Source organism: Shewanella marisflavi (assembly GCF_023283925.1).
In the GTDB taxonomy this organism is placed as follows: Bacteria; Pseudomonadota; Gammaproteobacteria; order Enterobacterales; family Shewanellaceae; genus Shewanella; species Shewanella marisflavi.
In genome coordinates this window covers 576,715-624,274 of record NZ_JAKIKX010000002.1, presented here as the reverse complement: position 1 = coordinate 624,274, position 47,560 = coordinate 576,715, and the positions used below count along the sequence as shown (strand labels likewise).

The 47,560-nt window shown below is 49.5% G+C and carries 52 protein-coding genes and 1 rRNA gene (1 of these 53 cut by a window edge); 35 read left to right on the top strand and 18 right to left on the bottom strand.

Features of this window, described 5'->3' with window-relative positions:
• Positions 1-106: ribosomal RNA gene (rrf, locus tag L2712_RS07585) — 5S ribosomal RNA — on the top strand; the annotation flags it as partial.
• 416 nt (positions 107-522) lie between these two features.
• Here rrf and L2712_RS07580 read toward each other — a convergent pair.
• Positions 523-1,248, bottom strand: a complete 726-nt coding sequence (locus L2712_RS07580) for a YccT family protein (protein WP_248977389.1) — start codon at positions 1,246-1,248, stop codon at positions 523-525.
• A gap of 162 nt (positions 1,249-1,410) precedes the next feature.
• On the opposite strand from L2712_RS07580, the gene L2712_RS07575 reads away from it, so the two are divergent.
• Positions 1,411-1,782 carry a hypothetical protein gene (locus L2712_RS07575; protein ID WP_248977388.1) on the top strand — a complete coding sequence of 124 codons (372 nt, stop codon included), beginning with the start codon at positions 1,411-1,413 and terminating at the stop codon, positions 1,780-1,782.
• A gap of 161 nt (positions 1,783-1,943) precedes the next feature.
• Positions 1,944-2,891: a magnesium/cobalt transporter CorA gene (gene corA, locus L2712_RS07570; RefSeq protein WP_033539140.1), complete on the top strand. Its 948-nt coding sequence runs from the start codon at positions 1,944-1,946 to the stop codon at positions 2,889-2,891.
• 32 nt (positions 2,892-2,923) lie between these two features.
• Here the strand turns inward: corA and L2712_RS07565 are convergent, their stop codons facing one another.
• Positions 2,924-3,232, bottom strand: a complete 309-nt coding sequence (locus L2712_RS07565) for a DUF3135 domain-containing protein (RefSeq protein WP_033539141.1) — start codon at positions 3,230-3,232, stop codon at positions 2,924-2,926.
• 105 nt (positions 3,233-3,337) lie between these two features.
• Entirely contained in the window at positions 3,338-4,603 is a 1,266-nt protein-coding gene (locus L2712_RS07560) for a cyclic di-GMP phosphodiesterase (protein WP_248977387.1), read from the bottom strand.
• A 120-nt stretch (positions 4,604-4,723) separates the two neighbouring features.
• Between L2712_RS07560 and L2712_RS07555 the strand changes: the two genes are divergently transcribed.
• Positions 4,724-5,419 carry a 2OG-Fe(II) oxygenase gene (locus tag L2712_RS07555; RefSeq protein WP_248977386.1) on the top strand — a complete coding sequence of 232 codons (696 nt, stop codon included), beginning with the start codon at positions 4,724-4,726 and terminating at the stop codon, positions 5,417-5,419.
• On the opposite strand, the gene L2712_RS07550 is transcribed toward L2712_RS07555, so the two are convergent.
• Both L2712_RS07550 and L2712_RS07545 read right to left on the bottom strand, forming a co-directional pair.
• Positions 5,416-6,765, bottom strand: a complete 1,350-nt coding sequence (locus tag L2712_RS07550) for an ATP-binding protein (RefSeq protein ID WP_248977385.1) — start codon at positions 6,763-6,765, stop codon at positions 5,416-5,418. The two genes, L2712_RS07555 and L2712_RS07550, sit on opposite strands and share 4 nt — an antisense overlap.
• Positions 6,756-7,430: a response regulator gene (locus L2712_RS07545; RefSeq protein ID WP_248977384.1), complete on the bottom strand. Its 675-nt coding sequence runs from the start codon at positions 7,428-7,430 to the stop codon at positions 6,756-6,758. The genes L2712_RS07550 and L2712_RS07545 overlap by 10 nt, the downstream gene beginning before the upstream one ends.
• 241 nt (positions 7,431-7,671) lie before the next feature.
• On the opposite strand from L2712_RS07545, the gene L2712_RS07540 reads away from it, so the two are divergent.
• Genes L2712_RS07540 through L2712_RS07530 form a run of 3 tightly spaced genes read left to right on the top strand, consistent with a single transcriptional unit; the run spans position 7,672 to position 10,712 of the window.
• On the top strand, positions 7,672-8,526 hold the full coding sequence (locus L2712_RS07540; RefSeq protein ID WP_248977383.1) for a putative selenate ABC transporter substrate-binding protein: 855 nt from the start codon (positions 7,672-7,674) through the stop codon (positions 8,524-8,526).
• Between the two features lie 4 nt (positions 8,527-8,530).
• Positions 8,531-9,205, top strand: coding sequence for an ATP-binding cassette domain-containing protein (locus L2712_RS07535; RefSeq protein ID WP_248977382.1), 675 nt, complete (start codon positions 8,531-8,533; stop codon positions 9,203-9,205).
• Positions 9,198-10,712 (top strand): PhnE/PtxC family ABC transporter permease, encoded by a 1,515-nt coding sequence (locus tag L2712_RS07530; protein ID WP_248977381.1) that lies wholly within the window; start codon positions 9,198-9,200, stop codon positions 10,710-10,712. The genes L2712_RS07535 and L2712_RS07530 overlap by 8 nt, the downstream gene beginning before the upstream one ends.
• On the opposite strand, the gene L2712_RS07525 is transcribed toward L2712_RS07530, so the two are convergent.
• Together L2712_RS07525 and L2712_RS07520 are read right to left on the bottom strand one after the other, a co-directional pair.
• Complete coding sequence (locus L2712_RS07525) at positions 10,709-11,050, bottom strand: hypothetical protein (RefSeq protein WP_248977380.1); 342 nt, start codon at positions 11,048-11,050, stop codon at positions 10,709-10,711. The genes L2712_RS07530 and L2712_RS07525 overlap by 4 nt on opposite strands.
• Positions 11,051-11,145: 95 nt before the next feature.
• Positions 11,146-11,925 carry a hypothetical protein gene (locus tag L2712_RS07520; protein ID WP_248977379.1) on the bottom strand — a complete coding sequence of 260 codons (780 nt, stop codon included), beginning with the start codon at positions 11,923-11,925 and terminating at the stop codon, positions 11,146-11,148.
• Between the two features lie 355 nt (positions 11,926-12,280).
• On the opposite strand from L2712_RS07520, the gene L2712_RS07515 reads away from it, so the two are divergent.
• A complete protein-coding gene (locus tag L2712_RS07515) occupies positions 12,281-13,888 on the top strand; it encodes a sensor histidine kinase (protein WP_248977378.1) in 1,608 nt (535 codons plus the stop codon).
• Entirely contained in the window at positions 13,888-15,240 is a 1,353-nt protein-coding gene (locus L2712_RS07510) for a sigma-54-dependent transcriptional regulator (protein WP_248977377.1), read from the top strand. The genes L2712_RS07515 and L2712_RS07510 overlap by 1 nt, the downstream gene beginning before the upstream one ends.
• A gap of 8 nt (positions 15,241-15,248) precedes the next feature.
• On the opposite strand, the gene L2712_RS07505 is transcribed toward L2712_RS07510, so the two are convergent.
• The gene (locus L2712_RS07505) at positions 15,249-15,689 is read right to left on the bottom strand and encodes a protein disulfide oxidoreductase (RefSeq protein WP_248977376.1); all 441 of its coding nucleotides are present in this window, start codon (positions 15,687-15,689) and stop codon (positions 15,249-15,251) included.
• 125 nt (positions 15,690-15,814) lie between these two features.
• Entirely contained in the window at positions 15,815-16,408 is a 594-nt protein-coding gene (locus L2712_RS07500; RefSeq protein WP_088904412.1) for an acyl carrier protein phosphodiesterase, read from the bottom strand.
• 165 nt (positions 16,409-16,573) lie between these two features.
• Between L2712_RS07500 and L2712_RS07495 the strand changes: the two genes are divergently transcribed.
• The 9 genes from L2712_RS07495 (at position 16,574) to L2712_RS07455 (ending at position 24,426) form a co-directional block, all read left to right on the top strand.
• Positions 16,574-16,735 carry a hypothetical protein gene (locus L2712_RS07495; RefSeq protein WP_248977375.1) on the top strand — a complete coding sequence of 54 codons (162 nt, stop codon included), beginning with the start codon at positions 16,574-16,576 and terminating at the stop codon, positions 16,733-16,735.
• A 71-nt stretch (positions 16,736-16,806) separates the two neighbouring features.
• Positions 16,807-17,844 (top strand): tRNA preQ1(34) S-adenosylmethionine ribosyltransferase-isomerase QueA, encoded by a 1,038-nt coding sequence (gene queA, locus L2712_RS07490; protein ID WP_248977374.1) that lies wholly within the window; start codon positions 16,807-16,809, stop codon positions 17,842-17,844.
• A gap of 168 nt (positions 17,845-18,012) precedes the next feature.
• Complete coding sequence (tgt, locus tag L2712_RS07485) at positions 18,013-19,137, top strand: tRNA guanosine(34) transglycosylase Tgt (RefSeq protein WP_033539155.1); 1,125 nt, start codon at positions 18,013-18,015, stop codon at positions 19,135-19,137.
• A 26-nt stretch (positions 19,138-19,163) separates the two neighbouring features.
• Positions 19,164-19,496, top strand: coding sequence for a preprotein translocase subunit YajC (yajC, locus tag L2712_RS07480; RefSeq protein ID WP_033539156.1), 333 nt, complete (start codon positions 19,164-19,166; stop codon positions 19,494-19,496).
• Between the two features lie 40 nt (positions 19,497-19,536).
• Positions 19,537-21,387 carry a protein translocase subunit SecD gene (secD, locus tag L2712_RS07475; protein ID WP_033539157.1) on the top strand — a complete coding sequence of 617 codons (1,851 nt, stop codon included), beginning with the start codon at positions 19,537-19,539 and terminating at the stop codon, positions 21,385-21,387.
• 13 nt (positions 21,388-21,400) lie between these two features.
• Complete coding sequence (gene secF / locus L2712_RS07470; protein WP_248977373.1) at positions 21,401-22,348, top strand: protein translocase subunit SecF; 948 nt, start codon at positions 21,401-21,403, stop codon at positions 22,346-22,348.
• Between the two features lie 172 nt (positions 22,349-22,520).
• A complete protein-coding gene (locus tag L2712_RS07465) occupies positions 22,521-22,838 on the top strand; it encodes a putative signal transducing protein (protein WP_033539159.1) in 318 nt (105 codons plus the stop codon).
• Positions 22,839-22,908: 70 nt separating this feature from the next.
• Complete coding sequence (locus tag L2712_RS07460) at positions 22,909-23,820, top strand: precorrin-2 dehydrogenase/sirohydrochlorin ferrochelatase family protein (protein WP_248977372.1); 912 nt, start codon at positions 22,909-22,911, stop codon at positions 23,818-23,820.
• Between the two features lie 66 nt (positions 23,821-23,886).
• Complete coding sequence (locus L2712_RS07455; RefSeq protein ID WP_033539161.1) at positions 23,887-24,426, top strand: YaeQ family protein; 540 nt, start codon at positions 23,887-23,889, stop codon at positions 24,424-24,426.
• A gap of 75 nt (positions 24,427-24,501) precedes the next feature.
• Here L2712_RS07455 and L2712_RS07450 read toward each other — a convergent pair whose 3' ends face one another.
• The 3 genes from L2712_RS07450 to L2712_RS07440 all read right to left on the bottom strand — a co-directional run bounded on the left by L2712_RS07450 (position 24,502) and on the right by L2712_RS07440 (position 28,462).
• Positions 24,502-25,938, bottom strand: coding sequence for a carbon starvation CstA family protein (locus L2712_RS07450; RefSeq protein ID WP_033539162.1), 1,437 nt, complete (start codon positions 25,936-25,938; stop codon positions 24,502-24,504).
• Between the two features lie 119 nt (positions 25,939-26,057).
• Complete coding sequence (gene btsR, locus L2712_RS07445) at positions 26,058-26,768, bottom strand: two-component system response regulator BtsR (protein ID WP_248977371.1); 711 nt, start codon at positions 26,766-26,768, stop codon at positions 26,058-26,060.
• Positions 26,765-28,462 (bottom strand): sensor histidine kinase, encoded by a 1,698-nt coding sequence (locus L2712_RS07440; protein WP_248977370.1) that lies wholly within the window; start codon positions 28,460-28,462, stop codon positions 26,765-26,767. The genes btsR and L2712_RS07440 overlap by 4 nt, the downstream gene beginning before the upstream one ends.
• A 160-nt stretch (positions 28,463-28,622) precedes the next feature.
• On the opposite strand from L2712_RS07440, the gene L2712_RS07435 reads away from it, so the two are divergent.
• Complete coding sequence (locus L2712_RS07435) at positions 28,623-28,865, top strand: YecH family metal-binding protein (RefSeq protein ID WP_033539267.1); 243 nt, start codon at positions 28,623-28,625, stop codon at positions 28,863-28,865.
• Here L2712_RS07435 and L2712_RS07430 read toward each other — a convergent pair.
• The 6 genes from L2712_RS07430 to suhB form a co-directional block, all read right to left on the bottom strand.
• On the bottom strand, positions 28,862-29,206 hold the full coding sequence (locus L2712_RS07430) for a hypothetical protein (RefSeq protein WP_033539165.1): 345 nt from the start codon (positions 29,204-29,206) through the stop codon (positions 28,862-28,864). The genes L2712_RS07435 and L2712_RS07430 overlap by 4 nt on opposite strands.
• Positions 29,193-29,861 (bottom strand): AAA family ATPase, encoded by a 669-nt coding sequence (locus L2712_RS07425; protein WP_033539166.1) that lies wholly within the window; start codon positions 29,859-29,861, stop codon positions 29,193-29,195. Before L2712_RS07425 ends, L2712_RS07430 begins: the two co-directional genes overlap by 14 nt.
• Before the next feature lie 113 nt (positions 29,862-29,974).
• Positions 29,975-30,274, bottom strand: coding sequence for a PilZ domain-containing protein (locus L2712_RS07420; RefSeq protein WP_033539167.1), 300 nt, complete (start codon positions 30,272-30,274; stop codon positions 29,975-29,977).
• A 240-nt stretch (positions 30,275-30,514) separates the two neighbouring features.
• Positions 30,515-30,919 (bottom strand): phosphate-starvation-inducible protein PsiE, encoded by a 405-nt coding sequence (locus tag L2712_RS07415; RefSeq protein WP_033539168.1) that lies wholly within the window; start codon positions 30,917-30,919, stop codon positions 30,515-30,517.
• Positions 30,920-31,030: 111 nt separating this feature from the next.
• A complete protein-coding gene (locus L2712_RS07410) occupies positions 31,031-32,203 on the bottom strand; it encodes an NnrS family protein (RefSeq protein ID WP_033539169.1) in 1,173 nt (390 codons plus the stop codon).
• Between the two features lie 171 nt (positions 32,204-32,374).
• Positions 32,375-33,178, bottom strand: a complete 804-nt coding sequence (suhB, locus tag L2712_RS07405; protein WP_033539268.1) for an inositol-1-monophosphatase — start codon at positions 33,176-33,178, stop codon at positions 32,375-32,377.
• Between the two features lie 156 nt (positions 33,179-33,334).
• Here suhB and trmJ point away from each other — a divergent pair, with 156 nt between their 5' ends.
• The 16 genes from trmJ to folC form a co-directional block, all read left to right on the top strand.
• Positions 33,335-34,096, top strand: a complete 762-nt coding sequence (gene trmJ, locus L2712_RS07400) for a tRNA (cytosine(32)/uridine(32)-2'-O)-methyltransferase TrmJ (protein ID WP_248977369.1) — start codon at positions 33,335-33,337, stop codon at positions 34,094-34,096.
• Between the two features lie 4 nt (positions 34,097-34,100).
• Positions 34,101-34,922: a serine O-acetyltransferase gene (gene cysE / locus L2712_RS07395; protein WP_033539171.1), complete on the top strand. Its 822-nt coding sequence runs from the start codon at positions 34,101-34,103 to the stop codon at positions 34,920-34,922.
• 195 nt (positions 34,923-35,117) lie between these two features.
• The gene (iscR, locus tag L2712_RS07390) at positions 35,118-35,579 is read left to right on the top strand and encodes a Fe-S cluster assembly transcriptional regulator IscR (protein ID WP_033539172.1); all 462 of its coding nucleotides are present in this window, start codon (positions 35,118-35,120) and stop codon (positions 35,577-35,579) included.
• Between the two features lie 77 nt (positions 35,580-35,656).
• Positions 35,657-36,871, top strand: a complete 1,215-nt coding sequence (locus tag L2712_RS07385) for an IscS subfamily cysteine desulfurase (protein WP_248977368.1) — start codon at positions 35,657-35,659, stop codon at positions 36,869-36,871.
• A 36-nt stretch (positions 36,872-36,907) separates the two neighbouring features.
• Entirely contained in the window at positions 36,908-37,291 is a 384-nt protein-coding gene (gene iscU / locus L2712_RS07380) for a Fe-S cluster assembly scaffold IscU (protein ID WP_011866113.1), read from the top strand.
• 14 nt (positions 37,292-37,305) lie between these two features.
• A complete protein-coding gene (gene iscA / locus L2712_RS07375; RefSeq protein ID WP_033539174.1) occupies positions 37,306-37,629 on the top strand; it encodes an iron-sulfur cluster assembly protein IscA in 324 nt (107 codons plus the stop codon).
• A gap of 17 nt (positions 37,630-37,646) precedes the next feature.
• Positions 37,647-38,168 carry a co-chaperone HscB gene (hscB, locus tag L2712_RS07370; protein WP_033539175.1) on the top strand — a complete coding sequence of 174 codons (522 nt, stop codon included), beginning with the start codon at positions 37,647-37,649 and terminating at the stop codon, positions 38,166-38,168.
• Positions 38,169-38,231: 63 nt separating this feature from the next.
• On the top strand, positions 38,232-40,094 hold the full coding sequence (hscA, locus tag L2712_RS07365; RefSeq protein WP_248977367.1) for a Fe-S protein assembly chaperone HscA: 1,863 nt from the start codon (positions 38,232-38,234) through the stop codon (positions 40,092-40,094).
• Between the two features lie 8 nt (positions 40,095-40,102).
• Positions 40,103-40,438: an ISC system 2Fe-2S type ferredoxin gene (gene fdx, locus L2712_RS07360; RefSeq protein WP_011866109.1), complete on the top strand. Its 336-nt coding sequence runs from the start codon at positions 40,103-40,105 to the stop codon at positions 40,436-40,438.
• Positions 40,439-40,556: 118 nt separating this feature from the next.
• On the top strand, positions 40,557-40,748 hold the full coding sequence (gene iscX / locus L2712_RS07355; protein WP_088904417.1) for a Fe-S cluster assembly protein IscX: 192 nt from the start codon (positions 40,557-40,559) through the stop codon (positions 40,746-40,748).
• Between the two features lie 190 nt (positions 40,749-40,938).
• On the top strand, positions 40,939-41,370 hold the full coding sequence (gene ndk, locus L2712_RS07350) for a nucleoside-diphosphate kinase (RefSeq protein WP_011866107.1): 432 nt from the start codon (positions 40,939-40,941) through the stop codon (positions 41,368-41,370).
• A gap of 104 nt (positions 41,371-41,474) precedes the next feature.
• On the top strand, positions 41,475-42,605 hold the full coding sequence (locus L2712_RS07345) for a 4-phosphoerythronate dehydrogenase (protein ID WP_248977366.1): 1,131 nt from the start codon (positions 41,475-41,477) through the stop codon (positions 42,603-42,605).
• A gap of 2 nt (positions 42,606-42,607) precedes the next feature.
• Positions 42,608-43,624, top strand: coding sequence for an aspartate-semialdehyde dehydrogenase (locus L2712_RS07340; protein ID WP_248977365.1), 1,017 nt, complete (start codon positions 42,608-42,610; stop codon positions 43,622-43,624).
• Positions 43,625-43,813: 189 nt separating this feature from the next.
• Positions 43,814-46,489, top strand: coding sequence for a FimV/HubP family polar landmark protein (locus L2712_RS07335; protein ID WP_248977364.1), 2,676 nt, complete (start codon positions 43,814-43,816; stop codon positions 46,487-46,489).
• A gap of 145 nt (positions 46,490-46,634) precedes the next feature.
• Positions 46,635-47,420, top strand: a complete 786-nt coding sequence (gene truA, locus L2712_RS07330) for a tRNA pseudouridine(38-40) synthase TruA (protein ID WP_033539181.1) — start codon at positions 46,635-46,637, stop codon at positions 47,418-47,420.
• Positions 47,421-47,457: 37 nt separating this feature from the next.
• On the top strand, positions 47,458-47,560 hold the beginning of the coding sequence (gene folC, locus L2712_RS07325) for a bifunctional tetrahydrofolate synthase/dihydrofolate synthase (RefSeq protein ID WP_248977363.1). Its footprint extends 1,166 nt past the window's final position; 103 of the gene's 1,269 nt are visible here — the first part of the coding sequence; its start codon is at positions 47,458-47,460; its stop codon lies off the right edge, out of view.

The window sequence follows — 47,560 nt, the reverse complement described above, 5'->3', positions numbered from 1 at the left end:
ATAGCATTGTGGTCCCACCTGATCCCATCCCGAACTCAGAAGTGAAACGCAATCGCGCCGATGGTAGTGTGGGGTCTCCCCATGTGAGAGTAGGTCATTTCCAGGCGCCTATTTATTCTCGAAAGAGAGTCGAAAAATCCCCAGCACACTGTGTTGGGGATTTTTTCGTTTATACGCTTCGCGAAAGCACCTCCTTCACATGCAGCCCAAAGCTGCTTACGCAGTGTGCGCCCCTCAGCTCGCAGTCTAGCTGCTTCGCGCTACAGCCATCCATCAAGCTTCGCTTGATTAGCGGATGCCTTTCGCCCCCATGTGAGCGTATGTTTGTACAAATATCTAAATATGCCTGAAGCTGGCCATAACAGTCGCTTATTTTCGCCGTCCTTCAAGCGCTGAGCTTGGTCATAAACTGCATCCTGCGTTTATGACATTCGGCACATCCATGTCCTTGCCCCCAGCTCCCAGCCTAGCTGCTTCGCGCTACAGAGCCCCCATGTGAGATGAGGGGGGAGTAAACACCTATTATTTAGTCTCCAACCCTATGCGTTTTTTAAAGGCTTCACGGGTGGCCTCATCGGCTTGTTCATACCAAAAGTCGAGCATTTGGCCGACATTGATTTGATCTTTTCGCTGAGTTCCTTGGACATTTTTCACTGGCTCGACGCTTGGCTCTGCAGCCATATGACTTGTTTCTGTGATTGTATGACTTGTTTCAGTGACAGTCTCAGTTGCTTGTGCCGCTGAGCTTGCTTGCTGAACCGTTGAAGTAGGAGATACTTGCCAAAGGCTTACGGCTGCGATGCCCTGGCCAGTGTTATATGTTTTTATCTCCTCGCTGTAATTTCTGCCAACTTGAATCCCTTCTTTTACCAGCGTATCTATCTTATAAGGAATGTTATTGCCTTTAGTATCTTTCACTATCACCTGGGGAGATTGGTTAAACGTCTCCGCAGCTTTTGGTGTTGATATCTTAGGTAAGCTCAAGGTGTAATGATTATTTTCTCCTGAGAAGGTGACTATGATGGCTTCTGACACAAAACGCTTTTGCTGACCAAATTCACGATAATTGGCATTGGCGTTCAGTAAGATTTGCTGAGTGCCATTGGCTGAGATTAACTGTCGAGTATCAATATCTTTACCATTGAGTAAGAGTGGCGTGCTGTTGTTCGGCAGAGTGATGGTGACTTCTGCATGAACCTGAGTAAACAACATTAGAAACAGAGAGATGCAACTGATTAGTGTTTTCATGGCAAACCGGAAAAAAGGAATTTATTGTGTTATAGCACCATGGAGACGAGTTGAACAACTTTAGTTGGTTGATTGGACATTTTTAGTTGTCCTGGGGGATAGGTTGCAGTAATTGCATTGCTAAGACTCTATAATGACGGAGATTAATCCTAGGAGACGCGCGTGTTAACTAAAATTTTAGTCACTCTACTCGTGATCGCAGCGGCGATTGCCTACCTTCGTCGTTCAAAGGTGGAGGCTCGCCAGCCAACTGCCAGTCAGCTGGGTCAGCGAATTTTATTTAAGTATATCGCGATTGGGTTTGCGGCCTTGGCATTGCTTGGTAGTGGCGGGTATTGGTATTGGAGCTGGCAAGAGGGGAATCAAGTGGTTTACGTCACGATTGTTTCGCCGTTACAGGAGGTGGAAGAAGTTTATCAGGTACGTAAGCGCGATCTGCAGGGGGAGTCCTTTACCACTATTGATGGGCTGAAGATACGTTTGTCCACTCAAGAGCGCATTGTGATTGCCAATACACCGCCAAATATTCGATAAGAGCTGCTTTTTACACTCAATTTTTGCTTTTTGTTTATATTCACTTCGTTAGCAGCCGATTAAGCTGTTCAACGGCGTGTTATTCGGTAGAATAACGCCAAATTATACCCTGCGCTGAGATGTGGTGAGTTTTCATCTGAGTGTTTTTTTCAGGAGGCCTTATGATCACAGCTTATGTTTTTCAAGCGAATAAGTTATCCATTGTCGAGCTGAATATTCAAGACAGTGTGCCCGACGGAACCTTGTGGCTGGACCTCTATAAACCTGAAGATGAAGAACGTGAGTGGCTCAGAGGTTATTCAGTAGAAGAGTTGCCGGAAGAGGAAGATATCAACGAGATTGAAGCCTCGGCACGTTTTTACCAAAACAAAGATGGCTTGCACATCAACTCGCTGTTTCCACAGCGTGTGGGGCAGGATGTGAAAGGCGTCAACGTCTCTTTCAACCTGCGACCGCAGTTTTTGGTCACCCTAAGGGAAGATGATGTGGGGCTGATCCGTTTGTTGCGTAACTATCTAAGACTCGGCCGACTCGAGGTGCAAACACCTCAGGCGCTCTTCTTGGAGTTGTTCAACCTTAAGGTCGACTATCTTTCGGATCTGATCGAAGATGTTTATTCTGTGCTCGACAGCGTCGGCGAGCAGGTCTTTGAGAGCGATGAGCTTGATGATGTTTTTAAGCTGATCACCCTACAGGAAGACTCAAACGGTAAAATTCGTTTGAGTTTGCTCGATACTCAACGTTCTTTGCGTTATATGCAGCGCTACTATCGCGGTAAACTGACCGATGATGATCTGAAAGATCTGCGTGAAATGTTATCGGATATCGAATCTTTGATGCCCCACAGTCAGTTTATCTTCGATAAATTGAATTTCTTACTCGATGCGGCCATGGGCTTTAGTGGTTTACAGCAAAATAAGATCATCAAGATCTTTTCGGTTGCCGCAGTGATCTTCCTGCCACCGACTGTAATCGCCAGCGCCTATGGTATGAACTTCGCGAATATGCCCGAGCTTGAATGGCAGTGGGGTTACCCGATGGCGATCTTAATGATGTTTGGTAGCGCCGCTTCTACTTATTTCTTCTTTAAGCGTAAAGGCTGGCTTTAAATAAAAGTCTGGCAAGAGCTAAAGGTGCTGAGTTATTTACTTGGATAGCAAAGCACTTTGGCTCTTTTGTCTGTATAGAGATCGGGTTGATTGATAACCTGATTTAGGGTGATGAATTTATCATTCATTAGCTGTAGGGCAAGATAACAACGTGAGTAGGGATTGGTGCAGCGAGACAGCTTTAATTCCAAATGATAGCGGATTGTCTCCAGTTGAGCGCGATTGCTGGCGTGAGCTTCGCTAATTAACGCCTTATTGAGGTTTTTCTGCAGCGTCGCTAATTGCTGCGGTGCATGCTGTGCCAACCACTGTAAACTGTCGAAGTCGGGTAGTTCTACCATTATCTTTTCCTTAGCGCATATACGCCATAACGCAAGGCCATATTTTAATTTTAGTCTGGCTAGCGCAGAAAGACAGTAAAGCCGCATCAAGCGGCTTTGGGGCGACTATCCTTTCTTATCACCACCGAAGAAATAACTGACTCTTTCTCGGGGGCTGAGGTACTTAAATATCTTCTCCGGCAGGGCCGATGGAGCGATACATCGGACTATGGTTAAGCCCTCGCTTTCCAGATCGACAATAGGTGCTTGTTCTTTGGGAACCAAGGCATCGTAGACCAAGATTCTGGGGAAGAGGATCTTCTCAAGGTTCACGGCCATCACCATGGCAAATTGTCCGCTGGAGAGTTCGACCACACTGCCGGGCGGGTAGACACCCAGCATCTTAATCAGTTTTCCGACAGCTTCTTGATTCAATCGTTCTCTATAGTTCTTATATAGATATCCAAGCGCCGCATAGGGGGTTCTTGCTTTTGTCTGCCCCTCGGGATGGCAGAGTTGGTCGTAAAGGTTCACTGCCGCAACTAACTGTGTTGGCAGGCTGATCTGCTCCGCCTTTAACCCTTTGGGGTAACCGCTGCCGTCGAGAAACTCGTGATGGTCTCTGACTATTGGCGTAGCATCTTCAGGAAAGTTATTGGCGAGCTTTAACAGTTCTACACCCATAGCCGGATGTTGCTTGATGAAGTTGATTTCGGGCTGAGTGAGGGGCGTTTTTTTGCGTAACAGTTGAGATGGGATCTTAAGTTTGCCCGTGTCGTGGAACAGGGCGCCCATGCCGACCGCTTCAATATCTTCCCGTGGCCAATCCAGCTCTTTGGCGATCATCATTGAGAGTACGGCGACGTTGAGCGAATGATAGTAGATCCCTTCGCTGTCTTTAGCATCGCTCATCAAATGCAGCACCAAGTTATCTGAGTTCAGCAGCTCTTCGGTAATGCTGTGGATCAGTTCCTTAGCATCGGAAATGGCATTGAGTGGGCGGTTTCTGAGTTTGGCAACCAAATTGCGCATGATGGCAACGGAGCGATCAAATTCCTGTTCGGTTTTTTTCAGATCTCGCTTGAGCTTCTTAAGGTGTTCGATGCGCTCTTGCTTGTTCTGACTCATCTGCTGACTCAGCTGCTGCAAATCACTTTCATCTTTGAAACTGGGTGTATCGTAGGCATCTTTTTTTGCCAGTGGTGGCGTGCTGCTTTTGTCGAGATCGACAAACACATAGTCGATATCGAGTTTTTTAATCAGTTCTATTTGCGCTTCTTGTTTGAGTGTAAAAGAGTTAAAAAGAAAGGGATGATCTTTCCAAGAGACAGGTAATCTAACAAAATTGCCGACTTGTAATTGGTTTGTGCTTACCTTACAGCTTTTGCTCATGTGACTTTACGCTTGCCTTATTTTTCAGGCTATTTTATCTCAACCAGCTGGCTTTACAATTACTTAAGCAGTGTGTCAGCATAGTTGCATCACAAAATAGTCTAATTTAGCGAGTTATACATGGATTTCATTGAAGTTTACCCCAATGCCATACCCGATGAGTTGTGTGATCGTCTCATGGAGACCGTCAACACACATCCTGGTGTCATTGATGGTATAACCGGTCATGGTGTCGACCTTGAAAAGAAAATTAGCCGTGACATCACCATGGATAACTTTCAGGAGTTACTGCCACTGAGAAACGAACTCCTTAATTATACGCTAAAACACAGCGCGCAATATTTTGAAAAATATGCCTTGGGATTAATGGGGGCCGTGGCGGTGACATTAGCCGATGAGCAGGGCAAGCCGCAGACCTTAACTCCGGAGAACTTCGATACCTTGGGACGTCATAGGGTTCAGCCTTTAGTGCAGTACCTGTATCGTAGTGGCAGCATCAATATCCAGCGTTATCAACAGGGTAAGGGAGGCTATCCGCACTGGCATTCGGAGCAGTTCCCACAGATGGAGCATAACGAAGCGCTGCACAGGGTAGTGCTTTATATGTATTACCTCAATGATGTGGAAGAGGGCGGTGAAACCGAGTTTTTCTATCAGCAGCGTAAGATCCAGCCGAAGAAGGGCACCATGGTGATAGCGCCTGCTGGTTTTACCCATAGTCATAGAGGCAACATGCCCATCAGTGGCGATAAATATATCGCCACCTCCTGGGTGATGTTTAACCGTGCCGAAAAGCTATATGCTCCGCTAGGTTAGAGCGGGATCTTGATGGTGAACCTCGCCCCTTCGAGGGATGAGGTATCTATATCGAGGCTGCCGTTGTAGCTTGAGACAATCTCGTTACAGACGGCAAGCCCTATTCCTTGCCCAGCCTTTTGGGTGTCAGCACGCACGCCACGTTCTATGATGCGTTTACGTATGGCTTCGGGCACGCCCGGGCCATCATCTTCAACGATCAAAACGAACTCACTGTTATCGCTATAACAGGCGGTGACGCTCACCTTGCTGATGCAGAGCTTGAAGGCGTTTTCCATCAGGTTGCCGCAAAGCTCCATCAAGTCGCCTTTGTCCCCAGGGAACACTTGCTCGGCTGGAATATCGGCATGAAACTGGATCTGTTTGTCGCGGTACACCTTAAACAGCATTTGTGATAGCTGCTCAACTAAAGGGGCGACTAAAGTCTGTTCCTGTTTCAGGCCTTTGCGTCCCAACATGGCTCTTTTTAGCTGATATTTCACCAACTGATCCATTTGGCTCACCTGCTCCATAATCTTCTCGCTGGCGCTTGATTTGCTCAAGGTTTGATCGTCAGTGATCGCGTGTACTGCTGCTAACCTGGTTTTGAGACTATGGGCCAGGTCGTTCATGGCATTTTGGTATCTTTCCTGTTGCGCGCTCGATTGCACCAGCAGCTTGTTTAATGCCTGTGTAACGCCTTCAAGCTCGACCGGGTAGTCTTCAGACAGTGCTTTGGTTTTGCCACTGCTGACCTGTTGTAACTCGTTGCGCATACGCACTAAGGGGCGCATACCCCAGTAGCCCGCACTGATCAGTAATACCAAGGCTAGCGCCATGATCATGCCTAAGCGCCAGTAGGTACGGCGACTAAATTTATCGAACTCCTGTTCCAGCTTTTGTGCATCTTTCATCACCAGCAGGTTGTATTTATGCTGAGCGATTTCTACCGACAATAGGTAGACAAAGTAGCTTTTGCTATCGGCCAGAGTCAGATAATAGGGCGGTGCATCCAAACGGATCTCATTGAAGCGTTCACAGGTATCGAATAGGCCGCGGTCAACGGCCAAGGATGAGGTCCACACCTGTTTGAAGTGTTCATCACAGCTGGCGATGATATAGCGTTTGGGGGTGTTGTTTTCTTCGAGCCATTCTGAGGTCTCAGGGATGAGATTATGTTCTCTAAGTTCTGCGGCGACCTTGGGGATCTCGGCGATTAGCTTAGCAGTCTCTTCGTTATAGGTGTTTTGTGCGTATAACAGGTTGACCAGCCAAGCGAGACCAAATCCCACTAGGGCGATAATCGACAGCGAAGTGACAAACATCCGCGTGAGCAGACGTTGTTTAGGTTTAAATTTTATTTGCATGGCAGATTAAATTTGTAGCCTTGGCCGCGTATGGTAGCGATAGGGTTTTCAAGTCCACCTTTGGTGAGTTTCTTACGCAGGCGGCTAACCATTACCTCTATGGTATTGGGATCCCCTTCCTTGTCACCGTAGATCACGTCCAATAGTCGCTGCTTGGCTACTACTTCATGGCAGTGACGCATCAGGTATTCCAAGATCTGATATTCAAAGGCCGTCACTTCCATGGGGACTTCATCGAGACTGACCTGCTTAGCGGCAAGGTCTAACTCCAGCTGGCCGCTAGTGATTTGCGGTTTTACGAAGCCGGCGCTGCGACGAATCAGGGCGTCGAGACGTGCTACCAACTCCTCCTTTTGAAAGGGCTTGACCAGGTAGTCATCTGCGCCGGCGTTTAACCCCTCTACCTTATCTTGCCAGTTAACCCGGGCTGTGAGGATTAAAATAGGGGCCTTTAGTTCCGCCTTGCGCAGAGATTGAATCAGGTCTATGCCATCTTGATCCGGCAGGCCAAGGTCGATGATGGCGATATCTATCGGGTAGTTAGTTGCCTGGTAAAAGCCCTCTTTGGCCGTTTGAGCCACCTGAACCTGATTGCCCAACTCACTTAGCTGTACCTTGAGGTGGTGGGACAGGAGAGGATCATCTTCAACAACTAAAATTCTCATATACTTTGCCTATTTCATCTTTAACCTGCTCGCTTGGTAACCCTGGGAGGCGATATTTCAGCCAAGCTGAGGACGTTTCATAAAACATTAATTTATAATAGGTTAGCTTAACAGGGACTGACTCATCTTAAAACATGGTTTGAGTGAAGGTTTTTTGTGAGCTAACCGCTATGGTTTCGCCTGTTAATTTGCCGGCTAAATGGTTAGAATTCCGTAAATTTCATACTCGTTTAGGCCCATTATGCCCCTAGTTAAAATATTACCCCTTGTTTTTACATGTCTGTTCGTGCCAGCAACCTTAGCTGAGACCTTCATTTTCACGGCGATCCCTGATGAAAACGAGAGTCAGCTTAAGACACGTTTTGATAAGGTGGCCAAGTATCTAGAGACTCAGCTGGGTGTGGATGTTCAGTATGTGCCGGTAAAGTCTTACGCTGCAGCGGTGACCGCATTTCGTAACAATCAGGTGCAGCTGGCCTGGTTTGGCGGCCTTTCTGGTGTGCAGGCGAGACGTTTAGTGCCCGGCTCACGAGCGATCGCACAAGGGTATGAAGATCAATATTTTAAGAGCTTCTTTATCGCGAATGCTTCGACGCCACTTGAGGATTCGAGCAATTTCCCTAACCTTAACGGCTATACCTTTACCTTTGGTTCGAAAGGCTCGACTTCGGGTCGCCTGATGCCGCAATTTTATATCGAGCGCAACATGGGTAAGCAGGTCGATGAGATCTTTACTCGTGTCGGCTTCTCGGGTGACCATAGCCGCACTATAGCTCAGGTTGAAGCTGGGGCTTACCAAGTCGGCGCCGTTAATTATAAGGTTTGGGAAACCGCAGTGGCTAATGGCAGTGTCGATACCAATAAGGTAAAAGTTATTTGGGAAACCCCTGCTTACCCAGACTATCAGTGGACAGTGCGTGCCGATGCAGACGTGCGTTTTGGAGAAGGCTTTACCGAGAAGTTAACCAAGGCGCTGCTGGATATGAAGGATCCCGACCTTTTGGCCAGCTTCCCTCGTCAGTCGTTTGTTGAGGCGGATAACGCAGATTACGAGCCTATCGAGTCTGTGGCAACGGCTATCGGCTTACTAGATTAACACTGTGCTCAATATTGAATCTCTTAGCCTGAGTTATCAAGATACTCAGGTGATTCGCGATCTTGATTTGTCGGTCAAGCGAGGAGAGGCCTTAGCCATTGTCGGTCCTTCCGGCGCGGGCAAGTCGACGCTGCTGACCTACCTTTATCAGCAGCTCAAACAAGATGCCGCGCTGTGCAGTCAATCCCAGGGACTGGTGGATGCCTTGAGTGTGTTCCATAACGTCTACATGGGCGCTTTGGCGAGGCACTGGTTTGGTTATAATCTACTCAACCTGGTTTGGCCGATGGCCACGCCTTGCCAAGAGGTGCAGCAGCTGTGCCGCGACCTCTATCTTGAGGCGCCCATAGAAACCGCAGTGTCATCTCTTTCAGGTGGACAGCGCCAGCGTGTTGCCCTAGCCAGAGCCCTTTATCAGCAGCAAGCCGTGTTTATCGGTGATGAGTCGTTTTCAGCGTTAGATCCTATGATGGCCCAGCGATTGCTCAATTTGGTCAAGGTGCGTCATGAGACAGTGATCATGGTGCTGCATGACAGCGATCTGGCGCTGCAAAATTTTGACAGAATCATCGGCTTGAGCGAGGGCAAACTCGTGCTCGATAAGCCGACGAGCCAACTCGATAGCCAGCAGTTGGCGCGCTTTTTCGATACCCAGATGGCATCGCCGCCACATGGGTAGATTTGTCGGTCCCTGGCAGCGACTGACCCTAGGGCTCTGGTTGCTTATTGCCATCAGTCTCTGTTTTGTCGATATAGCCATCATTAACCTGGATCCCTGGGGAGAGCTGCTGCGCATGGGGCAGGGGCTGCTCACGCCCGATTTCTTTGCAACCGAGTCATTATTGAGCGCCCTGTGGCAGACGGTGAGTTTTGCGCTGCTTGGTGTGACCTTTGGTCTACTGCTGGGTTCGCCCCTGGCGCTGATTTATCGCTCCCCCTGGGTGGCGGCCTGCTGCGCCATGGTGCGGGGCATTCACGAGATCTTCTGGGCGCTGCTCTTCCTGCAAGTCTTTGGTTTATCACCTGTGACAGGGATACTGGCGATCGCCTTGCCTTACGGTGCGACCTTCGCCCGGGTGTTCCACGATATTTTGCAGCAGTCACCGCGCACAACCAGCGACACCTTGCCCTTTGGCTGCGATCGCCTGAGTCGCTATTTTTACGGTAAATTAGGCCATGTATTGCCCTTGATGCTGGCCTATGTGCGTTACAGGTTTGAGTGTGCTCTGCGTAGCAGTGCGGTATTGGGTTTTATCGGTATGCCAACCCTGGGCTTCTATCTGGAAACCGCTTTTCGCCAGGGCAAGTATAGTGAGGGGGCGGCGCTGTTGATCCTCTTCGTGGTCTTGATTGGCAGCATTCCCCTTTGGGCCCGTCGCCGTCTGCTTCCTGTCTATCTGCTGGCCTCGCTTATCACTTTACCAGCCATAGTGGGTGTTGATATGCGCTTAGTGTGGCAGTTTATTAGCGTGGATATTTTACCGCCTGGTCTTGGCGAGGTGCTGCACGGCCAACAAGCCTTTGGGGAGGGGATGTCGCGTTTGTTTAACTGGTGGCAGAGGCTGACCCTGGAACAGGCCTTACCCGGTGCGGCGGCGACCCTGGTCTTGGCGGTCAGTGCCCTTGGTCTGACTCATCTGCTGGCCTTGGTGGGTCACAGATGGGTGAGCATTCATAGCCGAGGTAAGTTGACTGCGGCACTTGGGCAGCTGGGCCTACTTATCATGCGCTCTATGCCTGAGTATATTCTCGCCTTTATCTTTATGATGCTGTGCGGCCCTTCAATGCTACCGGCCATTTTGGCCTTAGGACTGCATAACGGTGCCTTGATCGCTTATCTGCTGACGCGGCAAGATAAAGTGGTTCAGCCTAGCGCCCTGTATCAAGCTCGAAGCGATCACTATGCCTATGAAATATTACCTCGTATCTACCCAAATTTGATGTCGTTACTCTTCTATCGTTTTGAGGTGATATTGCGGGAAACGGCTATTTTCGGGGTACTTGGCGTAATGACTCTGGGGTTCTATATCGACAGCGCTTTTAGCGAGATACGTTTTAACAACGCCTTCTACCTGTTGATAGTTACCGCCTTGCTTAACGTGCTAGTCGATGCATTGGCAAGGCGGTTACTGGCAAAACGTCTGTCACAGAGTACCTCGGTTGGTCAGGTGTCCTGCGTGGTTTAACTTTGGCGCTTGGCTTGTCTGAGGCGCTGAACACCCTGGCAGCAAAAAGAGGCCAGTAGGGTAAAAAGCGTTACCGCCGACATGATAATAGCCAGTCTTAACCAAGGGGCATCCATGGAGATGCGCATCTGCACATAGTCAATGCCACTCAGTCCCCATACCAAGATGCTACTGGCGATCAGTACCAATTGTAATGAGCGGGTGATCGCTGCATGGCGAATGAAAAGCAGTAGTGGTGCCAGGATAAACGCTGCGCTAATGAAGGTTTGCCCGAAACGCATAAAGTGGGCGCCCAGTAGGGCAAATGCAAGAAAGATGATGAGAATGCGCCACCACATGGTAATTACCTCAATCTGAAGAGTTAGAGTCTAGAGCCTGTTGGCAGGTTACCTTGGGGCGAGGGCGCATTCTATCGCGTTGTTCACATTTTCATTTATTTGCGCTCATCTTTATTTAGCGCCTGTTGAAGTTTGCGCCTTTGGTCATCACTCAACTTGCCGGTTTCGATGAGATGGAGTAGCTGTTCGACGTCAGCCTTGTCGCTGTCGCTTCTTATCACCACAAACTCTCGTTCGCCGTCCCCATGATATTTCATCTCAATATCCGCGATTTCGGTGGCGATCTCGGCGATGTCGTCCGATAGCAGCTCGATATTACGATTAAACTCGCCATCATGGGTGTCGATGATCACTTCAAATTCTCGGGCTTTGGCTTCAAGCTCAGCAGCTTTGCGTTCCATTTCGGCTCTTTTGGCCTCCATTTCAGCACTTTTAGCTGCCACTTTAACTTCTATCTTGGCGATATGTTTGGCGAGTTCGGCCTCTTTCTTGGCCATCTTCTTGGTAAGCGATACTATCCTGGCTTGATCAGCCTCTGACAACTCGCTATGACGCAGATAATGGTAGTGAGCCCCGTCACCGTTGATCTGTTTCAGTAGACGAACCACCTTATTTTGCGTCTCTTCAGAGAGCTTGGCTAGTTTCTCACGAATTAGCTTCTCGTCTTGTATCTCAGCTTCAGTGAAACGGTAACTGTGCTGTTTACCTTCTGTGTCCAGGGTCAGTTTAGTGATCTTATCGCCATCTTGAATCAACTTGGCGTTGATTTGGCTATCGTTAAAATCAATTTGTCGTAGATCCGTTGGCACGGCGGCTAGGGTAAATGACAGCAGCGCGGAGCAGGCGAACAGTGAGGTCAGTTTATTTAGTTTCATGGTATTTCCTTCCATAGTGGTTAATGCGTTTGCTAAGGGATTAGCGAGGAGCGTGCCAAGTTGGTTAAGGCCGCTATTTATGGGCAATACCGGCTATTCTCGGTCTGTAAACGTTAGATTGATGACAGAGGCGATACCTCATATGGGCTAAGAGATTCCTGATATGGGGAATTTGTCGGTTGTATGGCTAGCTAAGATGGCGACTTATAAGGGCTTTTATCTTGGTATTGTTTTTGTATAACCTGCTATGCTGGCAGTTATCGCCAGGTGAGTCTTGTTATACAAGTGTCTATGCCAAAAAGGTGCTAGCGATAGTGCACACTCGCAACCTTAAGGCCATTGATTTGAGGAAGATATGTCGATTAAAGGTTATCTGTTCGTGCTGTTTGGCGCACTTATTCTGTTTCTTGGCGGCAGTCAGCTGCTGGTTTCTCATTTCTATAAGGCGCAGCTGCAAAGTGAGCTGAGCGAGCGCTCTCGGGATCTGTCGCAAAACCTGGTGAAGGTGCTGATTGATAATGTCGGGGCTGAGCAGGAGTTTGTGGTGCAGTTCGACAAAGAGGCGATGCAAGAGTCAATAGCCGATGCCGAGGAGTTGCAACGGGAGTTTGAGCGAGATATTGAAGCTGTATCCGAGGCGATTGCCCAGCTGAGTGAAGAGGTGGTGCGCATGGAGATGGAGACAGATAATGCCACGGCGCAGCAGAAGGCATTTTTTCGCGCCGCGTTAGCCGCCAAGCAACAAGAGCTGCGCGATCATCTCAATGCCATGATGGTCTACGAAAAGGAGCTTAAACAGCGTCAGAAGCAAAATATTGCCGAGGCGAAAAGACAGGCGGCGGATGAGTATCGCCAGCGTCTGCATGCTGCCGTGAGTCAAATTGAGATAGATGCCAAGAGTTGGCTCGACAAGGGAAATGTCGCCATTATAGAGGCGTCCACCTCTCCTAGTGCAGCGGATAGAAGCAAGGTCTCCGTGGCCTATACCCAGGATATCGCCATTCCAAATCAAGAGACCAACGAGCAGCTAGAACGCTTCAGCGAATCTATGATTGGCGCCATCATGATGAGCTCGCTGGCCGGCTTGTTGCTGGTCTATATGCTCAGTCACGTGATCAGTGCGCCGCTGTCTAACTTGGCCTTAGGGCATAAGAAGTTGGGAGAGGGGAAGCTTGGTTATCAAGTGGATGAGCGTGGGGTGAAGGAGCTTAAAAGTATTCTCCAGGGGTTTAATAAGATGAGTAGTCAGCTTGCATCCTTAAGCGAGCAGAAGAAACAGATGGCGCAGCAGAAGCAGTTGGCAGAGCTTGGGGAAGTGACACGGGGTATCGCCCATAGTCTGCGCAATCCGCTGCATACCTTAGGCTTGTTATCGGAAGCGGTCGCCCAATCCGAGTCGCCGGAGGCGGCGAGTGTACAACTGGCACAGATGCAGCAAAAGATCGCCATGATGGATAAAAGCATTCAATCTCTGCTGACGTTGTCGAGCACTCAGGTAAATCGTCAAACTCCGGTGCCGCTGGTGGCGACGGTGCAGGATATCTTGCTGGAACTGTCGATTAACGGCAGCAAACCTGCCATCGCCTTTCATTGCAGTGATCCCGATATTAAGGTGGCAGGCGCCGAATCTGAAATTCGCAGTATCTTACATGCTGTGCTGATCAATGCCGTCGAAGCAACACCAGATGATGGTCATATCGATCTGACCCTGGCGCAGGATGGTGATTGTTATACGTTAAAGGTGGCTGATACCGGCAAGGGGATCCCTCCTGAGATCCGTGACAAGCTGACTCAACCCCATGTGACCACTAAGGCAGAGGGAACGGGAATGGGGATCTATATCGCAGAGCGCTTGATTCAGGGCCACTATGGCGGACGAATAGCATTTGAGGATAATCCTGGCGGTGGCACTATAGTGACGCTCTTTTTTGCTATCGATAGGCCCAGGACAGAGGAAGTGTAATGGAACAGGCTAAGTTACATATTTTAGTGGTGGAAGATGAGCCCGATCAGCGTGAGCTGATTGTGCAGATGTTGACGGCTAACCAATATCAGGTGGAGAGTGCCGACAGCGTAGAGCAGGCGATTGTGATGATAAAAGCCGCTGCGCCTGACTTAGTCTTTTCCGATTGGAAACTTGGGCAGTTGACCGGTATGGACCTGCTTAACTATGTGCGCCGTGAGCATCCGGACATGGGCTTTATCATAGCAACAGCCTACGGCACTATTACCCATGCGGTGGATGCGATGCAGGCGGGCGCCGATGATTATCTGGCTAAGCCCTATCAGCGTCAGAGCCTTCTGTTAGCGATCGAGAAGGTCGCTAAGTCGATTGCCCTGAAGCGGCAAAATCGTCGTCTCTCCTCCGAGCTATCACAGCAGCAGGAATTGGTTGGCTTGGTGGGGCGTTCAGCCTTGATGCAGAAGGTCTACCAGCGGGTACAGCGAGTCAGCGCCACAGATGCCACAGTGCTGATTGGTGGTGAGAGTGGTACAGGTAAAGAGCTGGCGGCGCGTGCTTTGTATCAGCTGTCGGGGCGCAGCCATAAACCCTTTGTTGCCATTAACTGCGGCGCCATTCCTGAATCTTTGGCAGAGGCTGAGTTGTTTGGTGCCGAGAAGGGCGCTTATACCGGCGCTACAACACAAAAGATAGGTAAGCTGGAGGCGGCAGACGGCGGAACTGTGTTTCTCGATGAGATAGGCGAGTTGCCTTTACTACAGCAGACCAAGCTGCTGCGTTTTCTGCAAGAAGGGGTGATCTCTCGCTTGGGGCAGAACAGCGAGATTAAATTGGATGTCAGAGTCATTGCGGCGACTCACAGGGATCTGCAGCAGGAAGTGGCCGAGGGGCGTTTTCGCGAAGATCTCTACTATCGTCTGAATGTGGTGCCCATACATATGCCTGCGCTGCGAGAACGCACCGAGGATATTGGCCGCTTGGTAGAGCATTTTCTTAAACTGCATGCTAATCAATATGGTGTGGAAGTACCAAAGCTTAGCCGAGATACCTTAAAGGCATTGCTGGACTACAGCTGGCCCGGCAACGTACGTGAGCTGGCTAATCGTATCGAACGTTTTGTCTTGCTCGGCGATGAACAGGAGATGGTGCAGGAGCTGATTGCCGCGCCTCAACCTCTGGATACCAGCCGTTTTGTGCTGCCCGAAAATGGGATTCAATGGGAAAGTTTCGAGAAGGATTGTTTGCGCCAGGCAATGAACCGTTTCGAGGGGAATCGCACCAAAGCAGCGCAATGTTTAGGTTTGAGTTATAAGGCGTTTCTTTATCGCTTAGAGAAGTATCAGCTGGTGTGATGTGTCGCTTACCAGTTGGCCAAATAGAGCCTAAGTTTCATGCCCCAACTGCTGGTGGCACCTGAGGTTTTAAAGCGAATTTGGCCCTGGGCATCGACAATGTAGATAGCGGGAAACACGGTTGCTCCCCAGGAAGGGTGTAGCTTATCGCTATCGCTAACCACATCAAATTGATAGTCATTTTCAGCCATAAACTGATTAATCTCGGCGTCACTGCCCGAGGCAACGGCAACGCTAATCACCTTGGCATGTTTCGCGACCTCATTCACCATAGGTGAGGTGACGCGACATACCGGGCACCAGGTCCCCCAGAAATAGATGAGGGTCACTTCGCCTTTATTCAGCTGCACGTTTTTTCCGCTAGTGGTGACGCCGCTTAAGGCTGGCGCTTCGCCTGTTATCATGTTGCGCTGCTGATAACTTAATACAGCAAAGGCAACGAGTAACATAAGGACTACGTCCCTCAGGTACCGGTATCTTTTTCGCTGAGGTTTTAGGTATGGCGTCAGATAAGATGCGAGTTTATTTAAGGCTGAAGACACTGAAAATGACCTTTTAATTTGTCACATCTGGACTAAAGAAATTCAGGCGGAGTCTGGCGAGTCCAGATGCGGCTGTAGGCCATCAACTGTGGATAGAAGGTGCGAAATGCAATTTCGATCTCCACATCCATGCGTTTAACCGTCTCTACCGCACCATCAAAAATCTCAGGCTTAGAGACTCGTTTGGCCACAGACTTAATGGTTTGATTTAATCCATTGCGTTGCTCATAGGCAATGAGCCAGTTTTCCTGCTGCATCCTGGCGACAAGCTCATTGAGTCGTATGGGGAGATCAGGCGTGTTGGCCATCGCCTGGTAAGCTTGTTTGGCAAAGGCATCCAGTGAGAGGTGATGATACTCTTCCCAATATCTTGCCAGCATATGGTCGAAAGCCAGATCAATCAGGATAGGCGCGGCGCGCTGAAGATTTTTTGGAAAAGCGGCCCTAAGTTCCTTAGTTAACTCGTGATTATCGGTTAGCGAATCTATCTGTCGATGTAGCCAGATCCCCTGCTGCAAACTCTTAGGGTGGTCACTAATATTGCCTTTCGCGAAATCACCGGCGAGATTGGCTGCAAGGCCGGTTTTACTGTTATCTGCCAGATGCAGATGTGCCAAAAAGTTCATTGAGATAAAGTTTAATTGCTTTGTTAAATCACGGTTTTCACGTTATCATGTCAAGAGGTGCGATGAAACCTTTATCTGATTTAATGGCGTTAGCCGATGATAAAAGGATCAACAGGATGTGCACCAAAGCACCCTTCATATTTTTATCGGTTTAAAGGATCAGGGATGATGTGGAACTGGTTAATCAAACGCTTTAGCAGAAATACTCAGTCCCGTCGGCGCCGCGTCGAGGTGGACATTCCTTTCGAGCAACACCGCTACCGTAAAACCAGCGCAGATCTGCAACCCAATATGGCGGTTGTCGACAAAAGGAAGAAGGCTAGCTAAGCCCTGTGTCTTGATCTTATCATCATCTGCCAATAGACTAGCGGCCGATTTATGCTAAGCAGAGACAGACTATGCGCGTTGCCGATTTTTCTTTCGATCTTCCCGATGAGTTGATCGCCAGATACCCTATGCCGAATCGCACGGCTTCTAGATTGTTGACCCTTGACGGCAACACTGGTGCGGTAGAGGACAAGCAATTTACCGATATACTGGAGATGGTCAATCCCGGTGATCTTATGGTGTTTAACAATACCCGAGTGATCCCTGCCCGTGTTTTTGGCCAAAAACAAACCGGTGGTAAGTTGGAAATCCTGGTCGAGCGTATGCTTGATGACAAGCGTATTCTGGCCCATGTGCGTAGCTCTAAATCGCCCAAGCCCGGCACCATCATTTGTCTCGACGGTGGTTATGAGATGACCATGTTGGCGCGCCATGACGCCCTGTTTGAGCTTGAGCTGAACTGTGACTCGACCATACTCGAGGTGCTTGAAGAGGTGGGGCATATGCCATTACCTCCTTATATCGATCGTCCCGATGAAGATGCCGATAAAGAGCGCTACCAGACCGTTTATAACCAAAACCCTGGTGCGGTGGCCGCACCAACGGCGGGGTTGCATTTCGACGATGCCTTGCTTGCGGCGCTTAAAGCGAAAGGTGTGAATACCGCATTCGTGACTCTGCATGTGGGCGCGGGGACTTTCCAACCGGTACGCGTCGACAATATCTTAGATCACCAGATGCACTCTGAGTGGGCCGAGGTTCCTCAGGATGTGGTGGATAGCATAAAAGCAACCAAGGCAGCTGGTCATAGGGTCATTGCCGTGGGAACGACTTCTGTACGTTCTCTGGAAAGTGCTGCCAAGGCCAGCGAAGGTGAACTGCAGGCCTATAGCAATGATACTGATATCTTTATCTACCCAGGTTATGAGTTTCAAATTGTCGATGCCATGGTGACTAACTTTCACCTGCCGGAGTCGACACTTATCATGTTGATCAGTGCCTTTGCCGGTTTTGATGAGGTGAAAAACGCCTATCAGCATGCGATTGCGCAAAAATACCGCTTTTTCAGCTACGGCGATGCCATGTTTGTGACTAAAAAAGCGAACTAGACGGTAATTTTGTTTTAAAATACCCACCCACACATGAGGTGGGTATTTTTTTAGAGATTTTTGGTGATAAGGGTTGATACTGAGTTGTTTGCCCTTATCTCTATTGTTCAGCTGTGCCGATTTTAGCGGCGCGAAAAGAGTCAGACTGTTTCTCTGGCGAGGTTAAAAATGAAATTTGAATTAGATACAACCGATGGTCGTGCACGTCGCGGTCGCCTAGTGTTTGAACGCGGTACGGTAGAAACCCCGGCATTTATGCCTGTGGGCACCTACGGTACGGTGAAAGGCATGACACCAGAAGAAGTTCGCGCCACGGGTGCAGACATTCTGCTGGGTAACACCTTTCACCTTTGGCTACGTCCAGGTGAAGAGATCATGCGCAAGCATGGCGATCTGCATGATTTTATGAATTGGCAGCGTCCTATTTTGACCGATTCGGGTGGATTCCAAGTCTTCAGTCTCGGCGATATTCGTAAGATCACCGAAGAGGGGGTGCATTTCCGCTCGCCAATCAACGGTGAAAAAATCTTCATGGACGCGGAAAAATCTATGCAGATCCAAGACTCACTTGGCTCTGACGTAGTAATGATCTTCGATGAGTGTACGCCTTACCCGGCGACTCACGACGAAGCGCGTAAGTCGATGCAGATGTCACTGCGTTGGGCGCAGCGTTCACGGGATGAGTTTGACCGCTTAGAGAATCCGAATTCGCTGTTTGGCATCATTCAGGGCAGTGTTTACGAAGATTTGCGTGACGAAAGCCTTAAGGGCTTGCTAGAAATTGGTTTTGACGGCTATGCCGTTGGTGGCTTAGCAGTTGGGGAGCCAAAGGAAGATATGCATCGTGTACTCGAGCATGTTTGCCCGCAGATCCCGGCTGATAAGCCGCGTTACTTGATGGGGGTAGGTAAACCGGAAGATCTTGTTGAAGGTGTACGTAGAGGGGTTGATATGTTCGATTGTGTCATGCCAACACGTAATGCTCGAAACGGTCATCTGTTTACCAGTGAAGGTGTTATCAAGATCCGCAATGCGCGTCATCGCGATGATACTTCACCACTCGATGCTAAGTGTGATTGCTACACCTGTAAGAACTATTCTCGGGCGTATCTATACCATTTAGATCGTTGTAATGAAATTTTAGGTGCACGTTTAAACACCATCCACAACCTGCGTTACTACCAAATGTTGATGGAAGGTTTGCGTGGTGCAATCGAGACAGGTACATTAGACGCCTTTGTTGAGGAGTTCTATACCAGTCAAGGTCGCGAAGTCCCTAAGTTATCCGATTAATTTACTGCTAATAAGAAGAGAGAAATATGTTCATTTCAAATGCATACGCAGCCGATGCGCCAGTTAATGGCGCGGGTGGTACCATGGAATTGGTTTTCATGTTGGTCATCTTTGGCCTGATCTTTTACTTCATGATTTTCCGTCCGCAATCTAAGCGTGTAAAAGAACATAAGAACCTGATGAGCTCATTGAGCAAAGGTGATGAAGTGCTCACCAGTGGTGGGATCTTGGGTAAGATCGCCAAGATCAGCGATGACAACGATTATGTGTTACTGACGATCAACGAAACTTCAGAAATCACTATTAAGAAGGATTACATAGCGGCTGTTTTGCCTAAAGGGTCTATTAAGTCACTTTAAGTTAAAAAATTAAGTCACTTTAAGCCAAGAGGGCGATGGTGTGTTAAATAAATACCCAATGTGGAAGAACCTGATGGTGATAATTATTATCGCTGTCGGGGCCTTCTACGCAATACCAAATTTATTTGGTGAAGATCACGCAGTGCAGGTCGTGGCGACCCGTGGTGCGGAAGTTACTGCATCGACTCAGACTCAAGTCATCGATACCCTGTCTGAAAAAGGGATTGCTGTTAAGCGTTCTGAGTTGGAAAATGGTCAGCTATTGGTGCGTGTTGCCGATGCGGATCAACAGTTACTGGCGAAAGAAGCGATTGCCGAGTCTCTCGGTGAAAAATATACCGTGGCGTTAAACCTGGCGCCGGCCACGCCTCAGTGGTTGGAGTCTATGGGCGGCAGCCCGATGAAGCTAGGTCTCGACCTTCGTGGTGGTGTACATTTCTTGATGGAAGTGGACATGAGCGAAGCGATTCGTAAGATGACCGAAGCCAAAATTGCCGATTTCAGAACCGATCTTCGTGGTGAAAAAATTCGTTATGCGGGCATTCGCAATACCCCTAAAGGGATTGAGATTAAGTTCCGAGATGCCGAGAATCTTGCTAAGGCGGAACGGTTCCTAAAGACGCGTACTAACGAAATGGTGTTCCTCGATGCCACCTCTGGTAGCAATTACGTGCTGCTGGCGAACATGAGTGATATTTACCTCAAGCAGGTGAAAGAGGAAGCGCTACAGCAAAACATCACTACTTTGCGTAATCGTGTAAACGAGTTGGGTGTTGCCGAGCCAGTGGTTCAGCGCCAAGGTGCAGAGCGCATCATCGTCGAGCTACCAGGTGTACAAGATACGGCGCGAGCTAAAGATATTTTGGGCGCTACAGCTTCGATTGAGTTCCATATGGTCGATGAGAAGGCTGACGCAGCAGCAATTGCTTCTGGTCGTGTTTCGCCAGGTTCAGAGATCTATGAGCGTCGCCAGGGCGGCAAAGTGGCTCTGTATAAAGAAGTGATGCTCACGGGCGATCATATCCAAGGTGCGCAGCCAACCTTCGATGAATATAGCCGTCCTCAAGTTGCTATTAACTTGGATGCTAAAGGTGGCTCTATCTTCTCGAACGTGACCAAAGACAATATCGGTAAGCCGATGGCGACTCTGTTCATCGAGTACAAGGATAATGGTGCCAAGAACCCTGATGGCAGCGTGAAAATGGATAAGATCGAAGAGGTGATCTCGGTCGCAACCATTCAGGCTCGCTTAGGGCGAAACTTTGTCATCACAGGCCTTGATCATTCAGAAGCGCAAAACCTAGCTTTACTGCTTCGTGCCGGTGCCCTGATTGCGCCAGTTTCTATCGTCGAAGAACGTACCATTGGTCCGAGCTTAGGTGCCGAAAACATTGAAAACGGTATGCAGGCGATGATCTGGGGGATGGCAGTTGTCCTTATTTTCATGTTGGTTTACTACCGTGGTTTTGGTCTTATCGCTAACCTGGCGCTGACCGCTAACCTGGTGATGGTGGTAGGGGTGATGTCTATGATCCCTGGCGCTGTACTAACGCTACCGGGTATCGCAGGTATGGTATTAACTGTCGGTATGGCGGTTGATGGTAACGTACTGATTTATGAGCGTATTCGTGAAGAGCTTCGTGCTGGGCGTAGTGTTCAGCAGGCGATTCATGAAGGCTATGGTAATGCGTTTTCGACCATCGCCGATGCTAACATCACGACCTTTATGACAGCCTTGATTCTATTTGCCGTGGGCACAGGCGCCGTAAAAGGCTTCGCCGTGACACTCATGATAGGTATCGCCACCTCAATGTTTACCTCCATCGTGGGTACTCGCTCGATAGTGAATGCTATCTGGGGCGGTAAGCGCGTGAAGAAACTGTCTATTTAAGGGGAAGTTGACCATGTACCAGATTTTATCAATTAAAGGCACGATCAACTTCCTGCGTCACGCTGTAGCCATAAGCGGCTTATCACTGTTTTTGGTGCTCGCTTCGCTAGGTTCTTTGGCGGTGAAAGGAATTAACTGGGGACTCGATTTTACCGGCGGTACCGTCGTTGAGATGGAGTTTACCAATCCTGTTGATCTTAACCTGCTCCGTTCAGCCCTGACCACTGATGAGACAGATGGCGCCGTGGTGCAGAACTTTGGTTCGAGCCGCGATGTGTTGATTCGACTACCAGTTAAAGAGGGTGTGAAGAGCGACCTACAGGTTGAACATGTGATGGAAGCGGCTGCTGAGGTCGATCCTAGTGTTATGCAAAAGCGTGTTGAATTTGTTGGACCTCAAGTGGGTAAGGAGTTAGCAGAGCAGGGTGGCCTAGCGGTATTGGTTGCGCTTATCTGTATTCTTATCTATGTCTCTTTCCGTTTCGAGTGGCGTTTGGCGTTGGGCTCTGTGGCGGCATTGGCGCACGACGTGATCATCACTCTTGGTGTTTTCTCTCTGTTCCAACTTGAGTTCGACCTGACGGTATTGGCAGGGGTGTTGACGGTTGTGGGTTACTCGCTCAACGATACCATCGTTGTGTTTGACCGTATCCGTGAAAACTTCCTTAAGATGCGTAAGGGGACGCCAGAAGAGATTGTGAATACCTCAATCACCCAGACCATGAGTCGTACCATTATCACAACAGGTACAACCCTGGTTGTGGTGGTGGCCCTATTCCTTAAGGGGGGCACCATGATCCATGGTTTTGCAACGGCATTGTTGATGGGTATCTTTGTGGGTACTTTCTCTTCTATTTATGTGGCGAGTTTCCTAGCGATTAAACTGGGTATCAATCGTGAACATATGATGCCAGTTGAGATTGAAAAAGAAGGCGCCGATCAAGATGCGCTGATGCCTTAGTCTTAAGTGCACTTGTTATCTTGCTAAAAAAGCCACGTTATCGTGGCTTTTTTATTGCCAATTTGGCCGGATTCCGCCTCGACAATCAATAAGCTTTAAGGCTAGGATGTTGAGCGATTGATCAAAACACCTGATAATTTGCCAGTAGAGCAAGAGCAGTAGGGGATAATACATGGAAGAGCGCAGTAAGATGGTGGCCGGCGGAAACCTGTTACAGGCCCATGCCTGGAAAGGAATGTTAGAGGCCTGTGGTATTGGCGTCGAGCTTAAGGGCGAAGCCCTCCTCGGGGGGATTGGCGAGCTGCCGGTTGATCTGCAAGATGTCGAGCTCTGGGTGGCCGAGTCACAATATGAGGCGGCCAGGGCTCAACTAGAGACGCTTAATAGCGAGAGTCCTAAGTGGCAATGTGTTAAATGCCATGAGATGAATGAAGGAAATTTCGAGCTATGTTGGCATTGCAGCGCCGAGCGAAGCGAGCAGCTTAGCTAGTAGTGCTTGCCGCTCGATAAGCCTTACTTTACTCTTGTCCTATCCTTATTCGAGACAAGTCACTTAGACTATGCAATATTTCCCTATTTTCGCCCAAGCCGATGGGTTGAAAATCCTGATGATTGGTGCTGGCGAGGTGGCCAGTCGTAAACTTGAGCTGCTAACGCGCACCCAGGCCCATATTCATGTGATTGCCCCAGATGTCTGTGATGTCGTGATGTCGATGGCGAATCAGGGACAGATAGCCTTGGAGCAGCGATTTGCTGAACTCGATGACCTTCAAGGCATAGATCTTCTCTATATGGCCACGGCAGATGATGAGTTAAATCGTCAGTTTGCCCTGCAAGCTAAGACACTTGGACTCTGGGTCAATGTCGTCGATGCTCCCAAGCTATGTAATTTCATCACACCTGCTATCGTCGATAGAGGGCGGTTACAGGTTGCCATCAGCACCAGTGGCGCGGCGCCAGTCTTTGCCCGCGAACTAAGAGCCCGCCTGGAAACTTGGCTGCCAGAGTCATTAAGTGACCTATTTGATTTTATTGCTGCTAAGCGTGTTGAGGTGCAACAGCGTCTGCCTGTGTTCAGTCAGCGTAAGGTTTTTTGGGAGCAATTTTTCCGCTTAAACGGTGACAGATACGACGGCTATACCCCCAAGTATTTCGAACAGGCCTTCGAGAGTCTTGAGGCCAGCGGTGAGCTGCTACTCGTTGAAGAACATACTCCTATCGATCTGCTACCTTTAGCGGCGGTGCCTATGATGCAGCGCCTTGATTGGATCTGTAGCGATCTCAGCTTGCCAGAGCGTCTATCAGAGCTGGTAAGACGCGATGCGGGTCGTATGTCTTTAGTCGCGATGAGCGAGTTAGCTCTGAAATTAGATAAGGGGGAGCGCTTGCTTGTTTATGGCAGCAGCTCATTTGTCGCGCAGCTTAAGGCGCACTTTCCTATGGCGAAGCATCTGCGACCCGGCGCACTTTAACGCCTTTTGCTCACAAGTCGCCTAAATAGGGTAAACTAGGCGCTTTATTCATAACGACTGAGCATTATGGCGCCCAAAGCAACCGTTTATAAAGTGCAACTGCAGATTGCTGACATGGATCGTGGCTACTATCAAGATCACTCTTTAACTCTTTCTCAACACCCGTCGGAAACAGATGCCCGCATGATGGTCAGGCTGCTGGCCTTTGCACTGAATGCCAGCGATACCTTGGCTTTTAGCAAGGGGTTGTGTGTCGAAGGGGAACCCGAGCTATGGCAGAAATCCTTAAGCGATGAGATAGAGCTGTGGATCGAGTTTGGCCAAAGTGATGAGAAGTGGCTGCGTAAGGCGAGCAGTCGCGCCGATAAGGTGCTGCTTTACACCTATGGTGGTCGCGCAGTGCCTATCTGGTGGCAGCAGAATGAGCAAGCCTTAAGTCGTTATCAAAATCTTGAGGTGTGGAATCTTGCCGAAGAGTCAGTCAAGGCGATGGGTGAGATGGTAACGCGTAACATGAGTCTGCAGGTTAACATCAGCGAAGGTGAAGTCTGGCTTTCAAATGACAGTGCCAGTGTTCATATTTGCCCCGAGTGTCTCAAGGGCTAAGCTTGTGTGAGTTGATTTGACCAACAAAAAAAACCAGTCTTGCGACTGGTTTTTTTGTTGGTATAGCCTATTGAATTAAGCTTCTTCTACAAGCTCTTCTTCACCGCGGCCCTTGGTTTTAATGATGATAAGAGCAGCGATCACCAGAGTGCCAACAATGCCAGCAACGGTCGATACAGTCATAGGTAGACCTGCACCCAAGGTGGCTGAGTTAAGCAGGAAGCTGATCACCACTGTCGTCATGAACATGGCCGGTATAGTACAGATCCAGTGCAGTTTGTTATGACGCAGTAGGTAAGCCGAGGCGGTCCAAAGCATCATTACCGCTGTGGTTTGGTTGGCAACACCGAAGTAGCGCCAGATAACACCGAAGTCCACCTGTGTCAGAATCGCACCGATAATAAACAGTGGGATAGCCAGTATCAGACGCTTAGGCAGTGCAGTCTGTGGCATCTTAAAGAACTCAGATAGGATAAGACGCGCTGAGCGGAAAGCAGTATCACCAGAGGTAATAGGCAGTACAATCACACCCAGAATCGCCATGAATCCGCCAACTGCGCCCAGTAGACCCGTTGATGCTTCATACACTACGTTTGCAGGGTTACCCGCCATGCCTGCGTTCAGACCTTCAACACCACCGAAGAATGACAGTGCGATAGCACACCAGATAAGTGCAATCACGCCTTCACCTATCATTGCGCCGTAGAATACGAAGCGACCGTTAGATTCATTTTCAACACAGCGTGCCATCAGTGGTGACTGAGTCGCGTGGAAGCCAGATACGGCGCCACAAGCGATGGTGATGAACAGGGCAGGCCAGAGTGGCATGTCGTTAGGGTTTAGGTTAGACAGGAAGTCACCGGCAGTGAAGCCTGGTAGCAGCGTATGCTCGCTCGATACGATCAGCGCAATGGTAAGACCTACAGACATGAACAGCAGCAGGGCACCGAAGAATGGATAGAGGCGACCGATGATCTTATCGACAGGTACGATAGTAGCAATAAGGTAGTAGGCAAAGATAACGCCTAGGAAGATGCTGACATCCCAACCTGTAAGCTTGCCTAATAGGCCAGCAGGTGCCGAGATGAAGACAACACCCACAAGCAACAGGAGTATGATGGCAAACACGTTCATGAAGTGTTTTGCACTTTTACCCAGATACTTGCCGGCAAGATTAGGCACAGATTGACCATTGTTGCGCACCGACAGCATACCCGAGAAATAGTCGTGCACTGCACCGGCGAAGATACAACCGATAACAATCCATAACATAGCTGCTGGGCCATATAGCGCACCTAAGATAGGGCCGAAGATAGGACCTACACCAGCAATGTTAAGCAGTTGGATAAGATAGACCTTGCCTTTAGACATAGGCACATAATCAACGCCGTCAGTCTTAGTAAAAGCCGGGGTTTGGCGAGCGGTATTGATACCGAACACCTTTTCAACAAACTTGCCATAGATGAAGTATCCACCGAGTAGCAGGCCGACACACATTAGAAACCACATCATAATAAGTACTCCCATTTAAAGTTAACAAGAGTGTAACCTGTCGGTAATTTAAGGAAACCGACATTTAGGTGAGTGGTCGAATAAACAGATTAAGCGGTTATTTCAGGACCGTAACGGTATTAGTGAAAGCCGAAGAGTTGTTTGAGTGGTTTAAGAAAGCGTCTGGATACTGGCACTGTCTTACCTGAGTGGGTGAGCACTTCGGCACCATTTTCTAAGATGACGATCTCGCTGATGGCTTGGGGGGATACCAGGTATTGCTTGTGGCAGCGTACCAGATCCGTTTTCTCCTCTAATACCTTGAGGGTCAGATGGGTATGAACCTGCTCGTGGCCTGTATTGACATGGATACCGCTAAGATCGCTAAAGGCGAACTCCACCTCTTCGACATTGATCACCTTGAGGCGATTGCCGCAGTAGCAGGGAACATGTTCAAGCTGTGTGGGTAACACCGCATCAAGGGGTTGTTGGTGAAGATCACGGCGAACCCGGGCGATGGTGGTGGCAAGACGGGCCTCATCGACGGGTTTTAGCAGGTAATCGAAGGCGTGGTTGTCGAAGGCTTTGATTGCATATTCATCGAAGGCTGTGACAAATACCACCCTGGGCATGCTGTCGGGGTCGAGCATGGCCACCATTTCCAAGCCTGAGATTTTAGGCATCTGTATATCGACGAAGATCAGTTGAGGCTTGAGTTTGCCTATGGCCTGCATGCCCTCGATGGCGTTGCTGCACTGCCCAATCACCTGTATATCGGGATAGGCAGAGAGTTGATCATCTAAAGCGTCTCGAGCAAAGGGTTCGTCGTCAATTATTAAACAAGTGATCACGCTGTGGGTTCCGTTTGTGCCGCATGGTTCAGCGGCAGAGTAATTATAACCTGAGTAAAACGGTCCTTCTCGCAGTTGATCTTAACGCCATATTGGGGGCCAAATAGGCTCTGGATCCGCTTATGGACGATGGACATACCTAATCCTGAGGTGTCTGTATTGCGTTCCGGCTGATACAGACCTGCATTGTCTTTTACTTCCAATACTAATAAATCTTGCTCTACTCTGCCACTGACCCAGATCTCTCCGGGCTCCAATAGGTGAGAGGTACCGTGTTTTACCGCATTTTCTATAATGGGCTGCAAGGTAAATGCCGGTAGTCGATAGAGGTTTAGGCTCTCTGGAATATCGATATGTACAGTGAGTCTGTCGATAAACCTCGCCTTTTCAATGGTAAGGTAAGCATCGATATGCTCCCGTTCGTCGCTTAAGGTGACCAGACCCGTGGTGCGCTTAAGGTTGATACGCAGAAACTGCGACAGGTGTTGAATGAGCTGTCTTGCCATCAAAGGGTCTTTACCTATGATGGCGGCAATGGTGTTGAGCGCATTAAATAGGAAATGGGGATTAACCTGGGCCTGCAGCAGTTTAAGTTCAGCCTGGGTTAGCAGGCTCTGTTGCAGTTCATAGCGGCCGTAGAGAATTTGATTGCTCATTAACCTGGCAATCCCTTCACCCAGAGTGCGATTGATATTGAGAAATAGCTTATTTTTCGGCTCATAGAGCTTGATGGTGCCAATCACCTCAGATTCGCAGCGTAAAGGGATCACTAGGCTGGAGCCCAGCCGGCATTGAGGTGAAATCGAGCAGGCATAGGGGGTCTCGACGCCATCGGCAAACATGACGCAGTTTTGCTCTATTGCATCTTGGGTGATCTTAGATGAAATAGGGGTACCAGGTATATGGTGGTCGTCGCCGATGCCGATAAATGCCAGCAGTTTCTTTCTGTCGGTAATGGCGACTGCGCCGACGTTGGTCTCCTCCAGAATGATCTGGGCAACCTTAGTGCTACTCTCTTGATCGAAGCCTTTAGAGAGAACACCGACACTTCGTTCGGCAATTTTTAGCGCCTTGGTGGAGAAGGCCGATGAGAGCTTGTCGAACATGGTTTTCTGATCCCGCACCATGCTCATGAATAGGGCCGCACCGATAGAGTTCACCAGCAACATAGGTAAAGCGATCTGCTTCACCAGGGCAACGGCATCGACATAGGGCTTAGCGATGGCGAGGATCAGCGCCATCTGTAACAACTCGGCGGAGAAGGTGACTAGGGCAACAACTAGCGGGGCGTATACCATTTCACTGCGGTTTTGTTTACGCAGATAGTAGCCAACGATGCCCGCGGACAGGCCTTCGAGTGTGGTGGAGATGGCGCAGGCCAGATCGGTAAAACCGCCCATACTGTATCTGTGTAATCCGCCGGTGAGCCCCACCAGAAAACCGGTAACCGGCCCGCCAAGTAGCCCACCTAATACGGCGCCCATGGCACGGGTGTTGGCGATGGCATCGTTGGTTTGCTCACCAAAATAGGTGGCCATGATACAAAACCCTGAAAATATCAAATAGATATATATCTTATGGGGCAGGCGAGTTGCGGTTTCGGCAAACAACTTAAAGAATGGGGTTTTACTCAATAGGTAGACAATGACCAGATAGAAGCACATCTGTTGGGTGAGTAATAGGATAAGCGGCATAGGGACAATAATACTCGTTTAGATGAGAGGCCATAGTGAGAGCAGCATAGCATCCACGCTCGATTCAGAACAAGTGGCGGGCTTTGCCAAGCGGATCAAAGTTTTCATATTTCAGATAGGCTATAAAAGGTATATCTATTTTATGTCTTTTAGGAAGATCATGTCAGATTCAATACACGGCCATCAGGTGATGGAACTTATGCTCTCTTTGGGACGCGCGGTATCTAAAGGGGAACTGACTCAGTTGATGTCTCAAACCTTTGGTGAAAATGCCCGTTATCACACCTGTTCGGCCAGTGAAATGGACGCTCAGGAGTTAATCGCTTTTCTTGAGCAAAAGGGCAAGTTTACTGAATCGGAAGCGGGAATTGAAACCGCCGCCGATCGCATCTGCCATCACTAATCTTCGCTAACCTCAATTAAGGCTTGCAGCTGCTGCTTCGATTTACTGGCGAACTCGGTGATCATCATTCGGATCAGACGAGACTTGGCGATCTTACTCTCCTTCGCCAGTTCATTGAGTTGAGCGATACTGGTTTCTGTTAGGGTAAAGGTCGCATGACGAAAGATGCGGCTGGCCTGCTTTTTTTGGTTGACCGTGGTATTGGTTTTGCGTTTCTTTTTGATCCGCTTCGCCAGGCTGGGTTGACCAAAAGCATAGTTGTTAGCATCTTCGATAAACTCTTCAACCGATAGTTTTTTTCGTGGTTTAGGTTTACGACGTTTAAGATCAGTTAAGCTCATAAGAATTTTCTGGTGGTATTGCAAACAGCTCATCTGCAATAGCACGTATTTCGGCGGCGGCTTTTCCATCCGGTTCAATTTCGATGACCGACGATCCTTGTTCTTCACTGTCATCGTAGATGTTACGGCTAAAGGTCACCGAATCCAGCACTCTGAGTCCAAACGACTCCACCACCTCTTTGGCTTCGAGAATGCGCTTGTATTGGCTGGGAAGGGCTGGACACTGGGTCATGACCACAGTGGCAACCATCTTAGGGTTCACCATCTTACAGGTGCTGAGCATATCTTCCATGTGAGGCAGGGTTTTGAGATCCCGCCGTTTTGGACGCAGTGGCAATACCACATAGGTGGCCACCGACATGGCGGCGCGCATTGCAAGGTTGTCTTGTCCACCACAATCGACGATGACATAGTCGAATCTCTGATCTAACCCTAAGAGATCATTACGGATTTTACCATAAAGCTGAATGCAGTTAATGGCGGGGAGGCTGGCATCTTCGTTACGGGCCTGGATCCAATCCGAGGTGGTGCGCTGGGGATCACAGTCGACCATTAATACATTGGCCTGGTATTTTTGAGTGATATGTACGGCGATATTTTGGGCGAGGCAACTTTTACCCGCACCTCCTTTTTCACCCCCAACAAGCAAAATCATAGCGTGTCTCCCTCGAACTGTAGCACAGGTTCATCTCACGGAACTGATGCTGTTTAGTATAGAACAGAGTTATAGATACTGCCTGAACTCTCGTTTTTAGTTGACTGAAAAGGCTAAACAATTTGCATTGCGACCTGGTAACGTAAAGGGCCACATTCGGAGCAACGGCACACCTGAGCCTTAATGCTGTTCTGCTTGTCGGTCTTGGGGTTAAAGGTTATTTCTATTAGTTCGCCAAGGGTAAAGGGCTTCTTATATTCGATGAGTACGCCGCGGCGGGCCAGATCAATACAGATCCCATCATCTGTGTGTGCTACGCCCAGGCCGTCGGTCCAAGAGATGAGGACCCGCTCAGCTTCCATGTCGACTCGTAGCGATTTGCGGCGTTCTTCAAAATCTTCGTTTTGATCCATCAGAGTAGTCCTTGCTGTAATAGGTAGTAATTTAGCCCTTTAAACGTAGCACAGTTTTAACGGGAAATAATAGTTATAACAACATGAATAACGGTTAGTTATTCATGTTGCTGCATCGATGGGACTTGGTTGTCGATTTACAAAAGAAAAGCGCTTGGCTAGTGGGGCATGCTGTGGTGGGTAGTCGCCAGCGATTCAGGTTGAAATAAGGGGGAGTCTAAGTGGACTCCCCTCAAGGTGCTAGTGATCATCCTCTTTACGTGGATAGGGCAGTTTAAGTTGTCCCCAACGGATCACGATAACCGTGCTGGCTAGCACTAAGGTAGAGACTGAAATTGCCAATATCCGCCAATCTTCCATAGCTTTCATATCAAGGATCAGATAACGGGCCAGCGCGACAATGGCGATATACAGAGGCATACGCACCGGTAGCTTACCGGATTCTGCGTAGTTGGCCACCATGGCCAACACTTCCAAATAGATGAAGAGCAACAGAAGATCGGCCAGTGCGACTTCGCCCATCTTGATGATATGCACTACCTCTTGACCGATAGCGATAATGGTGGCGATGGCGATGATAATTAAAACAAAATGTTCTATTGCTTTGAGGCTTTTAGAGCCGTATTGCGAGTAGAGTTTTCCCATAAATAGCGCTCAATAGTGTTTTTATAGATGGTAACAACTATTGGGCGCTATGCTAGGGGCTGTTTGTGACGCTTTTCACATTCTGAATGTTTACCGTCGATTTAACCACGCTTAGCCGGGTCGACCATCGACTCTTGGACGCAGTAAAATGGGGGCATAACAGAGCACGAATGCCCCAAACGCTATGATCCATGCAAGCAAGGCTAGCGTCAGCCAGAAGATAAATTGTTCAGGGTATAGATTAGCCAATACCCGAGTTATCGTTGAGAGTAAGATTAAGCCAAAGGCAATGGGCATCACTTTGGGCGGCAGCAGGTTACGCCCCGTATGACCCAGAGATACCCTGGCCATCATAGCTAAGATCATCCCGCCCAGTCCCCCGACTGTCATGGCATGTAGACCCGCTGAGACGCCGGCCCCGCTGGCAATCAACAAAAGCCCTGCTGGAATGCAAAGGTAACTAAGGTGTAGTGACCAAAGTAGCGGCACTTTAAGGGTCGATTGGACGCCCCAACGAGACCAGCGTACCAAAAGGGCAATGCCGGCGATGGCGGCGCAGATCATCACGGGCAGTGGTTGGCCGATAAGCATGGCAATAAACAAGGCAATTAAGCTGACAAAGGTGAGCTTTTCGAGCCATGAGATATTATCTAGTCTCTGCCACTGGGTGGCTCGGTCGGTAAAAAATGGGATCACTCGACCACCGATCAACGCCACTATGGTGACCATCAAGATGGTCGCGCCGTGAAAGGCATGAGATACCAGCAAGCTGTTTTGACTGCTGACGCCATAGTAGCTCAGGGCGTTAGCAAGGGTGAGCAGCAGCAAGATAGGGATAAAGGCGAAGTTGCGCCACTGTTTTACTGCGATCACTTGTTTGGCGAGCACCAGTGCAGTTACAGGCGCGAAAAGGAGATCCAGCAAGGCGATAACCTCAAAAGATCCCCATTGATTGTTGATCAGTAAAATGCGTGGGCTTAGCCATAGCAGGAAGAGGGCACCCAGTGGCCAGCCCTTGATGCTCTTTTGCCCCGTCCAGGTTTGTGATGCAGTGAGCAAGAAGCCGGCAACAATGGCCATCACGAAACCGAACAGCATCTCATGCCCATGCCACCAGAGTGGATTGCCGTGAGGGGCAAAGCCGAGACGGCCGGTAAGAAAACTGCCCCAAAGTGCCAGGGCAATGAGGCTAAACAGAGCGCCAAATAGGAAGAAGGGACGAAAACCTAATCTCAGTAAAGCCAGCTTGGGTTGTCGATGGGCGGGTTCATCTATGTTAAGCATATGCGTCTCAATATATCCGAGTAATTGTGTCGGGTATTATAAGGTGTATTGTATATGCATGTAAATAAGCGGGTGTGGCTTTTATATTTGCCAAGGATAAAAAGTTGAAGGCATAAAAAAACCGCCACAGAGGTGGCGGCTTATAGCATAAATTAGGATTAGCGGCTGTGATTAGCGCTTTAGGGCGTCGCTCAGTAGAGGGCGGAAGCTCTTGACCATGGCAACTGTTGCCTTAGGGCTACCGGCGATGATGTTGCCTGAGCTCATGTAACCGTGATTACCGGTAAAGTCAGTGACTGTGCCGCCTGCTTCGCGGACAATCAGTTCGCCGGCAGCGATATCCCAAGGCTTAAGACCAATTTCAAAGAAGGCATCCATACGGCCCGCTGCGACGTATGCGAGATCGAGTGCAGCAGAGCCTGCACGGCGAAGATCGGCGCACTGGCTGAAAGTTGAGGTCAGCAACTTCATGTAAGTTTCAGAATGCTGTTTCGCCTTGAAAGGGAAACCAGTACCAACGATGGCATCGCTTAAGTCATTGATCTTGCTGACTCGAAGACGGAAATCGTTCAGTTTGGCACCTTTACCGCGCACGGCAGTATACAGCTCGTCACGAACGGGATCGTAAACGACGGCGACTTCAGTCTTGCCTTTGTGTTGTACGGCGATAGATACCGCGAAATGGGGGATGCCTCTAACAAAGTTGTTAGTGCCATCCAAGGGATCAACAATCCATATATAGTCGCTATTGCTTCCCTTATTCTCACCATTTTCTTCACCAACTATGGTGTGGTCTGGGTACGACTTACGAATTTGATATGTAATGGCAGCTTCTGCTTCTTTATCTACGTTAGTCACGTAGTCATTGATACCTTTTGCGCTAACTTCGATACGATCGAGTTCAGTATAAGCGCGCATAATTGTTTGGCCGGCAGCGCGAGCGGCGCGCACAGCAATAGTCTGCATCGGATGCATTACAATCCCCTGGATGTTAAAGAACAGATATAAATAATCGGCGCACATTATACGTCGTTTTACTGTTATATCAAATATAGATTTTTGTATTAAGGGATCTTAGCGCCCTGTGATACCATCAATCTACTGTTCTATAGAAAGAAATCAAATTGTTTCATGCTTAGCAATATTCGTGTCGTTCTCGTAGGAACAACCCATCCTGGAAATATAGGTTCAACCGCCCGTGCCATGAAAACCATGGGACTTTCCACCCTTTATCTTGCCGAACCTAAGGTCGCACCTGACGGTCAGTCGGTGGCGCTGGCAGCCGGTGCTTCTGATATTCTCAAACATGCGGTGACAGTGGATTGTCTGGCCGATGCAATCGCCGATTGTAGTCTGGTGATCGCTACCAGTGCCCGTAGTCGCACCTTAGATTGGCCTATGCTGGATCCACGTCAAGCCGGTGAGAAATTGGCGAATGCTGCCGTAAACGGACCCGTTGCCATTGTATTTGGCCGTGAGAGTAATGGCCTTAGCAACGATGAACTGCAAAAGTGCAACTATCATGTGACTATTCCGGCAAACCCTGAATATACTTCGTTGAATCTGGCGCAAGCGGTGCAGCTCATCTGTTACGAGGCTCGTGTTGCTCACCTGAATATGACCCCTGAAGTGGTTGAGGAACAAGATTATCCGCTGGCCAAAGAGCAGGAGAATTTCTTTGTCCACCTGGAAAATACCTTGCTGGGTACCGGATTTATCATCAAGCAGCATCCAGGTCAGGTAATGACTAAACTCAGACGCTTATTTAGCCGGGCGAGGATTGAAAGCCAGGAGATGAATATTCTTCGTGGCATCTTGACCTCGGTAGATAAGAAAGTCGAATTGGCACAACAAGTGGTTGAACAAGATAAGCGGTCAACGAAGGAAGAATAGAGCCATGGGCGTGATTTCCAGAATTAAAGATGACATAGCCTCCATTTATCATAGAGATCCGGCGGCTAACGGTACGTTAGAGATCTTGCTGAACTATCCGGGGATGCAGGCTATCTGGATCCATCGCATCAGCCACAAACTTTGGAAGCGCAAATGGTGCCTGACGGCGCGTATGATTTCGACCTTCTCTCGCTGGTTGACCGGGGTGGAGATTCATCCTGGCGCCACCATAGGCGACCGATTCTTCATCGACCATGGCATGGGCGTTGTGATCGGTGAGACCGCCGAAATTGGTAACGATTGTACCCTGTATCACGGTGTCACCTTGGGGGGCACTACCTGGCAGGCGGGCAAACGCCACCCGACCCTGGGAAACAATGTGGTGATCGGCGCTGGTGCTAAGATCCTCGGGCCTATTACTATGCATGATGGCGCCCGCGTTGGCTCCAATTCTGTCGTGGTGAAAGAGGTGCCTAAAGACACAACTGTGGTGGGTATACCGGCCCGTGTGGTGGCGAAACCCAGTGATGAGTCTAAAGAGCATGCTCAGCGCCGCACCGAGATGGCCAAGAAATATGGCTTTGATGCGTACGCTGTCTCCCCAGATAATCCCGATCCAGTGGCAAATGCCATTGGGCAGATGTTAGATCATATGCATCTGATGGACTCTAAGGTACAAGAGGTGTGTCAAGCGGTTCAGAGTATGGGTGGAAGTGTTTGTACCGAGAGACTACCAGAGCTCGAAGTGGGCGAATTTAGTGATGCTGAACAAGCCGCGGCCGAGAAGCGTCAGCAGGCGATAGATGAGTTTGATCCCATTATTTGATAAAGAGTGAGATTTATTGCCCCTCAGCGTTGAATCTTTGCGTTGAAACAGGTTAAATACCCCAGCAACGAAGCAGGGTATTTCCTGTTTCCGATAACGTTCTTAATACCTGACTAACTTGCTAGGTTTTATACTTGACTAAAACAGTCAGGTATGGTTGAATTGACTTAAGCATTTTAGAGAGCAGTGGTAGCTATGAAACTAACTTCAAAAGGTCGGTATGCGGTAACGGCAATGTTAGACGTTGCAATGCATTCTACATCTGGCCCAGTCCCATTAGCTGACATCTCCGAGCGTCAGGGAATCTCCCTTTCCTATCTTGAACAACTCTTCGCCAAATTACGTAAACATGGATTGGTCTCTAGCGTAAGAGGACCTGGTGGCGGTTATCGCCTCGGGTATGACGCCAGCGATATCTCTGTGGGCATGGTCGTCAGGGCGGTGGATGAGTCAGTTGACGCCACGCGTTGTCAAGGACTGGGAAATTGCCAGAGCGGCAGTCGGTGTTTAACCCATTCGCTCTGGGGTGATTTGAGTAAACAGATTTCAGATTTTTTAAATGGCATTAGCCTTGCGGGTCTGATGAATAAAAGAGATGTGCAATTTATCTCAATAAAGCAAGACAAGATGCAACAGGAACAAAGAGTAACCGTATAAGTTAACTTTGTTATTTAATTATTACTATATGTACGTGGTAAGTGGTCGAGCGAAGACTACTAAGTACGGAGTGTGAGATGAAGCTTCCTATTTATTTAGATTATGCTGCAACGACGCCAGTCGATCCTCGAGTTGCAGAAAAAATGATGCAATACATGACGATGGACGGGATTTTTGGTAACCCCGCTTCACGTTCTCACCGTTACGGTTGGCAAGCTGAAGAGGCGGTCGATATCGCCCGTAATCAAGTTGCTGAGCTGATTAACGCCGATCCTCGTGAGATTGTTTTCACTTCTGGTGCCACCGAGTCTGATAACTTGGCCATTAAGGGTGTTGCGCATTTTTACCATAAGAAAGGCAAGCACATCATCACCAGTAAGACAGAACACAAAGCCGTGTTGGATACCTGTCGCCAGCTTGAGCGTGAAGGCTACGAAGTGACTTACCTTGAGCCTGAGTCAAACGGCATCATTCCAATTGAGAAAATCGAAGCTGCGATGCGCGAAGACACCATCTTGTTGAGTTTGATGCATGTCAACAACGAGATTGGCGTGATCCATGACATCGACGCCATCGGCGAACTGTGCCGCGCCAAGAAGGTGATATTCCATGTGGATGCCGCTCAAAGCGTAGGTAAGCTGCCAGTCGATCTGCAAAAGAGCAAGGTCGATCTGATGTCTATTTCAGCGCACAAGATGTACGGTCCTAAAGGTATTGGAGCCTTGTACGTACGTCGTAAGCCACGTATTCGTTTGGAAGCGACCATGCACGGTGGTGGACATGAGCGTGGTATGCGCAGTGGTACCCTGGCGACTCACCAGATTGTGGGCATGGGTGAAGCTGCGGCGATTGCCAAAGCCGATATGGAAAGTGATAACGCTCGTATCCGTCGTCTACGCGACAGACTGTGGGACGGTATCAAGCATATCGAAGAAACTTATATCAATGGTGATGCAGAGCAAAGATACTGCGGCAGCCTGAACGTCAGCTTTAACTTCGTCGAAGGTGAATCTTTGATGATGGCCCTTAAAGATCTGGCGGTCTCTTCAGGGTCGGCCTGTACCTCGGCAAGCTTAGAGCCTAGCTATGTGCTTCGTGCATTAGGGTTAAACGATGAAATGGCGCACAGTTCAATCCGTTTCTCTATCGGTCGTTTCACGACTGAAGAGGAGATTGACCATGCGATCGAGACCATTACCAAGTCTATCGGCCAATTGAGAGAGATGTCTCCACTGTGGGAGATGTTCAAAGATGGTGTCGACCTATCAACAGTGCAATGGGCACATCATTAATCCGGCTGATAAACGAATAAAGAGTGGAGCAGAATCATGGCTTACAGTGAAAAAGTAATAGATCATTATGAGAACCCGCGTAACGTAGGTTCATTCGACAAGAACGATCCTTCAGTGGTTACCGGTATGGTAGGTGCGCCTGCCTGTGGTGACGTCATGAAGTTACAGCTGAAGATCGATGACAATGGCATTATCGAAGATGCCAAGTTCAAGACTTATGGTTGTGGTAGCGCTATCGCGTCTAGCTCTTTGGTCACCGAGTGGGTGAAAGGCAAGACGATTGAAGAAGCGCAAGCCATTAAAAATACGGATATTGCTGAAGAGCTTGCCCTACCACCTGTGAAGATCCACTGCTCAATTTTGGCAGAAGATGCGATTAAAGCAGCGTTAGACGAATATAAGGCCAAGCACGAAAAGTAATAGTCGGAGTAACAATGGCAATAACGATGACACCGGCGGCGGCCGAGCGAGTAAGAAGCTTCTTGGCCAACCGTGGTAAAGGTATCGGATTACGTTTGGGGCTGAAAACCTCGGGATGTTCCGGCATGGCTTACGTGCTGGAATTTGTCGATGACCTTAATGATGACGATGAAGTTTATGAGATCGATGGTGTGAAAATCATCATTGATGCTAAGAGTTTCATCTACCTGCAAGGTATTGAGTTGGACTTCGTCAAAGAAGGGCTCAACGAAGGTTTTCAGTTTAATAACCCAAATGCTAAAGGGGAGTGCGGCTGCGGCGAAAGCTTTACCGTTTAGCGACCGAATCTAGATTCATGAACTATTTTGAGCTGTTTAGTTTATCGCCAGAGTTTGACCTGGATACCGCCATATTGTCAGAACGCTATCGCGAGCTGCAAAGGGCGGTCCATCCAGATAAGTTTGCCAATGCCAGCGAGCAAGATAAGCGCCTGGCCGTGCAACGTACCGCACAGGTAAACGATGGTTATAACACCTTAAAACATCCTATCTCGCGCGCCGAGCATATGCTGAGCCTCAAAGGAATAGACTTAAGCCACGAGTCGACCACAGTGAAAGATACTGGGTTTTTGATGCAGCAGATGGAGTGGCGTGAGGCCTTAGAGGAGATTGCCGACAGTGACGATCCCGATGAGGTCATCGAGCACCTGCACCAATCCTTTAGTGAGTATCGCAGTGCCATCACGGCACAACTTGCCCAGTTTATAGAGTCTTCTGATCAGCCGATTCTGGAACAGGCCGCCGATCTGGTGCGTAAGCTCAAGTTTATGGCGAAGTTGCAGGCGGAACTCGAGCGAGCGGAAGACGCTCTCTTTTAAGCGTGATTCATGTTTAGTTGGCTCAATATTGCTTGAGCCTTTATTTTTTTAAGTTGGAAAGATATGGCACTTTTGCAGATCGCTGAACCCGGACAGAGCGCCGCACCGCACCAGCATAGGCTGGCGGTAGGCATTGACTTAGGTACAACCAACTCTCTGGTGGCGGCAGTACGCAGTGGCGTCGCCGACACCTTGGCAGACGAATCTGGCCGTCATGCATTAGCATCAGTGGTGCGTTACAGTGAAGATGGAGTCCAGGTAGGAGTCGATGCCGAGCGTTTTTCGGCCCAAGACCCGCTTAATACTGTGGTCTCGGTGAAACGTTTCATGGGACGCAGCCTGAGAGATATTCAGGCCAAGGATGCCTCACTTCCTTATCAGTTCTCCGCCAGTGAAAACGGCCTGCCGTTGTTTAATACTCAGGCGGGCCAGTTTAACCCTATTCAAATTTCGGCTGACATTCTAAGACCCTTGGTCGAACGCGCCGAAAAGACCCTAGGCGGTTCGTTAGAAGGTGTGGTGATCACAGTCCCCGCCTATTTTGATGATGCCCAGCGTCAGGGCACCAAGGAAGCGGCAAGCTTGCTTGGGGTCAAGGTGCTGCGTCTGCTGAATGAACCCACCGCTGCGGCTATCGCCTACGGGCTCGATTCGGGTCAAGAAGGCGTGATAGCCATCTATGATTTGGGTGGTGGTACCTTCGATATTTCTATTTTACGCCTCAACAAAGGGGTGTTTGAAGTGATGGCCACCGGCGGCGATTCGGCCCTGGGCGGCGATGATTTCGATCACGCCTTAGCCGAGCATCTGCAGCAGAGCTGGCAACTTTCAAGCCTCACGGCCAGTGAGCGTCGCGCACTGCTTATTGAGAGCCGCCGCGTGAAAGAAGCGCTAACCGAGCAGGAAAGCGTAACCGCTCGCCTGACGATGGCTGCGGGCGAGGTATTTGAGCAAGTGGTCGACAAGGCACAGTTTGATGCCCTGATTGAACCTCTGGTTAAGAAAACAATTGCCAGCTGTCGCCGCGCTTTGCGTGATGCCGGTATCAGTGCCGACGAGGTGCTTGAAACCGTCATGGTGGGTGGCTCGACCCGTGTGCCTTTGGTGCGTGAACGTGTCGAAGGTTTCTTCGGTAAGGTGCCTTTGACCTCTATCGATCCCGATCGCGTGGTCGCTATCGGCGCAGCGATTCAGGCCGATATTCTGGTGGGCAACAAGCCTGAATCTGATCTCTTGCTATTGGATGTGATCCCTCTTTCTTTAGGGATCGAGACCATGGGCGGACTGGTGGAAAAAGTGGTTTCCCGCAATACGACTATTCCAGTTGCCCGTGCCCAGGAGTTTACTACCTTTAAAGATGGTCAAACTGCCATGGCATTTCATGTGGTGCAGGGCGAGCGTGAGCTGGTTGCAGATTGTCGCTCTCTGGCGCGTTTTACCCTCAAAGGTATACCACCAATGGCAGCCGGTGCAGCCCATATTCGCGTTACCTTCCAGGTTGATGCCGATGGTTTGCTCAGCGTCACCGCTATGGAGAAATCGTCTGGCGTTCAGGCAACCATTCAGGTTAAACCTTCATTCGGTCTTACCGATGAAGAGATTGGCACTATGCTCAAAGATTCGATGGCCCATGCTAAAGATGATATCGAGCGTCGTATGTTGGCTGAGCAGCAAGTAGAAGCCGCTCGGGTGCTTGAGTCTTTATCGGCCGCATTGGCCAAAGATGGTGCCCTGCTTGATGCCGAAGAGTCTGCGGCGATCGCCAAGGGAATGACTCACCTGGCTGAAGTGGCCAGTCAAGAAGATACGGATGCTATCGAGAAGGCTATAGCGTCGCTTGACGATGCCAGCCAAAGCTTTGCAGCAAAACGTATGGATAATTCCATTCGATTGGCGCTTAAAGGTCAGTCGGTTGACAAACTATAGGTAACAATATGCCTCAAATCGTTTTTTTACCCCATGAAGAGTTATGTCCAGATGGTGCGGTTGTCGAAGCACAGGTGGGCGAAACCGTATTAGATGTCGCACTGCGTAACGGCATTACCATTGAACATGCCTGTGAGAAATCTTGTGCCTGTACCACTTGCCACGTGATCATTCGTGAAGGCTTTGATGAACTCGAAGAGAGTGATGAGCTCGAAGATGACATGCTCGATAAGGCATGGGGTCTGGAGCCTGAGAGTCGTCTATCGTGCCAGTCTAAGGTGCCAGATAGCGATCTTGTGGTAGAGATCCCTAAATACACTATTAACATGGTTAGCGAAGGATAGACTGAGTTAACGGGTGTATAGAAGAGAAAGGCCGGTCATGATGACCGGCTTTTTTGTCTCTGAAATAGGGGAAAGGGCTAGACTTAAGGTACCGCATTTAAGACTAAGAGGCGTTACTATGAAATGGATAGATTCTCTCGATGTTGCTCTGGCGCTACTTGAAGCGCACCCAGAAGTTGACCCTAGCCAAATCCGCTTTACCGATCTGCGAGATTGGGTGCTGGCGCTCGATGAGTTTGATGATGATCCCGAACACTGTAATGAGCGGGTGTTAGAAGCGATTCAAGCCTGCTGGATCAATGAGTATTAACCCTGACCCGAGCGGCTAAAGCCTCGCGGCCGCTCGATTATGCTACTTGCTGTGCTAACAGGATCCCATTGGCCTTGATGACAGTTTGATGAATGTCTCATTCATCTGGTTATAAAGGTAGGTTTTTCGGATTTTATTTCGTATAATCCGCGCGAATTTTTAAAAACCTGTTTAATGAAGGAAGCTAGACATGGCTATCGAACGTACTTTTTCTATCATCAAGCCTGATGCAGTTGCTAAAAACCACATTGGTGCTATCTATAACCGTTTTGAAACAGCTGGCCTGAAAATCATTGCTTCTAAAATGGTTCACCTAAGCAAAGAGCAAGCTGAAGGTTTCTACGCTGAGCACAGCGAGCGTCCTTTCTTCGGTGCATTGGTTGAGTTCATGACTTCTGGTCCTATCATGGTTCAAGTGCTAGAAGGCGAAAACGCTGTTTTGGCTAACCGTGAAATCATGGGTGCCACTAACCCAGCTGAAGCTGCTCGCGGAACTCTGCGTGCTGATTTCGCTGACAGCATTGACGAGAATGCCGTTCACGGTTCAGACGCTGTTGCTTCTGCTGAGCGTGAAATCGCTTACTTCTTCAGCGCTGAAGAGCTTTGCCCACGTACTCGTTAATTCGAGCGTGATGCAAACATTAACGAGAAGGAGCCCTAGGGCTCCTTTTTTGTATCTGGGATTTGGGGCAAAATAGCCCGAAAGTAAATCATGATGAGAAGTCGATGAAAATTTTAGCCGATGAAAACATGCCCTATGTCGAGGCCCTGTTTGCCGAACTAGGGGAGGTGGAGCGTGTCGATGGCCGCACCCTGAACGCCGAGCAGGTAAAAGAGGCTGATGTCCTGCTGGTACGCTCGGTCACCAAGGTGGATAAGTCCTTACTACAGGACTGCGAGCGATTGACCTTTGTCGGCAGCGCCACCATTGGCATGGATCATCTGGACTTAGACTATCTCAAACAGCGCGGCATCTTCTGTACCAATGCGCCGGGCTGCAACGCTGTAGCTGTTGGCGAGTACGCCTTTAATGCCATGCTCGAACTGGCCAGACGCTCTAATACCCAGCTCAAGGGGAAAACCGTCGGCATCGTTGGCGCGGGTAACACGGGTACGGCGCTGCAAAAGTGCCTTGAGGCCTATGGGGTCAAAACCTTGCTCAACGATCCCCTGCTTGAAGAAGCGGGCGATGAGCGCGAGTTTGTCTCTTTAGATGAACTCGTTGAGCGCTGTGATGTGATCTCTTTGCATGTGCCTTTGACCCGTGATGGCGATCATCCGACATATTATCTTTTCGATGAGGTGCGCCTTAAGTCACTCGCAGATGGCTGCTGGCTGCTGAACTGCTGCCGCGGCGAGGTGATCGACAACCGAGCTCTTATCGAGGTGAAAAAGCTGCGGGATGATCTCAAGTTGGTGCTGGATGTGTGGGAAGGTGAGCCCCATCCCATGGCCGAACTCGTGCCATTAGTTGAGATCGCCACACCGCACATTGCGGGCTATAGCCTAGAAGGTAAGGCCCGCGGTACCTTTATGTTGTATCAGGCCTTAATGGCACGTCTTGGCAGAGAGGCCGACAAGTCCCTCACCAGTCTGTTGCCGCCATTGTGGAGCCATCAATTGTCGCCCCTGTCTGTGCCCGATGAAAAGGCGCTGCTTAGCCTAGTGCGCCTGGTTTACGACCTGCGTGATGACGATGAACTGTTTCGTCAGCGATTCCAAAACGACAAGGGCTTCGACCAGATGAGAAAAAATCACAAACATCGGCGTGAATTTAGTGCGTTAATGCTAGCCAATAACGCGGGTTCTGATGTAGATTGGTTGCTCGAATTAGGTTTTTCAGGAGTCGGTCTGTAATTATGTCGCAGGAATTTAACGTAGTCGTTTTAGGTGCATCGGGAGCCGTGGGTCAAACAATGATTGAGATCCTCGAAGAACGCAACTTTCCCGTTGCGAATTTGTACCCTTTAGCCAGTAGTCGTAGTGCGGGCGATACGGTAACTTTCCATGGTAAACAGGTCGAAATTTTAGACGTGGAAAACTTCGATTGGTCTCAGGCGCAGTTGGGATTCTTCTCTGCTGGTGGTGACGTATCGGCCAAGTGGGCGCCCATTGCAGCAGAGCATGGTTGTGTTGTGATCGACAACACCTCACATTTCCGTTACGACATCGATATTCCTCTAGTGGTTCCCGAGGTTAACCCTCAGGCAATCGCCGATTTCCGTAACCGCAACATTATTGCCAACCCTAACTGTTCAACCATTCAGATGCTGGTGGCCCTAAAGCCTATCTATGATGCCTTTGGGATCTCTCGCATCAATGTGGCGACCTATCAGTCGGTATCGGGTTCAGGCAAGCAGGCGATCGAAGAGCTGGCCAATCAGTGCGCTAAGCTGCTACAAGGTCTGCCAGTGGAGCCAAAGGCTTACCCTAAGCAGATCGCCTTCAATGTGCTGCCGCAGATCGACAAGTTTATGGATAACGGCTACACCAAAGAAGAGATGAAGATGGTGTGGGAAACGCAGAAGATCTTTGGCGACGATCAGATAGTCGTTAACCCAACGGCGGTGCGTGTGCCTGTGTTCTACGGTCACTCGGAAGCTGTACATATCGAAACGGTGCAGCCGGCGAGTGCTGATGATGTTAAAGCTGTGTTGCATAACGCTCCGGGTGTAGAGCTGTTTGAGTCTAACGAAGAGTATCCAACTGCAGTGACCGAGGCGGCAGGTACAGATCCGGTTTATGTGGGGCGTGTGCGTGAAGATATCTCTCACCCTAACGGTATAAACCTTTGGGTAGTCTCTGATAATATTAGAAAAGGCGCGGCGTTAAACAGCGTGCAGATCGCTGAAGTCTTGATTAGAGATTATTACTGATCCCATCAATAGGATGAGTAACTGTAGAAAAAGCCTGCATCATGCAGGCTTTTTTTGTGTTATCACTTGTTTTTGAAATGTGAACAGTAGCAGGCCACCTAAATCTGGTTTATAGTAATCTCAATAAATACAATTGCCTAAAGCATGCTGCCAAATGGCAGTTAATCATCGCTTGAAAGGGAAGAATTGATGAACTTTCGCACATCGCATCTTGCTGGTCTGCTAGCCAGCGCACTGCTTGTTCTCTCGTCTACATCGGGTTTTTTATCTGCTGCTGAACCCCTTAATATCACAGGTCCTGATGGCGAAACCCGCCAGACCCTGCGCCAATACGGACCGACGACCGCGTCTGATACCTTTTGGAGCATTGCTCAGAAGACTCGTCCCGATTCCAGTGTGACCGTGTATCAGGTGATGGCGGCTATCTATGAAGCCAACCCTCACGCCTTTTCCAGCGATAACTACAACAGCCTAGAGAAAGGCATGACTCTGCTTATCCCCTCTAAAGAGGTGATGCAGGCGATTCCTAAGAGTCTGGCGAAACAGCAGGCACAAAATAACGACAAAGGCTGGCGCCAGAAACCACAAACGGTTGCAGCTAGGCCTATTCCCGCGCCGCAAACCGAGGCAAAGGTAGAGCCTCAGGCAGAATCACCATCAGAGCCACAGCCAAGCAGCCAACCTGTGTTGAAGGTCAGTGTCGAGCAGCAAAAACAGATTGAAGAGCTCACAGCCAAGCTGGAAAGCGAGCAGGCCAAGAATCTGTCGCTGACCGATGAGCTGGCAAGGGCTCAGGATCAGCTGAATCTGGGTAATAACGATACCGAGATGCTGCAAAGCAAGATAGATGAACAGAGCGCGCGTATCGCCGAGTTAGAAGAGGCGCTGCTGATCCAAAAAGAGCAGAAAGCGCAGCTTAATAGCGAAGTCGAACAGCTACGTCAGCAGCTGGCCGCCGCCACTCAGCCTGTCACGCCGAAAGAACCTGATGACAGCTGGCGAACCATGATGAGCAACCCACTCTATATCGGGCTGGCCGCTGCCATTCCGGCGTTGCTGCTGCTCGTGTTGGTTTGGTTAGGGCTCAAGCGCCGCAATAGTAAAAATGAAGCGGTAGAGCAAGAGCAAGCTGCGCCGATCACGCCGCCAGTCGATGATGCACCAAAAGCGCCTGCGCCAGAAGCTAGCGAAGAGCTGATGGCGATACGTCTTGATAATGACGATGAGGCTGACTCCCTCGATTCATTGATGAAGGTCGATGACAATGCACTTAAGCCTGAGGCTGACCTAAGTGAGGAGGCTGCGCCGCTCGATAGCGCTGCCGATATGGTGGTGGATGCCGGCGATGAGCAGGTGATGTCACCTATCGAAGATGAAGGTCAATCTCTGGACGATCTTTGGGCCGAGGCGATGGGAGAGCAGGAGCAAGAAGAGACTCAGGCTCCTCAAGAAGATGATTTGGACAGCTTGCTTGCCGAGCTTGATGCACCCGCAGAGGAACCGGTTGAAGCGCCGAAGGCTGCGGCTGATGAATCGGCACAGACCGAAACCGATCTTGATGACTTGTTAGCTGAGTTCGAACAGGCAGAGACAAGCGCCGATGAACCTAAAGAGGAAGATCTTGACGCGCTGCTGGCTGAGTTTGATCTGCCTGCCGACGAGCCAAAGGTCACGCCAGAGGAGGAACCAGAGGCGCTAGCCGAAGAAGCGCCGTCACTTGAGGTTCCAACAGAAGACGAGACGCTTGCCGATGAAATAGCCCAAGAGCTTGAGAGCGCTATCGAAGATAAAGGTGATGAGCAGCTTGTTGATGATACCGATCTCGATGCCTTGTTAGCTGGGTTTGATACCGAAGAAGCGTCAGAATCCGCTAAAGAAGAGCAAGAAGCGACTGCTCAAGATGAGGACGCCGAGGAGATAGCGCGTCAGCTGGCTGCAGAGCTCGATGAAGGCGGTGATGAAACCGCAGAGGCGGATCTGGACGCGCTACTTGCCGAATTTGAACCACAAGCAACAGCGGTCGAGGATGACTCGTCCGAAGAACAGGCTCCCCAAGAAGAAACGCCTCAAGATGACGCGCCCTCGTTAGAGGCCGCAGAGGAAGCCGTTGAGCCTAGTGAGGTTGCCCTCGAGGAGCCAGAGCAGGAAGAGGTCAAAACATCGACTCTTGAACCTTTAGCCTTTGAGCTTGATGAAGCGCCTGCCGATAAGGGCGATGCAGATAAAGACGATGAAGCGGTGGATCTTGATGCCTTGCTGGCCGATCTCGAGTCGGCTGAAGAGAGCGAGGATACGCCCAAGTCCGATAAGGGCGAGTCAGGTTTCTTCGATGATTTGAAAGGCAACAAGCGTAGCAACGACAATATGCTTGAGTGGGATGCGTCTGCTTTAACCGGTGCGGAACCGAGTGCAGATGAGTCTCTCGATGATGACGATGATAGTATCGCTTTGCAGCTTGATGATGACGATAGCCTAACGGTTGATCAGGCATTGGCGGCCCTCGATGCGGCCGAGAAGAAGCGCCCGTCGAGAGCCGTTCCTGAGCACGATCTTACCGCATTCCAACAGGATAATGGTTTTATCGATATCGATAGACTGCTCAATGAGGCCGATGAAGAGCAACTCGATGTCGACCAGTATAAAGAGCTGGATGTGGATATGGGCGAGCTGGATAATCTGATGGGCAACGCCACTATGGTGGATGTTGACGATGAAGAGAACGCCGTCAATGCCAAATTGGATCTGGCGCGTGCCTATATCGAAATCGATGATATGGACAGTGCTAAGGCCCTGCTGAAAGAGGTCGAGCTAGACGGAAACGATCGCCAGCAGGCGGAAGCCAAGAAACTGCTTGATGATCTTTAAGGTCTAGCGTTCGGTATAAAAACGGTGCTCAGGCACCGTTTTTTTATGTCGCAGCTTGATACAGTTAGCTATCCAGTTCGGCGTGACACTATGCTAGAATCCGCCGCCTAGTGAAATTTTAATAAACCATGAGGACAGGTATTTCATGCGCGTAGCATTAGGTATCGAATATGATGGCAGCCGTTATTTTGGCTGGCAACGTCAGGCCGAAGTCGATTCGGTACAAGCCCAGCTCGAGAGAGCGCTCTCTTTTGTTGCCAACGAACCCATTTCGATTCAATGCGCCGGACGCACAGATGCCGGTGTGCACGCCACGGGGCAGGTGATCCATTTTGAGACTAGCGCCGTGCGTAAAGAGAGTGCCTGGACCTTAGGTGTTAACGTTAACTTGCCCGATGATATTGCCGTGCGTTGGGCCAAGGAGGTGGACGATGAGTTTCATGCCCGTTTCACCGCCACCGCCCGTCGTTACCGTTACATGATCTATAACCATCAGTTCCGTCCGGGGATCCTCCGCTCTGGGGTGAGTCATTATCCGGGGCTGATTGATGAAACCAAGATGCATGAGGCGGCTCAGTATCTGCTGGGCGAGCAGGATTTTACCAGCTTTCGTGCCATTCAATGTCAATCCAACACCCCGTTTCGCTGTGTTCACGAGGTCAATGTGACGCGTCAGGGGATGTATATCTGCGTCGATATCAAAGCCAATGCCTTCTTGCATCACATGGTACGTAATATTGTCGGCTCCCTGCTTGAGGTGGGCTATGGCCGTCAACCTGTGAGCTGGATTGAAGAACTGCTGGCATTAAAAGATCGCACTAAGGCGGCGGCAACGGCTAAGCCTAATGGCCTGTATCTGGTGGATGTGACCTATCCTGAGCAGTATGCCTTACCTAAGCTGGCTCTGGGCCCGCTGTTTATGCTCGATTAACCCTGAATTGAAACCTAAGAATTAGACCAATATCGCTATGACGCCTGTACCCAATGCACAATCAAGCCTAGATACTTGGCTGGCACACCTGCTGGCTATTCATCCTACCGAAATTGATATGGGCCTTAGCCGTATCTCGG

Coding starts and splice junctions, on each gene's coding strand:
- L2712_RS07460 (WP_248977372.1), top strand. CDS start 22,909: ATGCAATATTTCCCTATTTTCGCCCAAGCCGATGGGTTGAAAATCCTG.
- L2712_RS07335 (WP_248977364.1), top strand. CDS start 43,814: ATGAACTTTCGCACATCGCATCTTGCTGGTCTGCTAGCCAGCGCACTG.
- L2712_RS07430 (WP_033539165.1), bottom strand. CDS start 29,206: ATGAGCTTAACTGATCTTAAACGTCGTAAACCTAAACCACGAAAAAAA.
- L2712_RS07540 (WP_248977383.1), top strand. CDS start 7,672: ATGCCCCTAGTTAAAATATTACCCCTTGTTTTTACATGTCTGTTCGTG.
- L2712_RS07450 (WP_033539162.1), bottom strand. CDS start 25,938: ATGATGTGGTTTCTAATGTGTGTCGGCCTGCTACTCGGTGGATACTTC.
- trmJ (WP_248977369.1), top strand. CDS start 33,335: ATGCTTAGCAATATTCGTGTCGTTCTCGTAGGAACAACCCATCCTGGA.
- hscB (WP_033539175.1), top strand. CDS start 37,647: ATGAACTATTTTGAGCTGTTTAGTTTATCGCCAGAGTTTGACCTGGAT.
- ndk (WP_011866107.1), top strand. CDS start 40,939: ATGGCTATCGAACGTACTTTTTCTATCATCAAGCCTGATGCAGTTGCT.
- L2712_RS07340 (WP_248977365.1), top strand. CDS start 42,608: ATGTCGCAGGAATTTAACGTAGTCGTTTTAGGTGCATCGGGAGCCGTG.
- L2712_RS07555 (WP_248977386.1), top strand. CDS start 4,724: ATGGATTTCATTGAAGTTTACCCCAATGCCATACCCGATGAGTTGTGT.
- L2712_RS07525 (WP_248977380.1), bottom strand. CDS start 11,050: ATGTGGTGGCGCATTCTCATCATCTTTCTTGCATTTGCCCTACTGGGC.
- tgt (WP_033539155.1), top strand. CDS start 18,013: ATGAAATTTGAATTAGATACAACCGATGGTCGTGCACGTCGCGGTCGC.
- secF (WP_248977373.1), top strand. CDS start 21,401: ATGTACCAGATTTTATCAATTAAAGGCACGATCAACTTCCTGCGTCAC.
- L2712_RS07495 (WP_248977375.1), top strand. CDS start 16,574: ATGATGTGGAACTGGTTAATCAAACGCTTTAGCAGAAATACTCAGTCC.
- L2712_RS07465 (WP_033539159.1), top strand. CDS start 22,521: ATGGAAGAGCGCAGTAAGATGGTGGCCGGCGGAAACCTGTTACAGGCC.
- yajC (WP_033539156.1), top strand. CDS start 19,164: ATGTTCATTTCAAATGCATACGCAGCCGATGCGCCAGTTAATGGCGCG.
- cysE (WP_033539171.1), top strand. CDS start 34,101: ATGGGCGTGATTTCCAGAATTAAAGATGACATAGCCTCCATTTATCAT.
- iscR (WP_033539172.1), top strand. CDS start 35,118: ATGAAACTAACTTCAAAAGGTCGGTATGCGGTAACGGCAATGTTAGAC.
- L2712_RS07435 (WP_033539267.1), top strand. CDS start 28,623: ATGTCAGATTCAATACACGGCCATCAGGTGATGGAACTTATGCTCTCT.
- iscU (WP_011866113.1), top strand. CDS start 36,908: ATGGCTTACAGTGAAAAAGTAATAGATCATTATGAGAACCCGCGTAAC.
- L2712_RS07545 (WP_248977384.1), bottom strand. CDS start 7,430: ATGAGAATTTTAGTTGTTGAAGATGATCCTCTCCTGTCCCACCACCTC.
- L2712_RS07560 (WP_248977387.1), bottom strand. CDS start 4,603: ATGAGCAAAAGCTGTAAGGTAAGCACAAACCAATTACAAGTCGGCAAT.
- L2712_RS07515 (WP_248977378.1), top strand. CDS start 12,281: ATGTCGATTAAAGGTTATCTGTTCGTGCTGTTTGGCGCACTTATTCTG.
- L2712_RS07345 (WP_248977366.1), top strand. CDS start 41,475: ATGAAAATTTTAGCCGATGAAAACATGCCCTATGTCGAGGCCCTGTTT.
- L2712_RS07550 (WP_248977385.1), bottom strand. CDS start 6,765: ATGCAAATAAAATTTAAACCTAAACAACGTCTGCTCACGCGGATGTTT.
- fdx (WP_011866109.1), top strand. CDS start 40,103: ATGCCTCAAATCGTTTTTTTACCCCATGAAGAGTTATGTCCAGATGGT.
- L2712_RS07425 (WP_033539166.1), bottom strand. CDS start 29,861: ATGATTTTGCTTGTTGGGGGTGAAAAAGGAGGTGCGGGTAAAAGTTGC.
- L2712_RS07580 (WP_248977389.1), bottom strand. CDS start 1,248: ATGAAAACACTAATCAGTTGCATCTCTCTGTTTCTAATGTTGTTTACT.
- corA (WP_033539140.1), top strand. CDS start 1,944: ATGATCACAGCTTATGTTTTTCAAGCGAATAAGTTATCCATTGTCGAG.
- iscA (WP_033539174.1), top strand. CDS start 37,306: ATGGCAATAACGATGACACCGGCGGCGGCCGAGCGAGTAAGAAGCTTC.
- truA (WP_033539181.1), top strand. CDS start 46,635: ATGCGCGTAGCATTAGGTATCGAATATGATGGCAGCCGTTATTTTGGC.
- L2712_RS07510 (WP_248977377.1), top strand. CDS start 13,888: ATGGAACAGGCTAAGTTACATATTTTAGTGGTGGAAGATGAGCCCGAT.
- L2712_RS07520 (WP_248977379.1), bottom strand. CDS start 11,925: ATGAAACTAAATAAACTGACCTCACTGTTCGCCTGCTCCGCGCTGCTG.
- L2712_RS07565 (WP_033539141.1), bottom strand. CDS start 3,232: ATGGTAGAACTACCCGACTTCGACAGTTTACAGTGGTTGGCACAGCAT.
- L2712_RS07415 (WP_033539168.1), bottom strand. CDS start 30,919: ATGGGAAAACTCTACTCGCAATACGGCTCTAAAAGCCTCAAAGCAATA.
- L2712_RS07385 (WP_248977368.1), top strand. CDS start 35,657: ATGAAGCTTCCTATTTATTTAGATTATGCTGCAACGACGCCAGTCGAT.
- L2712_RS07440 (WP_248977370.1), bottom strand. CDS start 28,462: ATGCCGCTTATCCTATTACTCACCCAACAGATGTGCTTCTATCTGGTC.
- queA (WP_248977374.1), top strand. CDS start 16,807: ATGCGCGTTGCCGATTTTTCTTTCGATCTTCCCGATGAGTTGATCGCC.
- L2712_RS07455 (WP_033539161.1), top strand. CDS start 23,887: ATGGCGCCCAAAGCAACCGTTTATAAAGTGCAACTGCAGATTGCTGAC.
- iscX (WP_088904417.1), top strand. CDS start 40,557: ATGAAATGGATAGATTCTCTCGATGTTGCTCTGGCGCTACTTGAAGCG.
- L2712_RS07410 (WP_033539169.1), bottom strand. CDS start 32,203: ATGCTTAACATAGATGAACCCGCCCATCGACAACCCAAGCTGGCTTTA.
- L2712_RS07420 (WP_033539167.1), bottom strand. CDS start 30,274: ATGGATCAAAACGAAGATTTTGAAGAACGCCGCAAATCGCTACGAGTC.
- L2712_RS07500 (WP_088904412.1), bottom strand. CDS start 16,408: ATGAACTTTTTGGCACATCTGCATCTGGCAGATAACAGTAAAACCGGC.
- L2712_RS07505 (WP_248977376.1), bottom strand. CDS start 15,689: ATGTTACTCGTTGCCTTTGCTGTATTAAGTTATCAGCAGCGCAACATG.
- L2712_RS07530 (WP_248977381.1), top strand. CDS start 9,198: ATGGGTAGATTTGTCGGTCCCTGGCAGCGACTGACCCTAGGGCTCTGG.
- hscA (WP_248977367.1), top strand. CDS start 38,232: ATGGCACTTTTGCAGATCGCTGAACCCGGACAGAGCGCCGCACCGCAC.
- suhB (WP_033539268.1), bottom strand. CDS start 33,178: ATGCATCCGATGCAGACTATTGCTGTGCGCGCCGCTCGCGCTGCCGGC.